This window comes from Planomicrobium stackebrandtii, from assembly GCF_030814955.1.
GTDB classification, from domain to species: Bacteria; Bacillota; Bacilli; order Bacillales_A; family Planococcaceae; genus Planococcus; species Planococcus stackebrandtii.
On the sequence record NZ_JAUSWB010000013.1, the window covers coordinates 1 to 56,477 of the forward strand.

Here is a 56,477-nt window from a genome sequence, read left to right on the forward strand (position 1 = left end):
ATGGTAGTTGGGGGTCTCCCCCTGTGAGAGTAAGACGTCGCTGGGCAACCAAACAAAACAAGTCGTTACCGATTCCGGTAACGGCTTTTTTGTATGAAAAAATGAAAAGACAAAAGCAAAATTCATAAAGAAAGGAAAATTAGGATTGAAGATGTTATAGAATGGGAAAAACAAGAGTGAGGTGAGTTCTATGAAACCAGGTATATATAAAGTAGAGGCTATTGATAAAAGAACAGTATTATTAAAGGCTACAGAAGAAAGTGGAGAGCAGTATACATTTCCTTTAGCTGATTTTACTCATAATGTTTCTGTAGGAGACGCAGTCGAAATCTGGCAAGAAGGAATAAAGTGGAAAACAAAATATGCAGAAGAAAAAACACAGTCAGTGTCAAGCCATGCTAAGGATTTTGTAAAAAGAATACTAGATCAGGAGTAAAAAAGAAGTCTTTAAGCAAAATTTGCTTTAAGGCTTTTTTATTGAAGAAATTTTTCGATACATACTATTTGATATCTATAAAAAACTTGGTGTATAATTAAGTCAAATATAGTCAAAGTCAATTTTGGCATATTATGTAGCGAAGAGGTGAAGACGATGCGGAATATTTCGGATGTAATAGAAGGTTATTTGAAGCAAGTTATCGAATTAAGCGAAAGAGATCATATTGAAATTAAGCGCAGCGAAGTGGCTGAAAAGTTTCAATGTGTGCCTTCTCAAATAAACTATGTCATTAACACGCGCTTCACTGTTGACCGTGGGTATTCTGTAGAAAGCAAACGCGGTGGCGGTGGATATATCCGTATTAGGAGAATCCGTCTTCATCAAAAGTCGGATGTCATAGCTGAAGTTATCCAACGTTTGGAGCATGGTGCTACGCAGGTAATGGCTGAGGATATTGTTTTTAGACTATTGGATGAAGAGATTATTTCTAAACGAGAAGCAAAACTGATTCTCAGTGCTGTAGATCGCGCGACTCTGCTTTTGCCTCTTCCGACACGCGATGAAGTCCGAGCGCGCATTCTCATTGCCATGCTCTTCACAATAAAATATCAATCGAACACATAAAGGGGTGAAGGGATGATTTGCGATCAATGCGGAGAACGCTCTGCATCAGTGATAGTTAAACAACAGCAACAAGGACAGATAACTGAGCTTCATTTATGCCATATCTGTGCTGCTGAAAACCATAGCATTAATATTGCTTTTGAGCAGGATCCACTAGCTATTCATCAGTTATTATCAAATTGGTTTCCTACTTCGCAGGCATCCATTAATCCAGTCAAAAAGGAAATAGTTACTTGCCCTTCGTGTGGTTTTACTTTTCCTAAGTTTTTGCAATTAGGTAAATTCGGATGTGCCTCTTGTTACGATGAATTCGCGCCTCAACTTAATGAAATATTTAAACGATTCCATAATGGGAATACAGAACACACTGGTAAGATTCCAGCTTCTTATGGTACAACGTTAAAGATAAAAAAAGAGATTGAAGAACTTCGCAAGCAAATGCAGGTATCAATTCATGGGGAACATTTTGAAGAAGCTGCAAGACTGAGAGATGAAGTGAGAGTGTTAAGTTCAAAGCTTGAGGGGGGTGCTTCAAGTGGCAGTTGAACGGTTTCTCCAACCTCGGGCAAGCAGCTGGATGGCCAACGACGGTGAAAATGTAGATATTGCAATGAGTACCAGAATTCGATTAGCAAGAAATTTAACTGATTTCAAGTTTCCATTTTCATTTACGGAAGATGAGGCACTTAAAGTAGATAAGGAAATCTCTTCTGTATTATTAGATAAAGGCAATGAGTTAGACTATACTTTTAGCCATATCAGTATTGAAGAACTTGCGCAGCTGCAAAAAGAAGTGTTGGTGGAAAAGCATTTGATCAGCCCCTACCTTGCCAATAGCCAACACTCCAGTTCAGTTTTGTTGTCTGACAATGAAGAACTGAGTATTATGGTCAATGAAGAGGATCATTTGCGTATCCAAAGTCTTCAATCAGGGTTTCACTTACAGGATGCCTATAAAATAGCCAATGAGTTGGATACCTTATTAGAGAAAAATTTGTCTTATGCTTTTCATGAAAAATACGGCTACTTGACCAGTTGCCCCACCAATGTGGGGACTGGAATGCGGGCTTCGGTTATGCTTCATTTACCGGCTTTGACGATGTCCCATCAAATCCAACGGATCATTCCTGCGATTTCTAGATTGGGCATGGTGGTTCGCGGTATTTATGGCGAAGGCAGCGAAGCTTTAGGAAATGTCTACCAAATATCAAACCAATTAACCCTCGGCAAGTCTGAATATGAAATTCTTCAAGATTTGGAGAATATGACAGAGCAGATTATCCAGCAGGAACGCAGAGCACGAGAAGCAATTGTTTTAAATTCGCCGCTGGTGTTGGAAGATCGCTTGTATCGGTCACTTGGAATTCTTACCCATTCGAGACTGTTGACGACGGAAGAAGCTGCCACTTGTTTGTCAGATGTTCGATTGGGTATTGATTTAAAGATGATCCAAGATGTGGATATGTCGATTTTGAATGAATTGATGATTTTTATGCAGCCGGCATTCCTGCAGCAATATGCAGACAAGCCGCTGCAGCCGAAAGAACGCGATTTTGCTCGGGCAAAATTGTTCCGGGAGCGATTGAATAAAGAAGGTATAAATAGTGAAGGAGAGGATCTTGCATGATGTTTAATCGATTTACACAACGCGCACAAAAAGTTCTTCAGTTAGCTCAAGAAGAGGCCATTCGCATGAAACATGAATCAATCGGTACAGAGCATATTCTTCTAGGTTTAATTCGCGAAGGCGGCGGTATTGCCGCTAAAGCTTTGGAAGCGATTGAAGTGAACACACAATTGATCGAAGAAGGCGTTAAAGAACTTGTTGGCGTCGGCGAAAAAGATGTGGGTCCGATAGTCCACTATACGCCGCGAGCGAAAAAAGTTATTGAATTGTCAGTTGATGAGTCCCGTAAATTGGGCCATTCCTATATTGGTACAGAGCATTTGCTATTGGCGCTGATTCGCGAAGGTGAAGGAGTTGCAGCCCGCGTGTTAGGAAATGCTGGTGTCAGCTTGAATAAAGCACGCCAGCAAGTGTTGCAGCTTCTGGGCAACAATGAGCAGGCATCTACAGGCACAAGCCCGAATGCTTCGGCAAACACACCGACTTTGGATGGTTTGGCCCGTGATTTGACTCAGGTTGCCCGAGAAGGCGGATTGGATCCTGTTATCGGCCGTAGTGATGAAATCACGCGTGTGATTGAAGTATTAAGCCGCAGAACGAAGAACAATCCGGTACTGATCGGTGAACCTGGTGTCGGTAAAACAGCGATTGCTGAAGGTTTGGCTCAACAAATCGTTAACAATGAAATTCCCGAAACCCTTCGTGATAAGCGCGTCATGGTTCTGGATATGGGTACAGTGGTTGCAGGAACAAAATACCGCGGTGAATTTGAAGATCGCTTGAAAAAAGTGATGGATGAAATTCGCCAGGCGGGCAATGTCATCCTCTTTATCGATGAACTTCATACGTTAATTGGTGCAGGTGGAGCTGAAGGGGCAATCGATGCTTCTAACATTCTAAAACCTTCATTGTCACGCGGAGAACTTCAGTGTATCGGTGCGACGACGTTAGATGAGTACCGCAAATACATTGAAAAAGATGCAGCGCTTGAACGCCGGTTCCAACCGATTCAAGTGGATGAGCCTTCAGTAGACGAGTCGATTCAAATTATCCGAGGTTTGCGTGATCGCTATGAGGCGCATCATCGTGTAAAAATTACCGATGAAGCAATTGAAGCAGCTGCTAAAATGTCAGACCGCTACATTTCGGACCGCTTCTTGCCGGATAAAGCGATTGACTTGATTGATGAAGCAGGCTCTAAAGTAAGACTTCGCTCTTACACGACTCCACCGGATCTGAAGGAATTGGAAGCTCGTTTGGAAGCTGCACGTTCTGAGAAAAATGAAGCGGTGCAAAGCCAAGAATTTGAAAAAGCGGCTTCGCTTCGTGATGCAGAACAAAAGCTTCAAAACCAATTAGATAAAACGAAAAAAGAATGGAAAGAAAAGCAAGGCAAAGAAGAGTCTGAAGTAACAGTGGAGGATATTGCGAAAGTTGTATCCATGTGGACGGGCATTCCAGTTTCAAAACTGGCACAAACAGAATCTGATAAATTATTGAACTTGGAATCTATTCTTCACAACCGTGTTATCGGTCAGAATGAAGCCGTCACTTCCATTTCAAAAGCTATTCGCCGTGCGCGTGCCGGATTGAAAGATCCGAAACGCCCAATTGGATCGTTTATTTTCCTTGGTCCTACCGGTGTCGGTAAAACAGAGTTAGCGCGTGCGCTTGCTGAATCCATGTTCGGTGATGAGGATGCGATGATTCGCATCGATATGTCCGAATACATGGAAAGGCACTCGACTTCACGTTTGGTCGGTTCTCCTCCAGGTTATGTTGGCTATGAGGAAGGCGGGCAGTTAACAGAGAAAGTTCGCAGAAAGCCTTATTCAGTAGTATTGCTTGATGAAATTGAAAAGGCTCACCCAGATGTATTCAATATTCTATTGCAAGTACTTGAAGATGGCCGCTTAACAGATTCAAAAGGCCGCAGAGTCGATTTCCGCAACACAGTAATTATCATGACTTCAAACGTTGGTGCGGAAGAACTGAAATACAATAAATATGTCGGTTTCAATTTAGATGATGCAAAAACGGACTACAAAGATATGAAAGGCAAAATGCTTGCTGAGTTGAAAAAAGCATTCCGTCCAGAGTTCTTGAACCGTGTGGATGATATGATCGTTTTCCATTCTCTTGAAAAAGAGAACTTGAGAGAGATTGTCAACTTGATGACGAAACAGTTGGTTGATCGCTTGAAAGAGCAAGATATCGATTTGGAGTTGACTGAAGCAGCACTTGAAAAAGTGGCTAAAGAAGGATATGACCCAGAGTATGGGGCGCGTCCACTTCGCCGTTCACTCCAAAAGCACGTAGAAGACAGGTTGTCAGAAGAGCTGTTAAAAGGTACGGCTTTATCAGGCCAACGCATTATCTTCGATGTGGAGGACGATGAATTTATCGTTCGGACAAAAGAAACAGCAGAAGCGAAAGAAGTAGTAGTGGAAAAACAATAAGAATATTCCGCTCGCCGGAGGCCATCTCCGGCGAGCGTTTTTTCTATTTAGGAGGTACACATGGCTAAGAAAAAAACGAAATTCATTTGTCAGTCGTGTGGTTATGAATCAGTCAGATGGATGGGGAAATGTCCAGGCTGTGCAGCATGGAATACGATGACTGAAGAAGTAGAAGTGGCTGCTCCAAAAGGGACGCGCGGTGCTTTTCAGCACAGTGCATCGGTTCCTCAAAAAGCGACGCCAATCAATGCAATTGAAACACAGGATGAGCCTCGAGTGGAAACGGAACTAAGTGAATTAAACCGTGTGCTTGGAGGCGGCATCGTGCCTGGGTCACTGGTACTGATTGGCGGCGATCCGGGTATCGGGAAATCGACTTTGCTTTTACAAGTTTCCGCTATGCTTGCAAATAGTGGGAATCGGGTATTGTATATTTCTGGTGAAGAATCTATTCGCCAAACTAAATTGCGGGCAGAACGTCTGGATGCTTCATCTTCAGAGCTGTTCATCTATGCAGAAACAAATCTTGAGTTGATTCATCATACGATTGAAGAAGTGGCTCCTGATTTTGTCATTATCGATTCGATTCAGACAGTTCATCATCCTGAAGTAACTTCTGCACCCGGCAGTGTGACTCAGGTACGAGAAAGCACCGCTGAATTAATGCGGATTGCAAAAACAAAGAACATTGCCATATTCCTTGTCGGGCATGTAACAAAGGAAGGGCAGATTGCAGGACCTAGAATTTTGGAGCATATGGTAGATACGGTGCTATATTTTGAAGGTGAGCGCCATCATACTTACCGGATTTTACGCAGTGTCAAAAACCGTTTCGGCTCAACCAATGAAATAGCAATTTTTGAAATGCTTCAAAGCGGATTGAAAGAAGTGCTGAATCCGTCCGAATTATTCCTCCAGGAACGGTCAAGCGGGGCAGCAGGGTCTACAGTCGTGGCCTCTATGGAAGGAACGCGTCCAATCCTGGTTGAAATCCAGGCCTTGGTGACACCGTCGAGTTTTAACTATCCTAAACGCATGGCTACAGGCATCGATGTTAACCGAGTGTCATTGTTGATGGCGGTGCTCGAAAAACGGGCGGGCATGTTAATGCAGACCCAGGACACCTATATTAAAGTTGCAGGTGGGGTTAAGCTTGACGAGCCGGCCATCGATTTGGCAGTACTTGCAAGCATAGTCTCGAGTTTCCGGGATAAGGCGCCCAATGTCTATGATTGTATTATTGGAGAAGTTGGCTTGACTGGTGAAATAAGGCGCGTGTCACGGATTGAACAGCGCGTTCAAGAAGCGGCCAAGCTCGGATTCAAGCGGGCAATTATTCCAGCGTCAAATTTAGGCGGTTGGGATTATCCTGAAGGGATTCGTGTGGTTGGCGTAGAAAGTGTTAACGATGCATTAAAAGAGATTTTTCCACAGTAAGGAGGCAATTATGCCTCCTTTTATTTCTAAATAAGGGTCATTGGAGCGTTTAAGATTTAAAATGTGTATAATTATAAAAAGGAGGTGGAGCGTGTGTTAAGACCTATTATACAAATTATGTTTTTGCTTATTGGTGCGACCGTCGGAATTTTATTATTACCATCTGCATTTGAACTTATTCCCCTTCTCGACAATCCATGGATTAGTAACCCTTACGTAGCTGCAATTGTTGGTGCTCTTGTCTTTTTCCTGTTATCTTTATTATTTGTAGATTCGCTCATCAATTTTATGAAGTGGATGGAAGAGAAGCTGCTTCACGCACCAACGCCGGATCTTCTGTTCGGAACGGTGGGAATGATTATTGGCCTTGTGGTGGCGTTCCTAATCGGCTTTGCGTTAAGTACTGTGGATATTCCGTTGGTGGCGACAGTGGCGCCGTTAGTGCTGTCTGTGGTGCTTGGATACTTAGGGTTCCAGGTCGGATTCCAAAAGCGTGAAGAAATGGTAGCCATGTTAACACCAGCCAAATTCACAGCAGTGAAAAAGCTGGAACCGGAAGAGCCGATTGAAAAAGCTTCATATAAATTGCTTGATACAAGTGTCATCATTGATGGTCGGATTGCCGACATCTCAGCAACGGGGTTCATGGAAGGCACTTTTGTAGTGCCGCAATTTGTCTTGTCTGAGCTGCAGCATATTGCCGACTCTTCCGACACCTTGAAACGGACACGCGGCAGGCGGGGCTTGGACATTTTGAAACGGCTTCAAAGTGAGCGTGTGGATGCTATTATGATTACAGAGGAAAATTTTGATGAAGTCAGCGAAGTCGATTTGAAATTGATGCGCGCTGCGAAAAAAATGGGCGGCCAAGTCGTAACCAATGATTTTAATCTTAATAAAGTGTGTGAACTTCATAATGTTCCTGTACTGAATATCAATGATTTGGCAAACGCTGTTAAACCTGTCGTCATCCCAGGAGAAGATATGCATGTAGTGGTCATCAAAGACGGCAAAGAGCAAAATCAGGGTGTGGCTTATTTGGATGATGGAACGATGATTGTTATTGAAGATGGCAAAGGATACATCGGTCAGGCGATCAATGTCACAGTCACCAGTGTTTTGCAGACTTCTGCAGGGCGGATGATTTTTGCGAAGCCGCGCGAAGGCAAACAAACGGCAACAAATTGATAAAGGATGTTATCCAATGAACTATACAGTCGTCTTGCCTGCTGCTGGCAGTGGGAAACGAATGAAAGCAGATAAAAATAAATTGTTGCTCGAGCTTTCCGGCAAACCAATCTTCCTTTATACGCTAGAAGTTTTTCAACGGGATCCAAATTGCGATGCGATCTGGCTGGCGGTAAAAGAGCAGGAGCGGGAACTGATTGAAGGATATGTATCGCGCCACAATATTACAAAAGTTCAAGGATACGCTGCAGGGGGGACCGAAAGACAGGATAGTGTCAGAGCCTGTCTTGAAGCGATTCCACCTTGTGGCGTTGTTTTGGTTCACGATGCAGCAAGGCCTTTTATTGATAAGGAAGTTATTGAGCGATTGGTGGAAACTGCGCAGGCATCAGGAGCGGCGATTGCCGGTGTACCGGTCAAAGACACCATCAAAAAAGCGGAAAATGGCGTCATTTCAGAAACGGTGGACCGCAATCAATTGTGGATGATCCAGACGCCGCAGGCTTTTCGTTATTCTTTGATCTTGAAAGCTGCGCAAGCAGCCCACAATGACGGGTTTATGGGGACAGATGAGGCGATGCTCGTGGAGCGCTTGAATTATCCTGTGGCTATTGTTGAGAGCACGTATGAAAATATTAAAATGACGACACCGGATGACTTGATCTATGGGAGAGCTATTCTGGAGAGTCGATTACAGGAGGAACAGAAATGATTCGAATTGGACAAGGGTATGACGTACACCAGTTAGCAGAAGGACGGCCTTTTATATTAGGCGGTATTGAAATAGAGCATGATAGAGGACTTCTTGGCCATTCTGACGCAGATGTGCTGCTCCATACCATTACGGACGCAGCACTTGGTGCAATTGGCGGAGGCGATATCGGCAAACATTTTCCAGATACAGATCCTGAATTTAAAGACGCCGATTCCCGAAAGTTACTGACTCATATTTGGAAATATGTTAAAGAACAAGGCTACGAACTGGGCAATGTTGATTGCACAGTGATTGCTCAAAAGCCGAAATTGGCACCTTATATTGAACGAATGCGTGAGTCAATTGCAGGATTACTGGAAGCGGATATTTCACAGGTCAACGTCAAGGCGACCACTTCCGAGCATCTTGGATTTACTGGACGCGAAGAAGGGATCGCTGCATTAGCGGTGATTTTATTGAACAAGCGCCCGGTTTCGCTCGATGTCCCTGAGTGATAGAATAACAGAAGGATATACGAAAATTTAGGAGGAAATCAAATGACACAAGAAGTACGCGTACGTTATGCGCCAAGCCCGACAGGCCACCTGCACATCGGCGGCGCCCGTACAGCCCTATTTAACTATTTATATGCCCGCCATAATAACGGTAAATTCATCGTTCGTATTGAAGATACAGACACGGCCCGCAATATTGAGACAGGTGTCATGTCCCAGCTGGATAATTTGAAATGGCTTGGAATCGAGCATGATGAATCTGTTGATATCGGCGGAGATTACGGTCCTTATCGCCAAATGGAGCGCTTGGATACTTATAAAGAGCATTCAGAAAAAATGCTTGAAAAAGGATTGGCTTACAAATGTTTCTGTACAGCGGAAGAGCTGGAGGCAGAGCGTGATGCCCAAAAAGCGTCCGGTATTGCAGCGCCTCAATATAGTGGAACTTGCCGCAACTTGACGGCCGAAGAAGTCGCTGAAAAAGAAGCAGCAGGCAAATCGTTCACGATTCGTGCAAAGGTTCCTGCCGGCGTTACATATGAGTTCAACGATTTGGTCCGCGGTCCGATTTCATTCGAGTCAAAAGATGTTGGCGATTGGGTGATGGTCAAGACGACTGGCATCCCGACGTATAATTTTGCTGTGGTCATCGACGATCATTTGATGAAAATTTCACACGTATTCCGCGGTGAAGAGCATTTGTCAAACACTCCTAGACAAATGATGATTTACGACGCATTTGGCTGGGATTATCCAGGCTACGGCCACATGACCTTGATCATCAACGAAGACCGCAAGAAATTATCGAAGCGTGACGAGTCGATTCTGCAGTTTATTTCACAGTATAAAGATCTGGGGTATATTCCGGAAGCCCTGTTTAATTTCTTTGCGCTTCTTGGCTGGTCTCCGGAAGGTGAAGAAGAAATATTCTCGAAAGAAGAATTGATCCGCATTTTTGATGTGGAGCGCTTGTCTAAATCGCCATCGATGTTCGATAAGCAAAAATTGATGTGGATGAACAACCAATACATTAAACAATTGCCGCTTGAAGAAGTGGTGAAGCTGTCTCTGCCGCATTTGCAAAAAGCAGGCAGATTGCCGGAAGAAATGACGCCAGAGCAAGCGGAATGGGCCAACAAGCTGGTTGCGTTGTATCACGATCAAATGAGCTACGGTGCAGAAATCACCGAACTTTCCGAGCAGTTTTTCACTGAGGAATTAACTTATGGCGAAGCCGAGAAAGAAATCTTGGCTGCTGAGCAAGTTCCTGAAGTGATGACGGCATTTAAAGAGCAATTGGCTTCTTTGGAAAACTTCGAGCCTGCTGAAATCAAAGCGGCGATCAAAGCAGTCCAGAAATCAACAGGCCATAAAGGCAAAAACCTGTTCATGCCAATCCGCGTGGTCATCACCGGACAAATGCACGGACCTGAATTGCCGGATTCCATTTCGCTATTAGGAAAAGACAAAGCCATTGCCCGCGTTTCCCAATACGCGAGTGCGTAACATTGACTTCCTGCGCTAACGGTGTAAAATGAATTTACCATTAATAAAAACGTTGACGGGAAGAAGTACATGCAGCACGCTCTTTAGAGAAGGTCCCCACCGGCTGAAAGGGATCCGGGCCGCTGCTGCATCGAAATGCCTCTCCGAGTGCTGAGTCGAATCAAGTAGACCAGACGTCTTGCCTGCGTTACGGGCCTTCGAGAGAAAAGGATGCATAATTGTCCTTTTAATCAGAGTGGAACCGCGCAACTATGCGTCTCTGTCATTTATATGACAGGGGCGTTTTTTATTTTGGAGCAGAAAGGGAGCGAGAGACATGTTTAAGTTATTAAAAGATGACGTTGATGTCATTTTCGAACAAGATCCGGCAGCGCGCAGTTACATGGAAGTAATCTTGACCTATTCCGGTCTGCATGCCATATGGGCACACCGTCTGGCGCATTTCTTCTTTAAGAATAAGTTATTTTTCATTGCCCGGGTTATTTCACAGATCAGCCGTTTTTTCACCGGAATCGAAATTCATCCAGGCGCCGTCATTGGCCGCCGTTTTTTTATTGACCATGGAATGGGTGTAGTTATCGGAGAGACGTGTGAGATTGGCGACAACGTTACCCTGTACCAAGGGGTCACGTTGGGCGGTACCGGAAAAGAACGTGGGAAGCGCCATCCGACATTGGAAGATAATGTCCTGGTCGCGACCGGCGCCAAAGTGTTGGGGTCGATTGTCATCGGTGCCAACTCCAAAGTTGGAGCGGGGTCGGTTGTCTTGAAGAACGTACCGATGAATTCAACGGTAGTCGGAATTCCGGGTAAAGTGGTGATTCAAAACGGCGTTAAAGTGAAGCGTGATTTGAACCACCAAAATATGCCGGATCCCGTCATGGATAAATGTGAAAGTATGGAAATGAAGATTGCCAGACTGCAATATGAAATTGACGAGCTAAAAAAAGTCAGACAGGAAGAAGGACAACGTTTATGAGCATTCAAATTTTTAATACTTTATCACGGCAAAAAGAAGAATTTATTCCTTTAGAAGAAGGAAAAGTAAAAATGTATGTCTGCGGACCGACTGTTTACAATTACATCCACATCGGCAATGCGCGCCCTGTCATCGTCTATGATACGGTGCGCCGTCACTTGGAATACCGGGGCTATGATGTGAAATATGTCTCAAACTTTACGGATGTTGACGATAAATTGATCAAAGCTGCTAATGAACTCGGCCAGGAAGTTCCGGAAATTGCGGAGCGGTTTATCGCTGCTTATTTTGAAGATACGAAAGCGCTTGGTTGTGCAGAAGCGGATGTCCATCCGCGCGTAACAGATCATATGGTGCAAATCATCGAGTTTATCGAAGCGCTGATTGAAAAAGGCTACGCCTACGAGTCGCAGGGGGATGTCTATTACCGGACCCGCAAATTCGCAGGCTACGGCAAGTTGTCTCACCAATCAGTTGATGAATTGAAAGTTGGGGCACGCATTGAAACCGGTGATAAAAAAGAAGATGAGCTGGATTTCGTGCTGTGGAAAACAGCCAAGCCAAAAGAGATTTCATGGGATAGCCCATGGGGCAAAGGGCGTCCGGGCTGGCATATTGAGTGCTCGGTCATGGCTCGCGAGCATTTAGGCGATACCATTGATATCCATGCAGGCGGGCAGGATTTGACTTTCCCGCATCATGAAAACGAAATTGCTCAATCTGAAGCATTTACTGGCAAACCTTTTGCGCGTTATTGGATGCATAATGGGTATATTAATATTGATAATGAAAAAATGTCGAAGTCACTGAATAATTTTGTGTTGGTAAATGACATCTTGAAAGAAATGGATCCTCAAGTGCTGCGCTTCTTTATGCTGTCGGTCCATTACCGCCACCCAATCAACTATTCTCAGCAGCTGGTGGAAGATGCCGTTGCAGGGCTGGAGCGGCTGCGTACCGCTTATGGCAACTTGAAGCATCGTTTGGGCACTTCAGCGGACCTTGGCGATCATTCTGATATTTGGATCCATAAAATCGAAGCCATTAAAACAGCGTTTATCGAGACAATGGATGATGACTTTAATACAGCAAATGCGATTTCTAGTCTTTTTGACTTGTCCCGTCTGTCGAATACGTATTTATTGGAAAAACAAACTGCGACAATTGTGTTGGAAACTTTTATTGCCGTATTCGATGAATTGGCCGGTGTTTTAGGTGTGCCATTCAGCCAGCAGGAAGAGCTATTGGATGAAGAAGTTGAGGCTTTGATGGCAGAGCGGATTAGAGCACGCAAAAACCGCGATTTTGCACGTGCTGATGAAATCCGTGATTTATTCAAAGAGAAAAAGATCATTTTGGAAGATACGGCGCAAGGCACACGCTGGAAGCGAGGGCAATAAGTTGAACGTTTTACGAAAAAATGATGTAGATCAACTAAATGCATTGGCCCTCGCCTATATGGGCGACGCCGTTTATGAGCAGTTTATCCGCGAGCATTTATTGCGTTCAGGCCGTTCCAAACCGAACATCCTGCACCGTCAGTCGACGACGTTCGTTTCTGCCAAAGCGCAGGCGATGGTCCTGAAGCGGCTGACCGAAGAAAATTTTCTGACAGAACCAGAATTGGCGATTATGAGACGTGGACGCAATGCCAAGTCCGGATCTGTTCCAAAAAATACCGATGTTCAGACCTATAACTTTAGCACCGCTTTTGAAGCGGTTCTGGGCTGGCTGTATTTAAAAGAAGAGCAAGCGCGTGTGGACGAAATCATTTCCTATGCGATTGAGATTGTCGAAGAGCTGGGAGGCGTATTGAAATGACTGAAGAAGAGTTGGCACCGGAGATAATCGGCGGCAAGAACCCTGTACTGGAAGCGCTGCGTGCAGACCGGGACATTAATAAAATCTGGATTGCAGAAGGCGTCCAGAAAAAAGGCATCACCGAGTTGCTGCAATTGGCAAAAGACAAGGGCGTCATCGTCCAGTCGGTGCCGAAAAAGAAAATAGACGGACTGACGGATACCAATCACCAAGGCATTGCGGCGGCGGTTGCTGCTTATAATTACGCAAGCCTGGATGATTTATTCGATGCGGCGACAGCAAAAAATGAAGATCCGTTTTTCTTAATCTTAGACGAACTGGAAGATCCGCATAATTTGGGCTCTATCATGCGAACAGCCGATGCAATCGGTGTTCATGGCTTGATTATTCCAAAGCGTCGGGCAGTTGGTCTGACAGGTGTCGTGGCAAAAGCTTCGACTGGCGCAATTGAACATGTGCCGGTCGTACGCATCAATAATTTGTCGCAGACCGTGGATGAGCTGAAAAAGCGCGGCCTTTGGATTGCCGGGACAGATGCCAAAGAATCGGTCGATTACCGGAGAATGGATGCCGCGCTTCCGCTCGCTGTTATTATTGGCAGCGAAGGCAAAGGCATGAGCCGGATTTTGCGTGACAAATGCGATTTTCTCTACCAATTGCCGATGGTCGGCCACGTTACATCACTGAACGCTTCCGTAGCAGCAAGCCTGTTAATGTACGAAGTTTACAGAAAGCGCAATCCCCTGGTTTAATGCCATGAACATTCTGCTGGTTGATGGATACAATATCATTGGTGATTGGGTCGAACTGCAGGAGTTAAAAAAAGATAAGTTGGCAAATGCCAGGGACCGGCTAATTGAGCGGATGGCTGAATACCGGAGCTATAAAGGCTGGCGTGTCATCATCGTGTTTGACGCCCATCTGGTTCCGGGCATTGAAGCCAAGAATCTGCACCACGATGTTGAAGTCATTTTTACAAAAGAAAGCGAAACGGCAGATGAGCGGATTGAAAAGCTGGTAGCCAGTTTAAACAATCGCCGTGACCAGATTTATGTGGCCACTTCGGATTTAACAGAGCAATGGGTTATTTTTGGCAAAGGCGCGTTGCGAATTTCAGCGAGGGAACTGGAAATTGAGATGATTGAAATCCAGGAGAACATCACTAAAAAAGTAAAAGAAATCCAGGAGCAGCGCGGGATTTCAAAAATACCGCTGTCTGGTGAAGTAGCGGAAATTTTCGAAAAATGGCGAAGAGGCTTGAAATGAACGGTTGAGCTCATTTTTTTCTTCCTGTATACTGAACATATCGAGGCTCACGCAATCGGAGGGATCACCCGTGGAAAATCATGAGCAAGTTCAGCCCCAACGATTCACCGACATGACAGATGAAGAACTTGTCAGTTTAGTCCACAGTGGCAACACGGAAGCATTGGATTTTCTGATTACCAAATTCCGGCCTTTTGTTCGAATGAAAGCCCGGTCGTATTTTCTGATCGGTGCTGATAAGGAAGATATTATCCAGGAAGGCATGATCGGCTTGTACAAGGCGATCCGTGATTTCCGAAGTGATAAATTGTCTTCTTTCCGCGCGTTTGCAGAATTATGCATTATCCGGCAGATTATCACTGCCATTAAAACGGCGACACGCCAAAAGCATATTCCGTTGAATTCATATGTCTCTCTGGACAAGCCGATTTATGATGAAGAGTCTGACAGGACCTTGATGGATGTACTGGCTGGAAACGGCGTGGACGATCCAGAGGACTTAATCATTCATAATGAAGAATTTCAGTATATGGAAGAGAAAATGGGCGAGGTATTAAGTGAACTCGAGCGAGAGGTGTTGGCGCTCTACCTGGACGGCCAATCCTATCAGGAAATTTCGGAAAAGCTGGAGCGCCATGTAAAATCGATTGACAACGCTTTGCAGCGGGTCAAGCGAAAACTGGAGCGCCACTTGCAGATCAATGAGATGCCGAGCTCTTGACATGCGGTTGACAGGTCTGTTTTAAGGTGATAACCTTGAAAAAGCTGTAAACTTGAATAAGGTGATAACATGGCTAAAAAGATTGTTTTAAGCTGCTCGAAATGTGCATCCCGCAATTATACGGTTCCTGCGAAAGCGGAATCCAGCACACGTTTGGAACTCAAAAAATTCTGTGCTCATTGCAATGGGCATACCGTGCATAAACAAACGATATGAATTTTAACTGAATGCCGGACGATATAGAGTGATTTTGAAATTCGGAGGTTTTTTAAACAATGGGTAACATTGGCGGTTTCTTTAAAAATGTCGTTTCGGAAATGCGGAAAGTTAGCTGGCCGAAACGAAAAGAACTAACTCGTTATACGATCGTTGTTCTTTCTACTTGTATTTTCATGGCTCTGTTCTTTGCAGTAATCGATGCAGGCATCTCGGAAGTATTCCGTTGGTTCTTGGCACTATAAGTCATTCGACAAGAATAACGCATAAAAATAGCCCGTGATTCTATGAGAACGGGTTTTTTTATTTGGTAAAAAAGGAGGGATGGACGTTCAGTCCGCACGATTATGGAGAAAAATTGGTATGTAGTCCATACGTATTCCGGTTATGAAAACAAAGTAAAAGCAAACCTGGAAAAGCGTGTAGAAACAATGGGTATGGAAGACCTTATCTTCCGCGTCATCATTCCGGAAGAACAGGAAACAGATTTTAAAGATGGCAAGAAACGCACCGTCATGCGCAAAACTTTCCCAGGCTATGTCCTAGTTGAGTTGATCATGACAGATGAATCTTGGTATGTGGTCAGAAACACACCAGGAGTTACAGGATTTATCGGTTCATCAGGCGGGGGAGCAAAACCGACGCCATTGCTAGATGAAGAAGTCGATTTTATCCTGAAACAAATGGGAATGACAGAACGCAAAGTGGATATCGATTTTGCAGTTGCCGATACAGTTGAAGTGATGGAAGGGCCATTCGCCAACTTCCAAGGGAAAGTGGAAGAAATTGATGATACAAAAGGCAAAGTTAAAGTGTCGATTGATATCTTCGGCCGCGAAACCAAAATGGAACTGGATTTCGAGCAAGTTCAAAAAGTATAAATCCCCCTTGCTATTCTGAATTATTAATGGTATTATTTCATAGGTCAGACTGTCATAGGACAATCTGTACAATTTAGCTAATTCTATCAACATCGTTGACAGACAGATATTTGAGTGGGAGGGGAAACCCTATTACCACATCACGGACTTAAGGAGGTGTGTTTCGTGGCTAAAAAAGTTGTAAAAGTTGTAAAATTGCAGATTCCTGCAGCAAAAGCTAATCCAGCGCCACCGGTTGGTCCAGCATTGGGTCAAGCAGGTGTTAACATCATGGGCTTCTGTAAAGAGTTCAACGCGCGTACGGCAGATCAAGCAGGACTGATCATTCCAGTTGAGATTTCAGTATTTGAAGATCGTTCATTTACATTCATTACGAAAACTCCACCCGCAGCTGTTCTATTAAAAGTAGCAGCCGGTATTGAATCAGGTTCAGGCGAACCGAACCGCAATAAAGTAGCGACTGTGAAACGCGACAAAGTTCGCGAAATCGCAGAAACTAAAATGCCAGATCTAAATGCTGCTTCAGTAGAAGCTGCAATGTTGATGGTTGAAGGTACTGCTCGCAGTATGGGCATTACAATCGAAGACTAATTCTAGCAGTTGTTTTTGGATGGGTTGCGCAGTTCATCATGAGCCGCGCAGCCTTTAATCGTGGGAGGTTCATTCCGTTATACCACAACAAGGAGGACGTTTAAAATGGCTAAAACAGGCAAAAAGCTGCAAGATGCAGTAAAATTGATCGACCGTTCAAAACAATACGAAGCTAAAGAAGCAATCGAACTTGCGAAAAAAGCAAGCACAGTGAACTTTGACGCTACAGTAGAAGTGGCTTTCCGTCTAGGAATCGACACGCGTAAGAACGATCAGCAAATCCGTGGGGCAGTAGTACTTCCAAACGGAACTGGTAAAACTCAAAGCGTTTTGGTTTTCGCTAAAGGCGAAAAACTAAAAGAAGCTGAAGCAGCTGGCGCAGATTTCGTAGGCGACGCTGAATATATCCAAAAAATCCAACAAGGATGGTTTGACTTCGACGTGATCGTTGCAACTCCTGACATGATGGGTGAAGTTGGTAAACTTGGACGCGTTTTAGGGCCAAAAGGCTTAATGCCTAACCCGAAAACAGGCACAGTTACATTTGATGTAACGAAAGCTGTTCAGGAAATCAAAGCTGGTAAAGTGGAATACCGTGCAGACAAAACAGGTATCATCCATGCGCCAATCGGGAAAGTTTCTTTTGATGACAGCAAACTTGCTGAAAACTTGGAAGCAATCTATGACGTAGTACAAAAAGCGAAGCCAGCTTCTGCTAAAGGTACGTACATCAAATCATTAAACGTTACTACTACAATGGGGCCTGCTGTTAAAGTAGATCCATCTAAAGTAGTTGCTAAATAAGATATTGACATCGTATTTCTGCTCTGCTATACTAGCGGAGTTGTGAAATACCCATTTGTACCGCAGACAGCAGGGGCGCAAGCCGCTTAATTTATCCCTGCCGAGGACATGATGAATTCAGTAAACATCTTTTTGATGCTGATTTTATGCCTCTGTGTCTGTAATGGACCAGAGGCTTTTCTTATGGACGGTATAAATGAAAAATCTATAGGAGGTGCCAAAATGAGCAAAGCAGTTGAAACGAAAAAAGTTGTCGTGCAAACAATCGCTGATAAGTTCGGCGCTGCAGCTTCGGTTGTAGTTGTTGACTACCGTGGATTGAACGTTGCACAATTAACAGAACTTCGTAAACAGCTTCGTGAAGCAGGCGTTGAGTTTAAAGTTTACAAAAACTCAATGACTCGCCGTGCGACAGAAATGCACGGACTTGAAGCGATCAACGAACACTTTACAGGACCAAACGCCATTGCATTTTCTAACGAAGATGTAGTTGCACCAGCGAGAATCATCAATACTTTCGCTAAAACAAACGATGCGCTTGAAATCAAAGCGGGTATCATCGAAGGTGCTGTTGCATCTGCTGAAGATGTAAAAGCATTGGCAGAACTTCCATCACGCGAAGGTTTGCTTTCTATGCTACTCAGCGTACTACAAGCTCCAATCCGCAACTTTGCAGCTACAACAAAAGCAGTTGCAGATCAAAAAGAAGAACAAGGCGCTTAATAAGTTAGCCGGCTAGCACGACAAAAAATATTACCTATCAATAGGAGGAAACTATAATGACACAAGAACAAATCTTAGACGCAATCAAAGAAATGACAGTTCTTCAATTGAACGACCTAGTAAAAGCAATCGAAGAAGAGTTCGGCGTAACTGCTGCTGCTCCTGTTGCTGCTGCTGGCGGCGGCGCTGCTGTTGAAGAAGAGCAAACAGAATTCGACGTAATCCTTACTTCTGCTGGCGATTCAAAAATCAAAGTAATCAAAGCAGTACGTGAAGTAACTGGTCTTGGTCTTAAAGAAGCGAAAGCTCTTGTAGACGAAGCTCCTAAAGCAATCAAAGAAGGCGCTACTAAAGAAGAAGCCGAAGAAATCAAAGGCAAACTTGAAGAAGTTGGCGCTGGAGTAGAAGTTAAGTAATTTAATGACTTTATCAAAATGAAAGGAAAGCTCGTCAGTGTATACCGACGGGCTTTTCTTCTTTTTAATTTCATTTGCATAACGGGCAGCTTGCCCGCAATAAGGTGAACGCAAGGAGGACTTTATATGTCTCAACATTATTATTCTAAAAATCCTCAAACAAAAAGCAATCCTCGAGAATGGACAGACGTGTTGCGGGGGGAGAAGTTTCGCTTCCAGACCGATACAGGCGTTTTTAGCAAAAGTGAAGTCGATTTTGGTTCGCGTTTATTGATTGAGACATTCGAACGGGCTGAGATAGATGGACCGGTGCTGGATGTTGGCTGCGGCTACGGCCCCATCGGAATGGCGGTTGCAAAAGTATTTCCTCGAAATCAAGTGCATATGGTCGACGTTAATACACGAGCCATTGAACTGGCAAAAACGAACGTTGAAAAAAATAATGTCACGAATGTCCAGATTTACGAAAGTGATGGCTTGGGCGCTGTTGAAGCAACCGATTTTTCTGCAATTTTAACAAACCCGCCGATCAGGGCAGGCAAAGAAACCATTTTTCGTTTTTATGAAGAAGCTGCTGAAAAGTTAGCGGATGGCGGATCGTTGTGGGTGGTTATTCAGAAAAAGCAGGGTGCTCCTTCAACGCAAGTGAAACTGGAAGAGCTTTTCGGAGAAGTCAGAGTGGTCGATAAGAAGAAAGGTTACTTTATTTTTGAGGCCAGAAAAGTTTGACTTGACAAAACGGCTGTGTTATTATAATGAAATGCAAAATTTATTATTTTGAGGTCGTTTGCCCTTTTTCGGGCTTGGCATGGCGACAGAGCAAATCACGTGTAAACCGAAAATGGGCTGATTTTTAGTCTCGTTTTCTTTTTGTCTTTTCGATATCATACACTATATTGTGGAAATCGCAAAGACCTATAATCGTTTTATTGAGGGGTGAATAAGTTGGTAGGTCAACTAGTTCAGTACGGTCAACATCGTCAACGCAGAAGTTTTTCGAGAATCAGTGAAGTGCTGGATCTTCCGAACTTGATTGAAATTCAATCGTCATCTTATGAGTGGTTCCTTGAAGAAGGACTTCGTGAAATGTTCCGGGATATCTCGCCGATTGAAGATTTCACAGGAAATCTATCACTCGAGTTTGTTGATTACAGTCTCGCGGAACCGAAGTATCCAGTCGATGAATCGAAAGAGCGTGACGTAACTTATGCGGCACCATTGCGCGTTAAAGTACGTCTGCACAACAAAGAAACAGATGAAGTGAAAGAACAGGATGTCTTCATGGGAGATTTCCCATTAATGACAGAAACGGGTACTTTCGTCATCAACGGCGCAGAACGCGTCATCGTTTCTCAATTGGTTCGTTCGCCAAGTGTTTATTTCCATGACAAGACAGATAAAAATGGTAAAAAAGGCTTCGGAGCAACTGTTATTCCAAACCGTGGAGCATGGCTGGAATATGAAACAGATGCGAAAGATGTAGTGTACGTCAGGATTGACCGCACGCGTAAATTGCCGGTAACGGTTCTTTTGAGAGCGCTTGGTTTCGGGTCTGACCAGGAAATCATCGATTTGCTTGGAGACAACGAATTCCTTCAAAATACGCTTGAAAAAGATAACACAGAGAGCACAGAAAAAGCGCTTCTTGAAATCTACGAACGCCTGCGCCCTGGTGAGCCGCCAACAGTTGAAAGCGCGAAGAGCTTATTGTATTCACGTTTCTTCGACCCAAAACGCTATGACCTGGCAAATGTCGGCCGTTATAAAATGAACAAAAAGCTTCACATCAAGAACCGTCTTTTCAATCAGACGATCGCTGAAACATTGGCAGATCCTGAAACGGGCGAAATTCTAGTTGAAGCTGGCACATTGATTGACCGCCGTGTACTTGATCGCTTGATTCCAAACCTGGAAAACGGAGTTGGTTTCCATACTGTTTCCCAAGTAGGTGGTGTCTTGGAAGGTGAAGTTACCTTGCAATCGATCAAAATCTACGCGCCAAACAATGAAGACCAAAAAGAAATTACGGTTATTAGCAATGCTTATATAGAAGATAAAATCAAACATGTAACACCGGCTGATATTATTTCTTCTATTAGTTGCTTCTTTAACCTTCTTTACGGTGTCGGAAACACGGATGATATTGATCATCTTGGTAACCGTCGTCTGCGTTCAGTGGGTGAACTGCTTCAAAACCAATTCCGTATCGGTTTATCTCGTATGGAGCGTGTGGTTCGTGAGCGGATGTCCATCAATGATACACAGGCAATTGTTCCTCAGCAATTGATCAATATCCGTCCGGTTATTGCATCGATTAAAGAATTCTTCGGCAGCTCTCAGCTTTCCCAGTTTATGGATCAAACCAATCCATTAGCTGAATTGACGCACAAACGCCGTCTATCGGCGCTTGGGCCCGGTGGTTTAACGCGTGAACGCGCAGGCTTTGAAGTTCGTGACGTTCACTATTCCCACTACGGCCGTATGTGTCCAATTGAAACGCCTGAGGGCCCGAACATTGGCTTGATCAATACGCTCTCAACATTTGCGAAAGTGAATAAGTTTGGTTTCATTGAAACTCCTTATCGCCGCGTTGATGGTGAGTCAGGCGTAGTTACAGAGCATATTGATTACTTGACTGCTGATGAAGAAGATAACTATGTAGTGGCTCAGGCCAATTCGAAGCTGAATGACGATGGTTCATTTGTCGAAGAAGGCGTAGTTGCACGTTTCCGCGGTGAAAACACTGTGTATAAACGTGGCAGCATCGACTATATGGATGTTTCTCCGAAGCAAGTTGTTTCTGTAGCAACAGCTTGTATTCCGTTCCTAGAAAACGATGACTCCAACCGAGCATTAATGGGAGCGAACATGCAGCGTCAAGCGGTTCCATTGTTAAATCCTGAAGCACCTTTTGTAGGAACTGGGATGGAGCACTTGGCAGCACGCGATTCTGGTGCAGCTGTAGTATCAAAAAATGATGGTATTGTGGAATATGTGGAAGCTAAAGAAATTTCAGTCCGCCGCATTGAAGTTGTGGATGGCAATGAAGTCAGAGGCGACCTTGACACATACAGATTGCAAAAATTCGTCCGTTCCAACCAAGGAACGAGTTATAACCAGCGCCCTATCGTTAAAGTCGGAGACCGTGTTTCGAGACGTGACATCTTAGCTGACGGACCTTCAATGGAACGTGGAGAGATGGCATTAGGAAGAAACGTATTGGTTGCCTTCATGACTTGGGATGGCTTTAACTATGAAGATGCGATCATTATGAGTGAACGCTTAGTGAAAGACGACGTCTACACTTCTGTTCATATCGAAGAGTACGAATCCGATTCACGCGATACGAAACTTGGGCCGGAAGAAATTACGCGCGATATCCCGAACGTTGGGGAAGACGCATTGCGTAACTTGGACGACCGAGGAATTATCCGCGTGGGTGCTGAAGTAAAAGATGGAGATATTCTAGTTGGTAAAGTAACTCCTAAAGGTGTTACGGAATTGACTGCTGAAGAACGTCTGCTTCATGCAATTTTCGGCGAAAAAGCACGTGAAGTGCGCGATACTTCATTGCGGGTGCCTCACGGTGCTGGCGGTATTGTATTGGACGTTAAAATCTTCAACCGTGAAGATGGAGACGAACTGCCACCGGGTGTAAACCAGCTGGTGCGTGCATATATCGTTCAAAAACGTAAAATTTCTGTCGGCGATAAAATGGCTGGACGCCACGGAAACAAAGGTGTTATCTCAAGAATTTTGCCTGAAGAAGATATGCCATTCATGCCAGACGGCACACCGGTTGACATCATGTTGAACCCACTTGGTGTACCATCCCGTATGAATATCGGTCAGGTACTTGAGCTGCATCTTGGAATGGCTTCCCGTTCACTTGGAATTCATATGGCCTCATCAGTATTTGATGGAGCGAATGAAGAAGATGTTCTGGAAACTATGGAAGAGTCAGGTATGCCACGCGATGGTAAAACGATTCTTTATGACGGCCGTTCTGGTGAAGCATTCGATAACCGTGTGTCAGTAGGAATCATGTACATGATCAAACTTGCCCACATGGTCGATGATAAATTGCACGCCCGTTCAACTGGACCTTACTCATTGGTTACACAACAGCCATTGGGTGGTAAAGCACAATTCGGCGGACAGCGTTTTGGTGAGATGGAAGTATGGGCACTTGAAGCATACGGTGCTGCACATACATTACAAGAGATCCTAACGGTGAAGTCGGATGATGTAGTCGGACGCGTGAAAACCTATGAAGCAATTGTCAAAGGTGAAAGTGTACCGGAGCCAAGTGTGCCGGAATCATTTAAAGTTTTGATCAAGGAGCTTCAAAGTTTAGGTATGGACGTTAAGATGTTAACGATTGACGATGAAGAAATTGAATTGCGCGATTTGGATGAAGAAGAAGATCTTCAGCCCGCTGATTCATTGAATATCCTGCCGATTGCAGATGCAGAAGCACCGGTCGGAACAATTGATTGATAACTATTGGATTCGAACGGCTTTAATCGGCCGTTCTCCATTTATTCACTTAGCCATTACCGAGGAAGAGCCGTACAGAAACTCGAGACAAAAGGGAGGTAGGCTCCTTGATAGATGTTAATAATTTTGAGTATATGAAAATCGGATTAGCGTCACCCGATAAAATTCGCTCATGGTCTTATGGAGAAGTCAAAAAGCCAGAAACAATCAATTACCGTACACTGAAACCTGAAAAAGATGGTTTGTTCTGTGAACGTATTTTCGGTCCTACAAAAGACTGGGAATGCCATTGTGGTAAGTACAAGCGTGTCCGTTATAAAGGCGTTGTCTGCGATCGCTGTGGCGTTGAAGTCACGCGTTCTAAAGTTCGCCGCGAACGCATGGGGCATATTGAATTAGCAGCTCCTGTTTCGCACATCTGGTATTTCAAAGGAATTCCGAGCCGTATGGGACTTATCCTGGATATGTCTCCACGCTCACTTGAAGAAGTGATTTACTTTGCTTCTTATGTAGTAATCGATCCTGCAGATACACCGCTTGAAAAGAAACAGCTTCTTTCTGAAAAAGAATACCGTGCGTACCGTGATAAGTTTGGCAAGAAATTCCAAGCTGCCATGGGTGCTGAAGCAATCAAACGCCTATTGCAGGAAATCGACCTTGAGCGCGAAACGGATTCCCTAAAAGAAGAGTTGAAAACAGCTCAAGGCCAACGCCGCACTCGTGCGATCAAACGCCTTGAAGTGGTTGAGTCATTCCGTAATTCAGGAAACAATCCTGATTGGATGATCCTTGACGTTCTTCCTGTTATTCCACCTGAACTTCGCCCGATGGTTCAATTAGATGGCGGCCGCTTTGCGACTTCCGATTTAAATGATCTTTATCGCCGCGTAATCAACCGGAACAACCGCCTGAAACGTCTGTTGGACCTTGGCGCACCAAGCATTATCGTACAGAACGAAAAACGCATGCTTCAAGAAGCTGTTGATGCGTTGATCGATAACGGCCGTCGCGGCCGTCCGGTCACAGGACCTGGTAACCGTCCATTGAAATCTCTTTCTCATATGCTGAAAGGGAAACAAGGACGTTTCCGTCAGAACCTTCTTGGTAAACGAGTTGATTACTCAGGCCGTTCCGTTATCGTAGTTGGACCTAACCTGAAAATGTATCAATGTGGTTTGCCGAAAGGTATGGCTATCGAATTGTTCAAGCCGTTCGTCATGAAAGAATTGGTTGAACGTGGATTGGCCCACAACATCAAGAGCGCAAAACGCAAAATCGAACGCCTTCATTCTGAAGTTTGGGATGTACTGGAAGATGTCATTAAGGAGCACCCGGTTCTATTGAACCGAGCACCGACACTTCACAGACTGGGTATCCAGGCATTTGAACCGACACTAGTTGAAGGTAAAGCGATCCGTCTTCATCCGCTTGTATGTACTGCATACAATGCCGATTTCGATGGTGACCAAATGGCTGTTCACGTACCTTTATCATCCGAAGCGCAAGCAGAAGCAAGATTATTGATGCTTGCAGCTCAAAACATTTTGAATCCAAAAGACGGAAAACCTGTTGTAACACCATCTCAGGATATGGTTCTAGGAAACTATTACTTAACACTTGAGCGCAAAGGTGCTACAGGAGAAGGCGCTACTTTCTCAGGACCTGAAGAAGTCATGATCGCTTATCAAACAGGCCATGTGCACTTGCATACTCGTATTGCAATTCAAGCTGGAGCCGTCAATAACCCGACGTTCACAGAAGAACAAAACAAAATGCTTTTATTGACAACAGTCGGTAAAATTATTTTCAATGAAATTCTGCCGAAGTCATTCCCGTATATCAATGAACCAACTGATTACAATCTGCAGGTGGAAACACCAGCGAAATATTTCGTTGCTACAACGACTGATATTCGCAAGCATATCGAAGAAGCTGAACTTGTGACACCGTTCAAGAAGAAAATTCTTGGGGAAATCATTGCGGAAGTATTCAAACGTTTCCATATTACGGAAACTTCTAAAATGCTTGATCGCATGAAGAGCCTTGGATTCAAATATTCGACACAAGCCGGCATCACTGTTGGTGTGGCGGATATCGTAGTTCTTCCGGACAAGGGAGAGATTCTGGTCGATGCACAAGCAAACGTAGACAAAGTTATGCAGCAATTCCGTCGCGGATTGATTACAGAAGAAGAGCGATATGCACGCGTCATTTCATATTGGAGCAGTGCAAAAGATATCATTCAGAGCAAACTGATGGCATCTCTTGATAACTTGAATCCAATCTTTATGATGAGTGATTCCGGAGCGCGTGGTAATGCATCCAACTTTACACAGCTTGCTGGTATGCGCGGACTCATGGCCAACCCGGCTGGGCGCATTATTGAACTTCCGATTAAATCTTCTTTCCGTGAAGGATTGACCGTACTTGAATACTTCATCTCTACTCACGGTGCTCGTAAAGGCCTTGCCGATACAGCACTTAAAACAGCCGATTCTGGTTACTTGACTCGTCGTCTCGTAGATGTTGCACAAGATGCAATTGTCCGTGAAAATGACTGTGGCACTGACAGAGGCCTGCTGGTAGGGGCGTTGATGGAAGGCACAGAAGTGATTGAAGAGCTTGATGAGCGTATCGTTGGCCGTCATGCTAAGAAAACAATCCGCCATCCGGAAACAAAAGAAATAATTGTAGCGAAAGATGAATTGATTACACAAGATTTGACCCGCCTTATTCTTGAAGCGGGCATCAAAGAAGTAACAATTCGTTCTGCGTTTACATGTAATACAAAACACGGCGTTTGTAAGAAATGCTACGGTACGAACTTGGCAACTGGAGACGAAGTTGAAGTGGGCGAAGCAGTAGGTATTATTGCGGCTCAATCAATCGGTGAACCAGGAACTCAGCTTACGATGCGTACATTCCATACGGGCGGGGTTGCAGGAGACGATATTACTCAAGGTCTTCCGCGTATCCAGGAAATATTTGAATCGCGTAATCCGAAAGGCCAGGCCGTTATTTCTGAAATTACAGGTACAGTTACTGAAATTGATGAAATTCGCGAAGGCCAGAAAGAAGTAACGATTCAAGGAGAAGTTGAAACACGTAAATATCTAGCTCCGTACAATGCGCGCATCAAGGTTCAAGTTGATGATGCCATCGTTCGCGGCGAAGTATTGACGGATGGTTCAATCGATCCGAAACAATTGCTTCAAGTAAAAGATGTTCAAGCTGTTCAGGTATATCTATTGAAAGAAGTTCAGAAAGTATACCGTATGCAAGGGGTAGAAATCGGCGATAAGCACGTAGAAGTTATGGTTCGTCAAATGTTCCGTAAAGTCCGTGTCATTGAAGCCGGCGACACTGAATTGCTTCCAGGTTCACTTTTGGATATTCACCAATTTACTGAAGCCAACGTTAAAGCAGTGCTGGAAGGCAACTTGCCAGCAACAAGCCGTCCTGTCATTCTAGGGATTACGAAAGCTTCACTTGAAACAGAATCATTCCTATCAGCCGCATCATTCCAGGAAACGACTCGCGTCTTAACGGATGCAGCGATCAAAGGAAAACGTGATGAGCTTCTAGGATTGAAAGAGAACGTCATTATCGGTAAACTTGTTCCAGCCGGAACAGGAATGCAGCGTTACCGTCAAATTAAGATTGCTCAAAGCGAAAAAGCAGCGAAGCAGGAAATTGTCGGTACAGAATCATAAAAGAGATTTTTGGATTCCGGGGAGCTACTAACAGTCTCCCCGGGATTTTTTAAGAATTCAGTTGACAGTATTGTCATAGAATGATAATATGTTGAGGGTTGATGGTTAACGGTCTGACACTTTGGAGGATATGCAAATGTCTAATGAAAAAGTAAAACAGGCGAATGAAATAATCATCGGTACAAAGCAGACAGTAAAAGCATTAAAAAGCGGCATTGTCCAAGAGATAATAGTGGCAAAAGACGCGGACGATCGAATGACCAAACAGATTATCCAACTAGCCTTAGAAAAAGGTATTCGGATCGAGTTTGCAGATTCACGATTGAAGCTTGGCAAAGCATATGGCATTAATGTCGGTGCAGCTGCTGTGGCTATTACTGGATAACAGTTTTTGTGTAAAACACAAAGACTTTGTTTTTTACCCAAAAATGAACCACCTGGATATGTGGTATTAGAACACCTTTTGAGAGGAGGAAAAAATCGATGCCTACAATTAACCAATTAGTTAACAAGCCTCGTAAACCAAAGAGCACGAAATCAGGTTCACCAGCGCTAAACAAAGGGTACAACAGCTTTAAAAAGTCTCAAACTAACGTGACATCACCGCAAAAACGTGGAGTATGTACTCGTGTTGGTACGATGACACCAAAAAAACCAAACTCGGCATTGCGTAAATATGCTCGTGTACGGTTGACTAACCAAATCGAGGTTAATGCTTACATCCCTGGAGAAGGCCACAACCTTCAAGAGCACAGTGTAGTTCTTCTTCGCGGCGGACGCGTAAAAGATTTACCGGGTGTGCGTTACCATATCGTACGTGGAGCACTTGATACAGCTGGAGTAAACGGCCGTATGCAAAGCCGTTCTAAATACGGAACTAAACGTCCTAAAGTAAAAAAATAATAAATTAACTTAACGAAGAGATTTCGTTGAAAGGAGGAACATACATGCCTCGTAAAGGTCCTGTAGCTAAACGTGACGTGTTACCAGATCCAATTTATAACTCGAAATTGGTGACACGCTTAATTAATAAAATGATGGTTGACGGAAAAAGAGGTACTTCACAAAAGATTCTATACGGAGCGTTTGAGTTAGTTAAAGAGCGCAGCGGTAAAGATCCAATTGAAGTATACGAACAAGCATTGACTAACGTTATGCCAGTTCTTGAAGTACGCGCTCGCCGTGTTGGTGGTGCAAACTATCAGGTACCGGTTGAAGTTCGTCCTGAACGCCGTACAACTCTAGGTCTTCGCTACCTTGTAAACTATTCACGTCTTCGTGGAGAGAAAACAATGGAAGAGCGTTTGGCTAATGAAATTTTAGATGCTGCCAACAACACTGGAGCAGCTGTTAAAAAACGTGAAGATATTCATAAAATGGCGGAAGCAAACAAAGCGTTTGCTCACTATCGCTGGTAATTTCTTTCGAGATGTTCTTAACATCTTAATCCGAAACGGAAGGAGAAAAACAACATGGCTAGAGAGTTCTCCTTAGACAAAACACGTAATATCGGGATCATGGCACACATTGATGCTGGTAAAACGACTACTACGGAGCGTATTTTATACTACACTGGTAGAATCCACAAAATTGGTGAAACGCATGAAGGTGCTTCTCAAATGGACTGGATGGAGCAAGAGCAGGAACGTGGAATTACAATCACATCTGCTGCTACAACTGCTTCATGGAAAAACCACCGTGTTAACATTATCGATACTCCAGGACACGTAGACTTCACTGTTGAAGTTGAACGTTCATTGCGCGTACTTGATGGTGCTGTTACTGTTCTTGATGCTCAATCAGGTGTAGAGCCTCAGACTGAAACAGTTTGGCGTCAAGCTACAACATACGGCGTTCCACGTATCGTATTCATCAACAAAATGGATAAAATCGGTGCTGATTTCCTTTATTCTGTAGGCACTTTGCATGATCGCCTACAAGCTAATGCTCACCCGATCCAATTGCCAATCGGCGCAGAAGATGAGTTTTCAGCAATTATTGACCTTGTTGAAATGAACACACGCTTCTATGCAAACGATTTGGGAACTGAAATTACAGAAGGTGAGATTCCTGAAGAGTATAAAGAGCTTGCTGAAGAGTGGCACACTAAATTAGTGGAAGCTGTTGCTGAGCTTGATGAAGACTTGATGGAAAAATACCTAGGTGGGGAAGAGATCACTACAGAAGAACTTAAAGCTGGTATCCGTAAAGGAACACTAGACGTTGAGTTTTATCCAGTGGTTTGCGGAACTGCATTTAAAAATAAAGGGGTTCAATTAATGCTTGATGCAGTAATTGATTACCTACCATCTCCATTGGATGTACCGCCAATGACTGGCGTTCTTCCAGATTCGGATGAAGAGGTATTGCGTAAACCTAGCGAAGACGAGCCATTCTCAGCGCTTGCGTTTAAAGTAATGACAGATCCATATGTTGGGAAGTTGACTTTCTTCCGTGTGTATTCTGGAACTCTTAAATCCGGTTCATATGTTCAGAACTCTTCTAAAGGCAAGCGTGAGCGCGTAGGACGTATCCTCCAAATGCACGCAAACTCCCGTGAAGAAATCGCTGAAGTATATTGTGGAGATATTGCTGCTGCTATCGGACTTAAAGATACATCGACTGGTGATACTTTAAGCGACGAGAAACATCAGGTTATCCTTGAACGCATGGTATTCCCAGAACCTGTTATCTCACTTTCTGTGGAACCTAAATCAAAAGCGGATCAAGACAAAATGGGTCAAGCCCTTGCGAAATTGCAAGAAGAAGATCCAACTTTCCGTGCGCACACTGACCAGGAAACTGGCCAAACAATCATCGCGGGTATGGGTGAACTTCACCTTGATATCTTAGTTGACCGTATGCGCCGTGAGTTCAACGTAGAAGCTAACGTGGGTGCTCCTCAGGTATCTTACCGTGAGACATTCCGTGAATCTGCTAAAGTTGAAGGTAAATTCGTACGCCAATCTGGTGGACGCGGACAGTTCGGACACGTTTGGATCGAGTTCTCTCCAAACGAAGAAGGAGCAGGTTTTGAATTTGAAAATGGTATCGTTGGTGGTGTTGTTCCACGTGAATACATCCCAGCAGTTGAAGCGGGTCTACGCGACTCTCTAGACAACGGTGTTATTGCCGGATATCCATTGATCGATATCAAAGCTCGTTTGTTCGACGGATCTTACCATGATGTTGACTCGAATGAGATGGCATTTAAAGTTGCTGCTTCTATGGCACTTAAAAATGCAATTTCGAAAGTACGACCGGTTCTTCTTGAGCCAATTATGCGCGTCGAGGTTGTTATCCCTGAGGAATACCTTGGAGATATCATGGGTGACATTACGTCACGCCGAGGCCGTGTAGAAGGTATGGACGCTCGCGGAAACGCGCAAGTTGTTCGTGCTATGGTACCTCTTGCAGAAATGTTCGGTTATGCGACTTCATTGCGTTCAAACACGCAAGGCCGTGGTGTGTTCTCAATGCACTTCGATCACTATGAAGAAGTACCGAAATCAATTTCTGAAGAAATTATCAAAAAAAATAAAGGTCAATAATTGAATTTTGATCTTTAATAAAGTATAAATAGTTTGTATGCACGGAATAATAGGGCCCTATTATTCCGGCACTTCAAACAAACATTCACTTACATTTTGAGGAGGATTTTTCTAATGGGAAAAGCTAAATTTGATCGTTCTAAAACGCACGCGAATATTGGTACAATTGGTCACGTTGACCATGGTAAAACAACTTTAACTGCAGCAATCGCTACAGTTCTTGCTAAAAAATCAGGCGGGGAAGCTCGTTCTTACGCTCAAATCGACAACGCACCTGAAGAAAAAGAGCGCGGTATCACAATCAATACTTCACACGTTGAGTATGAAACTGAATCACGCCACTATGCACACGTAGATTGCCCTGGACACGCCGATTATGTTAAAAACATGATCACTGGTGCTGCTCAAATGGACGGCGGAATCTTAGTAGTATCTGCTGCTGACGGCCCAATGCCACAAACTCGTGAGCACATTCTTCTTTCACGTCAAGTTGGTGTTCCTTACCTAGTAGTATTCATGAACAAATGCGATATGGTAGATGACGAAGAACTTCTTGAATTAGTTGAAATGGAAGTGCGCGATCTTCTATCTGAATATGACTTCCCTGGCGATGACATTCCTGTCATCAAAGGTTCTGCTCTTAAAGCTCTTGAAGGCGAAGCAGAATGGGAAGAAAAAATCGTTGAATTGATGGATGCAGTTGATAGCTATATCCCAACTCCACCACGTGACACTGACAAGCCATTCATGATGCCTGTTGAGGATGTATTCTCAATCACTGGCCGTGGTACGGTTGCTACTGGACGCGTTGAACGCGGACAGATCAAAATCGGTGATAACGTTGATATCATTGGTCTTACTGAAGAACCAAAATCTACTACTGTAACAGGTGTAGAAATGTTCCGTAAATTGCTTGACTATGCTGAAGCTGGCGACAACATTGGTGCACTTCTTCGCGGAGTTTCTCGTGACGACGTACAGCGTGGACAAGTATTGGCTAAACCAGGCACAATCACTCCACACACTGAGTTCAAAGCTGAAGTTTATGTTCTTTCAAAAGAAGAGGGTGGACGTCACACTCCATTCTTCACAAACTACCGTCCACAGTTCTACTTCCGTACAACTGATGTAACTGGTGTTTGTAACCTTCCTGAAGGTGTAGAAATGGTTATGCCTGGAGATAACATCGAAATGATCGTTTCTCTAATCTCTCCTATCGCACTTGAAGAAGGAACTAAGTTCTCTATCCGTGAGGGTGGACGTACTGTAGGCGCTGGCGTTGTTGCTACAATCACTAAGTAATAACTGCTGAGTGTTGATTTTAGACCCTGTCTCATAATGAGACAGGGTCTTTTTTTGCGTTGTACCAAAGGATGAGTGCTATGTAACTTCTAAAATTCCGGTTGTTCATAAAATATTCAAACTTTTTAAAAAGTCTTTAGAAGTTAGTAATAGCAACAATGAAAACGGATACATAATTTGAGAATATTCAAAATTAACGAAAAAGTAACAAGAAGTTGATTGACACGCTGTTGAATAGGCGATATGATAGCAACAATTTACAATACACAAACGGAATTCGATATATTGCATATTATAAAACTTTCGAGAAAGAAGTGGACATCATGAGCGAACAAGTAATTTATTTGAACGGTGAATTCGTTAAAAAAGAAGACGCTAAAATTTCAGTTTATGATCACGGTTTTTTATACGGTGATGGTGTGTTTGAAGGAATCCGTTCTTACAACGGAAATGTCTTTCGGCTGGAAGAACATCTTGAGCGCCTTTACGATTCAGCAAAATCTGTGATGCTCGAGATACCCCACACTTTTGAGGAAATGACTCAGATTGTTGTCCAAACTTTGAGAGAAAATAAGTTCAAGGATGCCTATATTCGCCTCATTGTTTCACGAGGAGTCGGAAACTTAGGGTTGGATCCTTACAGTTGTTCTAATCCCAGCGTAATCGTAATAGCCGAACCTTTGTCATTGTTCCCTAAAGCGATGTATGATACAGGAATCGAAATTGTATCGGTTGCTACACGCAGAAGCCGTGCAGATGTGCTGAGCCCGAAAGTTAAATCATTGAACTATATGAACAATATCTTAGTGAAGCTCGAAGCTCATTTAGCAGGCGTTTCTGAAGCGCTCATGTTGAATGATCAAGGGTATGTAGCCGAGGGTTCAGCAGATAACATTTTCATTGTCCGCAAAAAAAAGTTGCTGACACCTCCAGGGTATGTTGGAGCACTTGAAGGAATTACACGAAATGCAATCATGGATGTAGCTGCTGAAAAAGGCTATGACATCCAAGAAGCTGTTTTTACAAGACACGACGTATATGTAGCGGATGAAGTATTCTTGACAGGAACTGCTGCAGAGGTCATTGCGGTAGTGAAAGTAGACGGCCGAGTGATTGGCGAAGGGAAGCCTGGCCCCGTTACAAATGATTTGCTTGAATCATTCAGAGAACTTGTTCAAAACGACGGTGTGAAAGTTTATGCCGATCATTTAAATGTTGTATAAGACAACAAATATCTCAATCAAATATTAGTTCAACTCAATGACGAGGTTAAAGTAAATGGAAGCTGTATTCACAGAGAGCCGGTATAGGTGGAAGCCGGCAATACAACCATTTGCGACATCCCCTCTGAGTGGATTACTGAAAAGCTTTGGCTGTTTAGGTAGTCCCGGTGACTTGCAAGTTAAGAGCCATCGTTAACAAAGGATAAGCATTGCTTATCCATGAGGCTGCGGTTGCGCAGTGAACTAGGGTGGTACCATGAAGCTTTTTCATCCCTATGCGAAGAACATGTTTCTTTGTGTAGGGATGGAAAAGCTTTTTTGTTTTTATTCCACCGGAGACTGAGAAAAGGAGGCGGAAGGATTGGGAGTAAACGTACAGGTTAGAGAAGAAGTAAAACAGCAGCTAACAGGCAATGGTGCAGATGTACTGATACAATCTTTGAAAAGTCAGGGTGTAGAAATGATTTTTGGATATCCAGGGGGCGCGGTACTGCCAATTTACGACGCCTTGCACAAAAATCCGATACGCCATATATTGGCCAGACATGAACAAGGCGCTATCCATGCAGCCGAAGGATATGCAAGAGTATCCGGCAAACCTGGCGTGGTACTAGCAACGTCAGGTCCAGGTGCAACGAACTTAGTCACAGGGATAGCGGATGCCATGCTCGATTCCTTGCCGCTGGTCATCTTTACCGGGCAGGTGGCAACTTCCGTAATCGGAACTGATGCTTTCCAGGAAGCGGATATCATCGGCATTACACAACCGATTACCAAACACAATTATCAAGTGAAAAAAGTGGCGGATTTGCCAAGAATCATAAAAGAGGCATTCTACATCGCCTCTACCGGACGTCCAGGACCGGTTCTGGTCGACGTACCGAAAAATATTGCAACTGAACTATTCCTATCCAATACAGAAGAAGAGGCGCTCTATCTGCCAGGCTATCAGCCAACAACCAACCCGAATTTCCTGCAGATCCAAAAGGCGGCTCAAGTCCTGTCGCAGGCGAAAAAGCCATTGATTTTAGCAGGAGCAGGTATATTGGCTGCCCAAGCAACAGAAGAGCTGAAAAGCTTTTCTGAAAAGCATCAAATTCCGATCACCAATACATTATTGGGACTTGGAAGCATTTCCGGTGAGCACGAACTGTTCCTTGGAATGGCGGGGATGCACGGCACCTATACTGCAAATACAGCAATTTGCGATTGTGACGTGCTGCTGAACATCGGTGCACGATTCGATGATCGGCTGACCGGTAATCTTGCTCACTTCGCACCAAATGCACAAGTGATCCATATCGACATCGATCCAGCAGAAATCGGAAAAAACGTTCCGACGGCAATCCCGATCGTGGCGGATGCTAAAGAAGCGCTGCTTCAGCTGCTCGACCAACCGTTTAGAAGTCCGGATACGGCTGAATGGCTAGCGAAGTTATCAGGAGATAAGACCGAGTATCCACTTCAGTATCATCTGAAGGGCCGTGAAGGCATTCTTCCGCAGCAGGCGGTTGAACTGATTCACCGTTTGACTGAAGGAAATGCAGTGGTAACCACTGATGTGGGCCAGCACCAGATGTGGGCGGCTCAATATTATCGCTTTAATAATCCGCATAGCTGGGTGACATCAGGAGGCCTTGGCACAATGGGCTTTGGCTTTCCGGCAGCGATCGGGGCACAATTGGCAAAACCCGAGGAACTGGTCATTTCCATTGTTGGAGATGCAGGTTTCCAAATGACGCTGCAGGAACTGTCCTTGCTTCAGGAGTTGCGGCTTCCAGTCAAGATTGTCATCTTAAACAACCAAAGCCTGGGAATGGTAAGGCAGTGGCAGGAAACATTCTACGAAGGGCGTTATTCGCAGTCGTTGATTCCTGTTCAGCCGGATTTCGTGAAATTGGCTGGAGCTTATGACATCAAAGGCTATAAAGTGGAAACGATGGAAGAAGCAGAAGCGGTTTTCGCAGAAGCATTTAATTCAGAAGAGCCAGTTTTGATTGATTGCCGAGTGGTGCAGCTGGAATCTGTGTATCCGATGGTTGCGCCTGGCAAGGGCTTGAATGAAATGATCGGAGTGAAAGGCGAATGAAACGAGTTATTACAACAACCGTAATCAACCAAAGCGGAGTGCTCAACCGGGTGACGGGGCTGCTGATGAAACGGCAGTTCAACATCGAAAGCATTTCGGTTGGGCACACCGAGCAGCCAGGCATGTCGAAAATGACGTTTGTGGTCAACGTAGAAGATAAAGGCAAGCTGGAGCAGTTGCTGAAGCAGCTGCAAAAGCAAATTGATGTGATTAAAGTAAATGACATTACCGATAAGGCAATGGTGATGAGGGAACTGGCACTCGTTAAAGTAGTCGTCCCTCCAGCATTGAGAAACGAAATTCTCAGCATTGTTGAACCGTTCCGGGCAACAGTCGTCGATATGAGCAAAAATGTAACAACATTCCAAGTAACAGGTGACCCGGAAAAAATTGAAGCATTTATTGATTTGATGAGGCCTTATGGTGTGAAAGAGCTGACCCGAACCGGAGTATCCGCATTTGTCAGAGAAACACAAAAAGCACAAACACCGCAATTGAACATCCTATAAAACCCCAAACCCGAGGAGGAAATTAAAAATGGCAAAAATGTATTATAACCAAGACGTAAACGAACAGGTACTTAAAGGAAAGACAATCGCGGTGATCGGCTATGGTTCACAAGGACATGCACATGCTCAAAACTTAAAGGAATCCGGTTTTGATGTAATTGTTGGAGTACGTCCCGGTAAATCATTTGATCAGGCTAAAAATGATGGCATGAAAGTGGCTACAGTAAAAGAAGCGGCAGAAGCGGCAGACGTCATCATGGTCTTAGTACCGGATGAAAAACAGACACAAATCTACAACGCAGAAATCAAACCTTCGTTAACAGCCGGAAAATCACTTGTTTTCGCACATGGCTTTAACATTCACTTTAACCAGATTGTTCCTCCTGAAGATGTGGATGTATTCCTGGTAGCTCCAAAAGGCCCTGGACATCTTGTCCGCCGTACGTACGAAGCGGGTGCTGGCGTTCCTGGATTGATTGCGATCCATCAAGATGTTTCAGGACAAGCTCAGGAAGTAGCTCTTGCTTATGCGAAAGGAATCGGAGCTACACGCGCCGGCGTTTTGGAAACAACATTTAAAGAAGAAACCGAAACAGATCTTTTCGGAGAACAGGCAGTCCTTTGCGGCGGTGTCACATCATTGGTGAAAGCCGGGTTCGAAACACTGGTTGAAGCCGGGTACCAGCCGGAACTTGCGTATTTCGAATGCATGCACGAATTAAAGCTGATCGTTGATTTGATGTATGAAGGTGGATTGTCCGGAATGCGCTATTCAATTTCCGATACTGCCCAATGGGGAGATTTTGTTTCAGGACCGCGCATTGTAGATGCCGATACAAAAGCCCGCATGAAGGATGTTTTGACAGATATCCAAACAGGCAAATTCGCAAAAGGCTGGTTGCTTGAAAATCAGTTGAACCGCCCGGAATTTACGGCGATCGAAAAAGCGGAAGAATCTCATCAAATCGAACAAGTTGGACGTGAATTGCGTGCCATGATGCCATTCGTCAATGAAGGCAAAAAAACTAAACAAAAAGAGGTGGCTGCCAATGTCACAAATTGATATTTTCGATACGACATTACGGGACGGAGAACAGTCGGCTGGGATCAACTTGAATACTGCAGAGAAAATCGAAATCGCCCGCCAGCTTGAACGTCTGGGAGTGACGATTATCGAATCAGGGTTTCCTGCTTCATCTCCAGGGGACTTTGACGCTGTGCAGCGAATTGCAGGCACGGTGAAGAATTCCATAGTAACGGGTCTGGCCCGTTCGATGCAAGGTGATATTGACCGGACATGGGAAGCGTTAAAAGGAGCGGAACAGCCGCATATTCATATCTTTTTGGCTACTTCACCCATCCATATGGAAACGAAACTATTCAAAACACCAGAGCAGGTTGTTGAATTGGCTGTGGAATCCGTCAAATACGCACGCAAGTTCTTCCCGTTGGTCCAATGGTCAGCGGAAGATGCTTCCCGTTCAGATCCGGAATTTTTGGCTCACATTATCCGCAAAGTTATTGAAGCAGGAGCCACAACCATCAACCTGCCGGATACAGTGGGATATGCCACACCTAAAGAATACGGAGCCATGTTCAAATACATGACCGAAAACGTAGCGGGAATCGAAAAAGTGAAACTGTCTGCACATTGCCATAACGATTTGGGAATGGCGACAGCCAACACTTTGGCTGCGATTGAAAATGGTGCCACTCAAATTGAAGGAACCATCAACGGTATCGGAGAGCGCGCCGGCAATGTCGCACTTGAAGAAATTGCAGTCGCTTTGCATATCCGTAAACAAATCTTTAATATTGAGACAGGCATCAACCTTCATGAAATCAAGCGCACAAGCCAATTGGTCAGTCAGTTGACAGGAAGCTTGATCCAGCCGAATAAAGCTGTGGTCGGGAAAAATGCATTTGCCCACGAATCCGGCATTCACCAGGACGGCATGCTGAAAAATCCATTGACTTATGAAATCATCACACCGGAGTTGATTGGCGACGCAGCGACCGAATTGGTGCTTGGCAAACATTCCGGGCGCCATGCCTTTAAAGATCGTGCCGTCAAAATGGGCTTTGATTTAACGGATGAAAAGCTGAACAATGCATTTATCGAGTTTAAGAAATTAGCTGACCGCAAAAAAGAAATTATAGAAGATGATCTATACGTATTGCTGACAGACCAGCAAATCCATGATACCGAAACACCGGTTTATAAACTGGAAAGTGTGCAGGTGCAATACGGTACAGCTAATATTCCAACAGCTACCGCTTCTGCTTATCACCCGAATGGTGAGTTGATCAGCGAAGCTGCGACTGGAGCCGGATCGGTTGAAGCGATCTTCAACACATTGGAACGGATTGTTGAAGGCAAAGTCCACATTTTGGATTACCGTGTAACATCCATCGGCAAAGGACGCGATGCCTTAGGCGAAGCAGTTATTAATATGAGCTATAACGGAGAGACGGTTACAGGCCGAGACGTTGCACAGGATGTTCTGGAAGCAACAGCAAAAGCGTATTTGAATGCAGTGAATCGCCAAATTGTCCAAGTTGGGAAGAAAGTCCGAATGTCTGCAGTGTAAGAAAGAACAGATCGAAAGAGGAGGAATTTAAAATGAAAAAAACAATAGCGGTATTGCCAGGAGACGGAATCGGACCAGAAGTAACAGATGCAGCGGTAAAAGTGCTGCAATCCATCGCAATGCGTTATGGACATACTTTTCATTTAAAGCATGCGGCAATCGGAGGAACGGCGGTTGATCAATTTGACAACCCGCTGCCTCAGCAAACCATTGATGTTTGTGATGCGAGCGATGCGATTCTCCTCGGTGCGGTCGGAGGAACGAAATGGGACAGCAATCCTGCCCATCTGCGTCCGGAAAAAGGGCTTTTGAACATCCGGAAGCATTTCGATTTATTCGCAAATATCCGTCCGGTTAAAGCAGTTCCGGCATTGCTGGATTCGTCTCCTTTAAAGGAAGAAGTGGCGAAAGAAGTGGATATGGTCATCGTCCGCGAATTGACGAGCGGTTTGTATTTCGGGGAACCGAAACGCCGGTCGGAGAAATCAGCGGTGGATACATTGGTTTATACGAGAGAGGAAATCGAGCGTATCGTCAATCAGGCGTTTGAAATCGCCCGTACACGCAGAGGCAAAGTGACTTCGGTCGACAAAGCCAATGTATTGGAAACCAGCAAACTATGGCGTGAAGTAGTGGAAGAACGCAGAAAAGCCTATCCGGACATCGAAGTGGAGCATATGCTGGTCGATTCAGCAGCAATGAAACTGATCACCGATCCACGCGCTTTTGATGTGGTAGTCACAGAGAACATGTTTGGTGACATCTTGAGTGATGAAGCTTCAGTCATCACCGGTTCACTTGGCATGCTGCCGTCTGCCAGCATCCGTTCAGACGGTTTCGGCCTTTACGAACCCGTACATGGCTCAGCTCCGGATATCGCAGGACAAAATAAAGCGAATCCATCTGCTGCCATCTTGTCCGCTGCCATGATGCTTAAGCATTCATTTGGCTTGCATACGGAAGCTGCAGCTATTGAAAAAGCTGTCATGGGCGTTTTGGAAGATGGGTATTGCACTGGAGATCTTGCTGGAGAAGGAAAACGCGTAGTTTCAACCGATCGATTTGTAACAAAAGTTGTGGAAGAGCTGGAAAGAGAATTTGTATCAGAACACATCATGTATTCTTATGTGTAAGTGAAAGGAGCGGTTCGCATGGCAAAAACAATTATAGAAAAAATTTGGGAACAGCATATCGTCTTTGAAGAGCAAGGCAAGCCGGACCTGCTATACATCGATCTTCATTTATTGCATGAGGTGACATCCCCGCAAGCGTTTGAAGGGCTTCGGCTGAACGGGCGCAAAGCCCGCCGGCCCGATCTTTGTTTTGCAACCATGGACCATAACGTGCCAACGCGAAACCGGGAAACCATCACCGATCCCATTTCGCGAAAACAAATTAAGACCTTGCAGGATAACTGTGATGAGTTTGGTGTTCCGCTTGCGGGCATTAATCATCCGGACCAGGGAATCGTCCATGTTATTGGACCGGAACTGGGCTTGACGCAACCCGGCAAAACCATTGTCTGCGGCGACAGCCATACTTCGACGCACGGAGCCTTTGGTGCTTTGGCATTCGGCATCGGTACGAGTGAAGTGGAGCACGTCCTTTCCACTCAGACGCTATGGCAATCAAAGCCGAAAACGATGGAAGTGCGGATCGACGGCAAGCTGGGCTTTGGCGTTTCTTCCAAAGACGTCATCTTGGCGATCATTTCGAAGTTCGGCATCGATATGGGAACTGGGCATGTCATGGAGTACACGGGAGAAGCCATCCGTGGATTGTCGATGGAAGAGCGCATGACCATCTGCAATATGTCGATCGAAGCCGGTGCGCGCGCCGGGCTGATCAGTCCGGATGAAACGACGGTGGAATACTTGAGAGGGCGCAGACATGTGCCTGAAGGTGAGGCGTTTGAAAAAGAAGCGGCTCGTTGGCTGGCTCTTGCAACAGACGAAGGCGCGCAGTATGACGCGTCAGTAACGATTCATGCAGATGAAATTTCTCCATTCGTCACATGGGGTACGAATCCTTCAATGGGTTCAGGCATTGCAGAGCGCGTTCCATCCGCCGCGGATTACGACAAGCAGTCGGATAAAGATGCGTTGAAGCAAGCATTGGCCTATATGCATTTGGAAGAAGGAACGCCGCTTTCTTCGATTGATGTTCAGCATGTCTTTATCGGTTCCTGCACAAACGCTCGTCTAGGCGATTTGCGTGCAGCTAGTGAAATCATCAAAGGCAAAAGTGTGCATCCGTCCGTTACGGCGATTGTCGTTCCTGGATCTGAAACGGTCAAACGCGCTGCAGAACAGGAAGGACTTGACCGAGTGTTTCTTGAAGCTGGCTTTGAATGGCGCGAAACCGGATGCAGCATGTGTCTGGCGATGAATGAAGATTCGGTGCCTGCTGGCGAACGCTGTGCATCCACGTCCAACCGGAATTTTGAAGGACGCCAAGGAGCGGGATCAATGACACATTTGGTAAGCCCTGTAATGGCAGCGGCAGCTGCAATTGAAGGCCACTTAACTGATGTCCGTAATTATATGAAAGAGCCCGTACCGTCCCTATGACAGGCAGAAATGAGGAGGCCAAACGATGAAGCCGATCAATAAAATCTCAAGCGTCCTGACCCCGCTTGAACGCAAAAATGTAGATACGGACCAAATCATCTCAAAAGAGTTTTTAAAGCGTATTGAACGGACGGGATTCGGCAAGTATTTATTTTATCATTGGCGCTTTCATGCTGATGGTACGCCGGTAGAAGACTTTGTTTTGAATGACCCCCGATTCAACGGCTCCGAAATTTTGGTCGCACAAGAAAATTTCGGCTGCGGTTCTTCTCGTGAACATGCTCCGTGGGCGATTTTGGATTACGGATTCCGCGTAGTCATCGCTCCCAGCTATGCAGACATCTTCTATAATAACTGTGTAAAAAACGGCATCTTGCCGATCCGCTTAAAGGATCAGGAAGTCAATGAATTGATTGACAAGGGACAGCAGCAGGAATTCAAGTTGGAAATCAATTTGGAAGACCAGACTGTCTCAGCCCAGGACGGCACACGCTATGAATTTGATATTGATCCATACTGGAAAGAAATGCTTTTGAAAGGCTGGGACGAGATCGCACTGACGTTCCAATACGATGCCTATATCGCGGCTTATGAAGAAAGAGCGCGCCGGGCTTGATGAAAATGTAAGTAACCAAGCTCCAAGGTGAGATGATTAACAAGAAGACCTTTTACGTAAACCGTAAAAGGTCTTTATTTTTTGACTTTTTTGTCTTTAACCAAATCAATAATAGCTTGTTGACAAGCATTTCACGGTTTGTTAATTTAAAGTGTGTACTTTAACGCTTTAGCAAACTAAAGGAGAGTTTATTTATGAATGCAGTTGTTGTCGCTGTCTTAGTCATGCTCGTATTGAGCTTATTGCGTGTGAATGTCGTCTTTGCTTTACTTATCGGTGCGCTTGCAGGCGGATTAAGCGGTGGATTATCATTTACCGATACATTAACATCATTTACCGACGGTTTAGGAGCAGGTGCGACCATTGCGCTAAGCTATGCCATGCTCGGAGGATTTGCCGTAGCGATTTCGCGCACGGGCATACCTGAGCTGCTTGTGTCTGGCGTCTTGAAGCTGGTTAATAAAGATGGGGAAGCCACGCGGGAAAATCTGGCGAAAGCTCTCATCATTATTGCGCTGCTGGCAATGGCCATCTTCTCGCAAAACTTGATACCAATCCACATCGCTTTTATTCCTTTATTGGTTCCGCCGATTTTGCACATTTTAAATGAATTGCGAATTGACCGCCGGCTGATTGCTGCGGTTCTGACATTTGGTCTGACAGCACCTTATATTTTATTGCCGTATGGCTTTGGTCTGATTTTTCATGAGATTGTCGCGACGCAGATGGAGCTTGCGGGTCTGACCATCGATATGGCGGATATCCCGAAAGCGATGGCGATTCCGATAGCCGGCTTATTGGTCGGATTGATCATTGCGGTGTTCATCTCTTACCGCAAACCGAGAGAGTATCGTAAATCTTCTTCTACTATAGAAGGAACTGTGAAAAAGACAGCGTCACTAAAAGATGTTATCGTGACGATCGCGGCATTGATCGCAGCACTGATCGCCCAAATTCAGACAGACTCGATGATCATCGGCGCACTTGCCGGAATTCTTGTGCTATACGCCTTTGGTGCAATGAAGTGGCGCGAAGCTGATGACGTTCTCACAGAAGGCATGCGCATGATGGCATTCATTGGCTTTGTCATGATTACTGCCAATGGCTTTGCATCGGTCATACAGGCAACTGGAGCCGTCGAGCCGCTTGTTGAAAGCGTCTCTGATCTGTTCGCCGGCAACAAAGGTCTCGCAGCACTGGCGATGCTTATCGTCGGTTTGTTCGTAACGATGGGCATCGGCTCCTCGTTCGCAACGATTCCGATCATTGCTGCGATATTTGTGCCGCTAAGCCTGGAGTTCGAATTCTCGACAATGGCGATCATCGCCTTGATCGGTACGGCAGGCGCATTGGGTGACGCAGGATCGCCAGCCTCCGACTCTACGCTTGGTCCGACCGCCGGACTGAATGTCGATGGACAGCACAATCACATCTGGGACACATGTGTTCCAACCTTCCTTCATTACAATATTCCCTTGGTGATTTTCGGTTGGGTTGCCGTCATGCTGCTGGGTTAAGCTCTAAATGTTCGGACTATTATCGTATGTCTTGATGTTCTAAAATATCCTGTTATACTAATAAAAGCGAATTGAAAAGAATTTCGTGGAAAGCCTTGCGGAATTCTTTTTTCTTTTGTATAATGGTGAATGTTGGTCTTTGACTGCGATGAAGCGAGAGGTTACCGATACACCCGGCCGCTTTGCCATGGCGAGTGATTGGAAAATTTTCGTGGAGAATGTCTATCAAAAATAGGCGAAAAGGAGGGAAAATAATGGCAAAACAAAAAATTCGTATCCGTTTAAAAGCATATGATCACAGAATTCTTGATCAGTCTGCCGAGAAAATTGTAGAAACCGCAAAACGTTCAGGTGCAAGCGTATCGGGTCCGATACCGTTGCCGACTGAAAGATCGGTCTACACCATCTTGCGTGCTGTCCATAAGTACAAAGATGCTCGTGAGCAATTTGAAATGCGCACACACAAACGTCTAATCGATATCGTTAACCCGACACCACAAACTGTCGATGCGTTGATGAAACTTGATTTACCGTCAGGCGTTGACATTGAAATTAAACTTTAATCGGTAAACGAAATAGAAAAACATAAAATAACCACAGGAGGTGTGACAACATGACCAAAGGAATCTTAGGTAGAAAAATCGGTATGACGCAAGTTTTTGCTGAGAACGGTGATTTAATCCCTGTAACTGTTATTGAAGCTGCTCCAAACGTAGTACTTCAAAAGAAAACAGTTGAGGTTGACGGCTACGAAGCAATCCAATTAGGTTTTGAAGACAAGCGCGAAAAGCTTTCCAACAAACCTTCTAAAGGACACGTAGCAAAAGCGAACACTGCTCCTAAGCGCTTCATTCGCGAACTTCGCAATGTAAACTTAGCTGATTACGAGATTGGTCAAGAAGTCAAAGTAGATGTATTCGCAGAAGGCGATGTAGTAGATGTCACAGGAACAACAAAAGGTAAAGGTTTCCAAGGTGTTATTAAACGCCACGGACAATCTCGCGGACCAATGAGTCACGGTTCACGTTACCACCGTCGTCCTGGTTCAATGGGTCCGGTTGCTCCTAACCGCGTATTCAAACAGAAGAAATTACCTGGTCAAATGGGTGGCACGACAATTACGATTCAAAACCTTTCCATCGTGAAAGTAGATCTTGACCGTAACCTGCTTCTTATTAAAGGTAATGTTCCTGGTTCTCGCAAAGCATTGATCCGTGTTAAAACGGCAATTAAAGCGAAATAATAATTTTTTAGAGAAAGGAGGAAACAAGAATGCCTAAAGTAGCTTTATTAAATCAAACAGGTTCACAAGTGGGCGACATCGAATTGAACGACTATGTATTCGGTATCGAACCAAATGAATCAGTGTTATTTGACGCAGTAGTGTCTCAACGCGCTTCACTTCGTCAAGGTAACCATAAAGTAAAAAACCGTTCTGAAGTAGCTGGTGGTGGTAAAAAGCCATGGCGTCAAAAAGGAACTGGACGTGCTCGTCAAGGGTCGATCCGTTCACCACAATGGCGCGGAGGCGGTGTCGTATTCGGACCAACTCCACGTAGCTATAGCTACAAACTTCCTAAGAAAGTACGTCGTTTAGCTCTACGTTCTGCACTTTCATCTGCAGTAATCGGAGAAAACCTGATGGTGCTTGAAGGATTGACATTTGATGCACCGAAAACAAAATCTTTCAACCAGTTGATCCAAGATCTTTCAATTGGCAAAAAAGCTTTGTTCGTAACTGCTGACCTTGATGAGAACGTTGCAAAATCTGCACGTAACCTTCACGGAATGACAGTAGTAGCAGCAGATGGCATCAACGTTTTAGACTTGCTTGGACATGACAAAATTGTTATGACAAAAGCAGCGATTGAGAAAATTGAGGAGGTGCTTAGTTAATGGAAGCACGTGATGTAATTAAACGTCCAGTCATTACTGAGCAATCGTCTGAAGTAATGGCAGAGAAAAAGTACACTTTTGAAGTGGACACTCGCGCAAACAAAACACAAGTTAAACAAGCAGTGCAGGAGATCTTTGGCGTGAAAGTTGAGAAAGTCAACATCATGAACTACAAAGGCAAATTCAAGCGCATGGGCAAACACGCAGGATACACAAACAAACGCCGTAAAGCGATTGTTAAATTGACTGCTGAATCTAAAGACATCGAGCTATTCGAAATTTAATTTTTATAAGTTCTTAAAGGACTATTAAAGAAGGAGGGAAACAACGTGGGGATAAGAAAATATAAACCTACCACTAACGGTCGTCGTAACATGACGAGTTCAGATTTCGCTGAAATCACTACGAACAAACCTGAAAAATCGCTTTTACGACCTGTAAAGCGCAAGGGCGGCCGTAATAACCAAGGTAAAATAACTGTACGCCATCACGGTGGTGGACATAAACGCCAATACCGTGTTATCGATTTCAAACGTAACAAAGATGGCATTCCAGGACGCGTTGCTACAATTGAGTACGATCCTAACCGTTCTGCGAACATCGCATTGATTCATTACGCTGATGGTGAGAAACGTTACATCCTCGCTCCTAAAGGAGTCGAAGTTGGAACTCAACTTATGTCAGGTATTGAAGCAGACATCAAGGCGGGTAACGCTTTGCCGTTGTCAAACATCCCAATGGGTTCTACAATCCATAACATCGAATTGAAGCCAGGCGGCGGCGGACAACTAGTTCGTTCTGCAGGAACTTCAGCTCAAGTATTGGGTAAAGAAGGAAAATACGTAACAGTTCGTTTGCAATCAGGCGAAGTTCGCATGATCCTTGCTACTTGCCGCGCAACTATCGGTGCAGTAGGAAATGAGCAGCACGAATTGATTAACATTGGTAAAGCAGGACGTAACCGCTGGAAGGGCAATCGCCCAACAGTCCGCGGATCTGTAATGAACCCTAACGATCACCCACACGGTGGTGGTGAAGGACGCTCGCCAATCGGACGTAAATCACCAATGTCTCCTTGGGGTAAACCAACTCTTGGTTACAAAACACGCAAGAAAACGAACAAATCAGATAAATTTATCGTGCGTCGTCGTAAAAAATAATTTGATTCCGCTACGGTTCGCCAAAAGAACCGTGGTGCGATCACGAAGGGAGGATCCCACATGGGCCGCAGCTTGAAAAAAGGACCTTTTGTTGATGATCATCTTATGAAAAAAGTTGAAGCACAAAAGGACTCTGAGAAAAAACAAGTGATCAAAACTTGGTCTCGCCGTTCTACAATTTTCCCGACATTCATCGGACAAACAATCGCAGTATACGATGGTCGTAAGCACATCCCTGTATACGTGACTGAAGACATGGTGGGCCATAAACTAGGCGAATTCGCTCCAACACGCAAATACGCTAGTCATGGTGCAGACGATAAGAAAACAAGACGTTAATTGAGAGGAGGATTTCCCTATGCAAGCAAAAGCTGTCGCTAGAACAGTACGTATTGCTCCTCGTAAAGTCCGTTTAGTTGTAGATTTAATTCGAGGCAAGCAAATTGGCGAAGCTGTTGCGATTTTGAACCACACTCCGAAAGCAGCATCTATTGTTGTTGAGAAGTTATTGAAATCTGCAGCTGCTAACGCTGAACACAACTACGAAATGGATCTGAATGACTTGGTCATCAGTGAAGTATTCGTTGACGAAGGACCAACACTTAAACGTTTCCGTCCACGTGCAATGGGACGCGCAAGCGCGATTAATAAACGCACAAGCCACATCACACTAGTGGTATCTGACAAGAAGGAGGGGTAATTCGTGGGACAAAAAATACATCCAATTGGGATGCGTATCGGAATCATTCGTGATTGGGAATCCAAATGGTACGCTGAGAAAGATTATGCGACACTTCTTCACGAAGATATTAAAATCCGTGAATACGTTGAAGCACGTTTGAAAGAAGCTTCAGTTTCTAAAATTGAAATTGAGCGCGCTGCAAACCGTGTCAACGTAACTATTCACACTGCGAAACCAGGTATGGTAATCGGTAAAGGTGGATCTGAAGTAGAAGTACTTCGCAACCAACTTAACTCTATGACTGGCAAGCGTGTACACATCAACATTATCGAAATCAAAAGAGCTGACCTTGATGCAAGATTGGTTGCTGAAAGTGTTGCACGTCAATTGGAAAACCGAGTATCTTTCCGCCGTGCACAAAAACAAGCGATCCAACGCACTATGCGTTCTGGCGCTAAAGGAATCAAAACTCAAGTATCTGGACGTCTAGGCGGCGCTGACATTGCGCGTGCTGAACACTACAGTGAAGGTACTGTTCCGCTCCATACGCTTCGTGCCGATATCGATTATGCGCATGCTGAAGCAGACACAACTTACGGCAAGCTTGGCGTAAAAGTATGGATCTACCGCGGTGAAGTCCTTCCAACTAAGAAGAAATCTGAGGAAGGAGGCAAATAATATGTTAATGCCTAAACGCGTTAAATATCGTAGAGAGCACCGAGGCAAGATGCGCGGGGAAGCTAAAGGCGGTAAAGAAATCGCATTCGGCGAATTTGGTCTCCAAGCACTAGAATCATCTTGGATCACTAACCGTCAAATCGAAGCAGCACGTATTTCCATGACTCGTTACATGAAACGTGGCGGTAAAGTCTGGATCAAAATTTTCCCTCATAAACCATATACGAAAAAGCCTCTAGAGGTTCGTATGGGATCTGGTAAAGGTTCACCTGAAGGTTGGGTAGCCGTTGTCAAAACTGGTAAAATCATGTTCGAACTTGGTGGAGTATCTGAAGAAGTGGCACGCGAAGCATTGCGCCTAGCATCTCACAAACTTCCGATCAAAACGAAGTTCATCAAACGCGAAGAAATTGGTGGTGAATCGAATGAAAGCTAATGAAATCCGTGACCTAACCACTGCTGAGATTGAACAAAAAGTGAAATCACTGAAAGAAGAGCTTTTCAACCTTCGCTTCCAATTGGCTACTGGTCAATTAGAAAACACTGCTCGCATCCGCGAAGTACGTAAAGCGATTGCCCGTATGAAAACTGTGATTCACGAAAGAGTACTCAGTGGCAATAACTGATAAATCGAGAGGAGGTTTGCAAGTATGACTGAGCGTAACCAACGCAAAGTATACACAGGCCGTGTTGTGTCTGACAAAATGGACAAAACCGTTACAGTAATGGTTGAAACTCAAAAGAAGCACGCATTCTATGGCAAACGTGTAAAATACTCTAAGAAATATAAAGCTCATGATGAGCTAAACGAAGCGAAAATGGGCGACGTAGTTCGCATCATGGAAACTCGTCCGTTATCAGCTACAAAACGTTTCCGCGTATTGGAAATTGTAGAAAAAGCGGTTATCATTTAATTTAAATAATTTCGGAACCTAAGAAATTCCGGAGGGAGGTTACCTAAGTGATCCAACAGGAAAGTCGTTTAAAAGTTGCAGACAACTCGGGTGCTCGTGAAGTACTAACGATTAAAGTACTTGGTGGTTCTGGTCGCAAGACTGCAAACATCGGTGACGTAATCGTTTGTACCGTGAAAAAAGCAACACCAGGTGGCGTTGTTAAGAAGGGTGAAGTCGTTAAGGCTGTCATCGTTCGCACGAAAAGCGGAGCTCGCCGTAAAGACGGTACTTATATCAAATTTGATGAAAATGCATGTGTCATTATCCGTGACGACAAAGGTCCACGCGGAACTCGTATTTTCGGACCTGTTGCCCGCGAACTTCGCGATAACAGCTTCATGAAAATCGTATCACTTGCTCCTGAAGTTCTTTAATAAATCAATGTGCCATACCAAGGAGGTGCGACAGAATGCATGTTAAAAAAGGCGATACAGTTAAGGTAATCTCAGGCAAAGACAAAGGCAAAACAGGTGTTGTTTTGACTGCTTTACCTAAGAAAGACCGTGTGCTTGTTGAAGGTGTAAACATCATTAAAAAGCATACAAAACCGAACCAGGCAAGCCCACAAGGTGGAATTGTCAGCCAAGAAGCAGCAATTCACGTTTCTAACGTAATGTTACTTGACCCTAAATCCGGCGAGCCGACTCGTGTAGGATATAAGGTTGAAGATGGTAAAAAAGTTCGTGTTGCAAAAAAATCCGGCGAAAAATTAGATAAATAAAATTCCTGAATGAAGGGAGGTACACACATGAACCGCCTAAAAGAAAAATATGTGAATGAAATCACTCCTGCTCTAGTGAGCAAGTTTGAATATAAATCGGTAATGCAGGCACCTGAAGTAAACAAAATCGTCATCAACATGGGTGTAGGCGAAGCTGTTCAAAACACGAAGTCACTTGACTCTGCTGTTGAAGAATTACAAACGATCACTGGCCAAAAACCAGTCATTACTAAAGCTAAGAAATCTATCGCTGGCTTCCGTCTTCGTGAAGGTATGCCTATCGGATGTAAAGTTACACTACGCGGAGAGCGTATGTATGACTTCCTGGATAAATTGATTGCTATCTCACTTCCACGTGTACGTGACTTCCGTGGCGTATCGAACAAATCGTTCGACGGACGCGGCAACTACACACTTGGCGTGAAAGAACAGTTAATCTTCCCTGAAATCGATTATGATAAAGTGAACAAAGTACGCGGTATGGACATCGTAATTGTAACAACTGCGAACTCTGATGAAGAAGCTCGTGAGTTATTAACACAATTCGGAATGCCGTTCCAAAAGTAAACGTGAGGGAGGCGTAAACGTGGCTAAAAAATCTATGATCGCAAAACAAAAACGCACGCCAAAGTTTAAAGTACAAGAGTACACACGCTGTGAACGATGCGGACGTCCGCATTCAGTATTACGCAAATTTAAACTTTGCCGTATTTGTTTCCGTGAACTTGCATATGTGGGACAAATTCCTGGCGTCAAAAAAGCCAGCTGGTAATCCCCTAATTTGGGAAGGAGGTAAAAGTAATGACAATGACAGATCCGATTGCAGATATGCTGACACGCATTCGTAACGCAAACATGGTTCGTCACGAGAAATTAGAGCTTCCGGCTTCTAATGTGAAAAAAGACATCGCTGAAATCCTTAAGCGTGAAGGTTTCGTTCGTGACGTGGAATATGTTGAAGATGATAAACAAGGCATGATCCGTATTTTCCTTAAATATGGAGCAAACAACGAACGCGTTATTACTGGATTGAAACGCATTTCAAAACCAGGATTACGTGTTTACGCTAAAACTAATGAGGTGCCACGTGTACTAAACGGTCTTGGAATCGCTTTAGTCTCAACATCACAAGGTTTGGTAACTGATAAAGAAGCCCGCGCGAAACAAATCGGCGGAGAAATCATAGCATACGTTTGGTAATAAGCAACAAGCGAATGGAGGTGCAACAGAATGTCACGTGTAGGTAAAAAACCAATCGAGGTGCCTGCTAACGTTACCGTAACTCTTGGAGACAAGAATACCGTAACTGTTAAAGGCCCTAAAGGCGAGTTGACTCGCACATTTAACCAAGATATTACAATCGCACAAGAAGAAAACGTGCTAACATTGACACGTCCTTCAGATTCTAAAGATCACCGCACAAACCACGGTACAAGTCGTGCTTTGCTTGCGAACATGGTCACTGGAGTTTCAGAAGGATTCCAACGTTCACTTGAACTAGTTGGTGTCGGTTACCGTGCTCAATTGCAAGGACAAAAATTGGTTCTTAACGTTGGTTACTCTCACCCGGTAGAATTCACACCGGAAGAAGGAATCACAGTTGAAGTCCCAGCTAACACTAAAGTCATTGTTAAAGGCATTGATAAAGAACGTGTTGGAGCTCTTGCTTCGAACATCCGCGCAACGCGTCCACCAGAGCCATATAAAGGCAAAGGTATTCGTTACGAAGGAGAAGCAGTTCGCCGCAAAGAAGGTAAAACAGGTAAATAATGCTGCTTAGGCAGGCTGAAAGGAGTGACCTCAGTGATTACGAAACTCGACAAAAACGCATCTCGTAAAAAACGTCATGCACGCGTACGTTCTAAAATTACGGGTACAGCACAACGCCCACGTTTAAACGTATTCCGTTCAAATAAATACATTTACGCTCAATTGATCGACGATACAAATGGCGTTACACTTGCAAGTGCATCTTCTATGGAGAAAGATTTCTCAGTAGAATCAACGGGCAACGTGGAAGCGGCAGCTAAAGTCGGCGAAACAATCGCAAAACGCGCTACTGAAAACGGCTTGAAATCGGTTGTTTTCGACCGCGGTGGTTATTTATATCATGGACGCGTAAAAGCATTAGCAGAAGCTGCACGCGAAAATGGTTTACAATTTTAAAAAGAAGGAGGGACACATTTCATGAGTCGTATTGATCCAAACAAACTTGAACTTGAAGAACGCGTAGTTACAATCAATCGCGTAGCTAAAGTTGTAAAAGGTGGACGTCGTTTCCGTTTCTCCGCTTTAGTTGTTGTAGGCGACAGAAATGGCAATGTTGGTTTTGGTACTGGTAAAGCTCAAGAAGTTCCAGATGCTATCCGCAAAGCCATCGAAGATGCGAAGAAAAACCTTATTGAAGTACCAATGGTTAAAGGTACAACTCCACACTTAGTAATTGGTCGTTTTGGCGCAGGCCAAATCCTAATCAAACCTGCTTCTCCGGGTACTGGTGTAATTGCTGGCGGACCTGTTCGTGCGGTACTTGAATTAGCTGGGGTACAAGATATTTTATCTAAATCTCTAGGTTCAAGCACACCAATCAACATGGTACGTGCAACTATTAACGGTTTAACTCAATTGAAAAGTGCTGATGAAGTTGCAAAACTTCGCGGCAAATCAATAGAAGAACTGTTAGGATAGGAGGGAAAATCACATGGCAACTAAATTGGAAATTACCCTCACAAAATCTGTGATCGGTGCTAAACCGCCACAACGTAAAACTGTTCAATCATTGGGATTGCGCAAAATGCACCAAACTGTTGAGCATCAAGACAATGCAGCCGTTCGCGGAATGCTTGATAAAGTCGCTCACTTAGTAACTATCAAAGAAGTTTAATTACGGATTTCTATAGAAGGAGGTGCCAACCAAATGAAACTTCATGAATTAAAACCGGCAGAAGGTTCACGCAGCTCAAGAAAGCGTATCGGACGCGGTATCGGTTCAGGTACTGGTAAAACAGCAGGTAAAGGTCATAAAGGTCAAAACGCACGTTCAGGCGGCGGTGTTCGCCCTGGATTCGAAGGTGGTCAAAATCCTTTGTTCCGTCGTTTGCCAAAACGTGGATTTACCAACATTAACCGTAAAGACTATGCAGTCGTAAACATCGAAGTGTTAAATCGTTTCGACGAAGGCACAGAAGTTACACCTGCATTGTTGATTGAAACAGGTATTGTGAGCAATGAACGTTCTGGAATCAAAATTCTCGGCAATGGTAGCTTAGAAAAGAAATTGACAGTAAAAGCTCACAAATTCTCTGGATCAGCTAAAGAAGCGATTGAAGCTGCCGGCGGACAAACCGAGGTGGTTTAATGTTTCAGACAATCTCTAATTTTATGCGCGTGACTGATATTCGAAATAAAATATTCTTTACATTACTGATGCTCATCATTTTCCGTATTGGAACTTTTGTTCCAGTACCGAATGTTGATGCTTCGGTTTTGCAAGCTACTGACCAGATGGGTCTGGTCGGATTCTTAAATACTTTCGGTGGAGGTGCCCTTGCTAACTTTTCGATTTTAGCAATGGGAATTATGCCATACATTACAGCATCAATCATTGTGCAATTATTGCAGATGGATGTTGTACCGAAATTTGCAGAGTGGGCGAAACAAGGAGAAGTCGGAAGACGGAAACTTGCTCAATTCACTCGCTACTTCACAATCGTTCTTGCCTTTATTCAAGCAATCGGTATGTCTTATGGATTTAACCAAATGTACGGCGGTTCTTTAATCCAGAATGATACGATTTCAACATATGTTGTCATCGCCATTGTATTGACTGCAGGTACGGCGTTTCTACTGTGGCTTGGTGAGCAGATTACGGCAAAAGGTGTGGGGAACGGTATTTCGATTATCATCTTCGCAGGGATTGTCGCTGCAGTACCAGGCGCTGTAAATCAATTGTATGCACAGCAGATCCAAGGAGCTGGAGATCAGCTTCCGGTGAATATTGCCATTATGGCATTGCTTGCATTAGCTGTTGTTGCCATTACGGTTTTGGTTATTTACGTTCAACAAGCGTTGCGTAAAATACCGATTCAGTATGCAAAACGAGTTGCTGGCCGCGGTCAGACAACAAGTGGGCAGCAAACGCATTTACCCTTGAAAGTGAACGCGGCCGGAGTTATCCCGGTAATCTTTGCAGTAGCGTTTATCATTACGCCGCAAACCATTGCTTCTTTCTTTGGTGCCAACGCGTTTACAGAAGCGATTACGAATACGTTTGATTATACGCGCCCTGTCGGCATGATTATTTATGTCGCATTGATCGTAGCATTCACGTACTTCTACGCATTTATTCAGGTTAATCCTGAAAACGTGTCGGATAACTTGAAAAAGCAAGGCGCATATATTCCGGGAATCCGTCCGGGTAAAAATACGCAGGATTATTTAACAAGTGTGTTATACCGATTGACTTTTGTCGGTGCCATCTTCCTTGCAGTCATTGCCATTCTACCGATTTTCTTCATCAACATTGCGAATTTGCCGCAATCGGCGCAAATCGGCGGAACAAGTCTATTGATTGTCGTTGGGGTAGCACTTGAAACGATGAAACAATTGGAATCTCAGCTTGTAAAACGTCATTATAAAGGCTTTATGAAATAATCAGTGGGATCTAGAGGGACGTGAAAGCGTCTCTTGTCCAATTGTTTGAGGGGGAAAACGTATGAATATCGTATTAATGGGTCTACCGGGTGCCGGAAAAGGTACTCAAGCAGACGAAATTGTTAAGAAGTACGACATCCCTCATATTTCTACAGGTGACATGTTCCGAGCTGCTATAAAAGGCGGAACGGAGCTGGGCTTGAAAGCTAAATCATTCATGGATCAAGGTGCTCTAGTGCCTGATGAAGTGACAATCGGCATTGTCCGGGAACGGTTAAGCGAAAAGGATTGTGAAGAAGGCTTCTTATTAGACGGCTTTCCACGAACAGTTCCTCAAGCGGAAGCGTTGGAATCTCTTCTGGCCGATCTTGATAAGCGAATCGAGCATGTCGTAAATATCCAAGTCGAACAAGATGAATTAATTGCACGTTTAACAGGCCGATGGATCTGTAAAGTTTGTGGAACTGCTTACCATACTGTGTTTAACCCGCCGGCAACAGCTGGAGTGTGCGACAAAGATGGCGGAGAACTCTACCAGCGTGAAGATGATAAGCCTGAAACCGTCACAAAGCGTTTAGAAGTAAATATGCAACAAACACAGCCGCTTCTTGATTTCTATGAAAGCAAGAACGTGCTGCAAAATATAGATGGACAGCAGGACATCCAAAAAGTATTTGCTGACATTGATGCTCTTCTAAAGGGCGACCGAGGCTAATCCCCGGCGCCGGGCGCAGTTAGTTGCCTCCATGTGGCTTTAAGGAGCACCGGAGATATGAATTTTCAATTTTCGAGAGCTGCAAAAGCAAACAAGACTCAGGATATGAAAGTTGATGCAAAATGCGCTTTAGTGCAATTGCGCATCGAAACTAGTATAATGGGTTTCGTGGAAGCATCTGTGTAACGGGTTTGGAACTCATCCAAAGCAGTCCGGGCAGTCGAGGATACATGAGACAGACTGGCTTTGCCGGATTAACCCCGGCCCGCGTATTTGCGGGACTCGGAGAATGTCTTTCGAATGTCACTCATGCATTTCTTGTGAATGAATGTACTATTACTATTCAATCAGCAAATACTGTTTGAAGATGAGAACCTGATTTGTATACAGAAGGGAGACTGGGTCGATGGCGAAAGACGATGTAATTGAAATCGAAGGAACTGTCGTTGAGACTTTGCCTAACGCGATGTTTAAAGTGGAATTGGAAAACGGCCATACGATTCTTGCGCACGTATCAGGCAAGATTCGCATGCATTTCATCCGCATTCTGCCAGGAGATAAAGTGACAGTGGAACTTTCTCCTTACGATTTAACACGCGGTCGTATCACATACCGTTTTAAATAATCTTTTGCACTCCGGACTACTAAGGAGGTTGGGTTAGATGAAAGTGAGACCATCTGTAAAACCGATCTGTGAAAAATGTAAAGTTATTCGCAGAAACGGTAAAGTAATGGTAATCTGTGAAAATCCGAAACACAAACAAAGACAAGGCTAATTTGAAGGAGGTGCATCGCACACATGGCACGTATTGCTGGTGTTGACATTCCGCGCGACAAACGCGTTGTTATTTCATTAACATACATTTTCGGTGTTGGTAAAACAACTGCACAGAAAGTTCTTTCTGCTGCTGGTATCTCTGAAGAGACACGCGTTCGTGATCTTACAGAAGACGAGTTGAACAATATCCGTGAACAATTAGATCAATACAAAATCGAAGGTGACCTCCGCCGTGAAGTTTCAATGAACATCAAACGCTTGATGGAAATTGCTAGCTTCCGAGGGATCCGCCATCGTCGTGGACTACCTGTTCGCGGTCAAAATACGAAGAACAATGCGCGTACGCGTAAGGGTCCTCGTAAAACTGTAGCTAACAAGAAAAAATAATCAGTAAAGGAGGTTTCTTCTTAACATGGCACGTAAACAACAAACTCGTAAGCGTCGTGTGAAAAAGAATATCGAATCTGGTATTGCTCACATCCGCTCAACATTCAATAACACAATCGTTACTATCACTGATATGCAGGGTAACGCTGTTTCATGGTCAAGTGCAGGGGCTCTAGGATTTAGAGGTTCACGTAAATCTACTCCTTTCGCTGCTCAAATGGCTGCTGAAACTGCTGCTAAAACATCAATCGAACACGGTCTTAAAACTCTAGAAGTTACAGTTAAAGGTCCTGGTTCAGGTCGTGAAGCTGCAATCCGTGCACTTCAAGCTGCCGGACTAGAAGTTACAGCTATTAAAGATGTAACTCCTGTACCTCACAACGGTTGCCGTCCGCCAAAACGCCGTCGCGTATAATCGTTAATCTGAATGGGATTTTTGAACATCACGACTTACTGGATGGGTTCTGAATCGTAGCGAAAGTCTGTGACTATCGAATTCTTTGATGAAGCGAAAAAAAACCGACGTTTTGAAGGAGGGTAAACTGAATGCTCGAAATAGAAAAACCAAAGATTGAAACGGTTGAGATCGACAGCAATGCCAAATTCGGTAAATTTGTTGTTGAACCTCTTGAGCGTGGATATGGAACCACTTTAGGAAACTCCTTACGTCGAATCTTACTTTCATCTTTACCTGGCGCAGCTGTTACTTCAATTCAAATTGATGGCGTACTGCATGAATTCTCCACTGTTGAAGGTGTAGAAG

At 44.3% G+C, this 56,477-nt stretch carries 68 protein-coding genes and 2 other annotated features (1 of these 70 running past the window's edge); all 68 genes read left to right on the forward strand.

Annotated features, from left to right (window positions below):
* Nucleotides 1-190: 190 nt before the first annotated feature.
* Nucleotides 191-436, forward strand: a complete 246-nt coding sequence (locus QOZ98_RS18120; RefSeq protein WP_308788681.1) for a hypothetical protein — start codon at nt 191-193, stop codon at nt 434-436.
* Between the two features lie 156 nt (nt 437-592).
* Complete coding sequence (locus QOZ98_RS18125) at nt 593-1,063, forward strand: CtsR family transcriptional regulator (protein WP_308788682.1); 471 nt, start codon at nt 593-595, stop codon at nt 1,061-1,063.
* A 12-nt stretch (nt 1,064-1,075) separates the two neighbouring features.
* Nucleotides 1,076-1,609, forward strand: coding sequence for a UvrB/UvrC motif-containing protein (locus tag QOZ98_RS18130; protein ID WP_308788683.1), 534 nt, complete (start codon nt 1,076-1,078; stop codon nt 1,607-1,609).
* Entirely contained in the window at nt 1,599-2,690 is a 1,092-nt protein-coding gene (locus QOZ98_RS18135; RefSeq protein ID WP_308788684.1) for a protein arginine kinase, read from the forward strand. The genes QOZ98_RS18130 and QOZ98_RS18135 overlap by 11 nt, the downstream gene beginning before the upstream one ends.
* Nucleotides 2,687-5,149, forward strand: a complete 2,463-nt coding sequence (locus tag QOZ98_RS18140) for an ATP-dependent Clp protease ATP-binding subunit (RefSeq protein WP_142830471.1) — start codon at nt 2,687-2,689, stop codon at nt 5,147-5,149. The genes QOZ98_RS18135 and QOZ98_RS18140 overlap by 4 nt, the downstream gene beginning before the upstream one ends.
* Before the next feature lie 60 nt (nt 5,150-5,209).
* Nucleotides 5,210-6,586, forward strand: coding sequence for a DNA repair protein RadA (gene radA, locus QOZ98_RS18145; protein WP_142830473.1), 1,377 nt, complete (start codon nt 5,210-5,212; stop codon nt 6,584-6,586).
* Nucleotides 6,587-6,679: 93 nt separating this feature from the next.
* Nucleotides 6,680-7,774, forward strand: coding sequence for a PIN/TRAM domain-containing protein (locus QOZ98_RS18150; protein WP_142830475.1), 1,095 nt, complete (start codon nt 6,680-6,682; stop codon nt 7,772-7,774).
* 16 nt (nt 7,775-7,790) lie between these two features.
* The gene (gene ispD, locus QOZ98_RS18155; protein WP_142830477.1) at nt 7,791-8,486 is read left to right on the forward strand and encodes a 2-C-methyl-D-erythritol 4-phosphate cytidylyltransferase; all 696 of its coding nucleotides are present in this window, start codon (nt 7,791-7,793) and stop codon (nt 8,484-8,486) included.
* Nucleotides 8,483-8,983: a 2-C-methyl-D-erythritol 2,4-cyclodiphosphate synthase gene (gene ispF, locus QOZ98_RS18160; protein ID WP_308788685.1), complete on the forward strand. Its 501-nt coding sequence runs from the start codon at nt 8,483-8,485 to the stop codon at nt 8,981-8,983. The genes ispD and ispF overlap by 4 nt, the downstream gene beginning before the upstream one ends.
* 42 nt (nt 8,984-9,025) lie before the next feature.
* Entirely contained in the window at nt 9,026-10,489 is a 1,464-nt protein-coding gene (gene gltX / locus QOZ98_RS18165) for a glutamate--tRNA ligase (RefSeq protein ID WP_308788686.1), read from the forward strand.
* 43 nt (nt 10,490-10,532) lie between these two features.
* Nucleotides 10,533-10,753: a binding site (T-box leader), on the forward strand.
* Nucleotides 10,754-10,805: 52 nt separating this feature from the next.
* Nucleotides 10,806-11,468, forward strand: a complete 663-nt coding sequence (gene epsC / locus QOZ98_RS18170; RefSeq protein WP_142830483.1) for a serine O-acetyltransferase EpsC — start codon at nt 10,806-10,808, stop codon at nt 11,466-11,468.
* A complete protein-coding gene (gene cysS / locus QOZ98_RS18175; protein ID WP_308788687.1) occupies nt 11,465-12,868 on the forward strand; it encodes a cysteine--tRNA ligase in 1,404 nt (467 codons plus the stop codon). Before epsC ends, cysS begins: the two co-directional genes overlap by 4 nt.
* 1 nt (nt 12,869) lies before the next feature.
* Complete coding sequence (locus QOZ98_RS18180; protein WP_308788688.1) at nt 12,870-13,289, forward strand: Mini-ribonuclease 3; 420 nt, start codon at nt 12,870-12,872, stop codon at nt 13,287-13,289.
* Nucleotides 13,286-14,041: a 23S rRNA (guanosine(2251)-2'-O)-methyltransferase RlmB gene (gene rlmB, locus QOZ98_RS18185; RefSeq protein ID WP_308788689.1), complete on the forward strand. Its 756-nt coding sequence runs from the start codon at nt 13,286-13,288 to the stop codon at nt 14,039-14,041. Before QOZ98_RS18180 ends, rlmB begins: the two co-directional genes overlap by 4 nt.
* Before the next feature lie 4 nt (nt 14,042-14,045).
* Entirely contained in the window at nt 14,046-14,555 is a 510-nt protein-coding gene (locus QOZ98_RS18190; RefSeq protein WP_142830493.1) for an NYN domain-containing protein, read from the forward strand.
* Between the two features lie 70 nt (nt 14,556-14,625).
* Nucleotides 14,626-15,276 carry an RNA polymerase sporulation sigma factor SigH gene (gene sigH, locus QOZ98_RS18195; RefSeq protein WP_308788690.1) on the forward strand — a complete coding sequence of 217 codons (651 nt, stop codon included), beginning with the start codon at nt 14,626-14,628 and terminating at the stop codon, nt 15,274-15,276.
* 69 nt (nt 15,277-15,345) lie between these two features.
* Nucleotides 15,346-15,492: a 50S ribosomal protein L33 gene (rpmG, locus tag QOZ98_RS18200; RefSeq protein ID WP_142830497.1), complete on the forward strand. Its 147-nt coding sequence runs from the start codon at nt 15,346-15,348 to the stop codon at nt 15,490-15,492.
* Between the two features lie 59 nt (nt 15,493-15,551).
* A complete protein-coding gene (secE, locus tag QOZ98_RS18205; protein ID WP_142830499.1) occupies nt 15,552-15,737 on the forward strand; it encodes a preprotein translocase subunit SecE in 186 nt (61 codons plus the stop codon).
* 102 nt (nt 15,738-15,839) lie between these two features.
* Entirely contained in the window at nt 15,840-16,373 is a 534-nt protein-coding gene (nusG, locus tag QOZ98_RS18210; protein WP_142830501.1) for a transcription termination/antitermination protein NusG, read from the forward strand.
* Between the two features lie 165 nt (nt 16,374-16,538).
* Nucleotides 16,539-16,964, forward strand: coding sequence for a 50S ribosomal protein L11 (rplK, locus tag QOZ98_RS18215; protein ID WP_006828906.1), 426 nt, complete (start codon nt 16,539-16,541; stop codon nt 16,962-16,964).
* 105 nt (nt 16,965-17,069) lie between these two features.
* A complete protein-coding gene (gene rplA / locus QOZ98_RS18220; protein ID WP_308788691.1) occupies nt 17,070-17,768 on the forward strand; it encodes a 50S ribosomal protein L1 in 699 nt (232 codons plus the stop codon).
* 42 nt (nt 17,769-17,810) lie between these two features.
* Nucleotides 17,811-17,959 (forward strand) — a sequence feature (ribosomal protein L10 leader region).
* 31 nt (nt 17,960-17,990) lie between these two features.
* A complete protein-coding gene (rplJ, locus tag QOZ98_RS18225) occupies nt 17,991-18,491 on the forward strand; it encodes a 50S ribosomal protein L10 (protein WP_142830505.1) in 501 nt (166 codons plus the stop codon).
* A gap of 56 nt (nt 18,492-18,547) precedes the next feature.
* Nucleotides 18,548-18,907 carry a 50S ribosomal protein L7/L12 gene (gene rplL, locus QOZ98_RS18230; RefSeq protein WP_308788692.1) on the forward strand — a complete coding sequence of 120 codons (360 nt, stop codon included), beginning with the start codon at nt 18,548-18,550 and terminating at the stop codon, nt 18,905-18,907.
* Nucleotides 18,908-19,033: 126 nt separating this feature from the next.
* Nucleotides 19,034-19,636: a class I SAM-dependent methyltransferase gene (locus QOZ98_RS18235; RefSeq protein ID WP_308788693.1), complete on the forward strand. Its 603-nt coding sequence runs from the start codon at nt 19,034-19,036 to the stop codon at nt 19,634-19,636.
* Between the two features lie 216 nt (nt 19,637-19,852).
* A complete protein-coding gene (gene rpoB, locus QOZ98_RS18240) occupies nt 19,853-23,407 on the forward strand; it encodes a DNA-directed RNA polymerase subunit beta (RefSeq protein ID WP_308788694.1) in 3,555 nt (1,184 codons plus the stop codon).
* 107 nt (nt 23,408-23,514) lie between these two features.
* On the forward strand, nt 23,515-27,120 hold the full coding sequence (gene rpoC, locus QOZ98_RS18245) for a DNA-directed RNA polymerase subunit beta' (RefSeq protein WP_308788695.1): 3,606 nt from the start codon (nt 23,515-23,517) through the stop codon (nt 27,118-27,120).
* Between the two features lie 136 nt (nt 27,121-27,256).
* The gene (locus QOZ98_RS18250; RefSeq protein WP_308788696.1) at nt 27,257-27,505 is read left to right on the forward strand and encodes a ribosomal L7Ae/L30e/S12e/Gadd45 family protein; all 249 of its coding nucleotides are present in this window, start codon (nt 27,257-27,259) and stop codon (nt 27,503-27,505) included.
* A 98-nt stretch (nt 27,506-27,603) separates the two neighbouring features.
* Nucleotides 27,604-28,023 carry a 30S ribosomal protein S12 gene (rpsL, locus tag QOZ98_RS18255; protein ID WP_142830518.1) on the forward strand — a complete coding sequence of 140 codons (420 nt, stop codon included), beginning with the start codon at nt 27,604-27,606 and terminating at the stop codon, nt 28,021-28,023.
* 44 nt (nt 28,024-28,067) lie between these two features.
* Complete coding sequence (gene rpsG, locus QOZ98_RS18260) at nt 28,068-28,538, forward strand: 30S ribosomal protein S7 (protein ID WP_008432480.1); 471 nt, start codon at nt 28,068-28,070, stop codon at nt 28,536-28,538.
* A gap of 54 nt (nt 28,539-28,592) precedes the next feature.
* The gene (gene fusA / locus QOZ98_RS18265; RefSeq protein WP_142830520.1) at nt 28,593-30,671 is read left to right on the forward strand and encodes an elongation factor G; all 2,079 of its coding nucleotides are present in this window, start codon (nt 28,593-28,595) and stop codon (nt 30,669-30,671) included.
* Between the two features lie 114 nt (nt 30,672-30,785).
* On the forward strand, nt 30,786-31,973 hold the full coding sequence (tuf, locus tag QOZ98_RS18270; protein ID WP_142830522.1) for an elongation factor Tu: 1,188 nt from the start codon (nt 30,786-30,788) through the stop codon (nt 31,971-31,973).
* 323 nt (nt 31,974-32,296) lie between these two features.
* Nucleotides 32,297-33,196, forward strand: a complete 900-nt coding sequence (gene ilvE, locus QOZ98_RS18275; protein ID WP_308788697.1) for a branched-chain-amino-acid transaminase — start codon at nt 32,297-32,299, stop codon at nt 33,194-33,196.
* Between the two features lie 361 nt (nt 33,197-33,557).
* Complete coding sequence (ilvB, locus tag QOZ98_RS18280; protein WP_308788698.1) at nt 33,558-35,285, forward strand: biosynthetic-type acetolactate synthase large subunit; 1,728 nt, start codon at nt 33,558-33,560, stop codon at nt 35,283-35,285.
* Nucleotides 35,282-35,794 (forward strand): acetolactate synthase small subunit, encoded by a 513-nt coding sequence (gene ilvN / locus QOZ98_RS18285; RefSeq protein ID WP_215102515.1) that lies wholly within the window; start codon nt 35,282-35,284, stop codon nt 35,792-35,794. The genes ilvB and ilvN overlap by 4 nt, the downstream gene beginning before the upstream one ends.
* Before the next feature lie 28 nt (nt 35,795-35,822).
* On the forward strand, nt 35,823-36,857 hold the full coding sequence (gene ilvC, locus QOZ98_RS18290) for a ketol-acid reductoisomerase (protein ID WP_308788699.1): 1,035 nt from the start codon (nt 35,823-35,825) through the stop codon (nt 36,855-36,857).
* Nucleotides 36,844-38,385, forward strand: coding sequence for a 2-isopropylmalate synthase (locus tag QOZ98_RS18295; protein WP_308788700.1), 1,542 nt, complete (start codon nt 36,844-36,846; stop codon nt 38,383-38,385). Before ilvC ends, QOZ98_RS18295 begins: the two co-directional genes overlap by 14 nt.
* A 32-nt stretch (nt 38,386-38,417) precedes the next feature.
* On the forward strand, nt 38,418-39,518 hold the full coding sequence (gene leuB, locus QOZ98_RS18300; protein WP_308788701.1) for a 3-isopropylmalate dehydrogenase: 1,101 nt from the start codon (nt 38,418-38,420) through the stop codon (nt 39,516-39,518).
* An 18-nt stretch (nt 39,519-39,536) separates the two neighbouring features.
* Complete coding sequence (leuC, locus tag QOZ98_RS18305) at nt 39,537-40,955, forward strand: 3-isopropylmalate dehydratase large subunit (RefSeq protein WP_308788702.1); 1,419 nt, start codon at nt 39,537-39,539, stop codon at nt 40,953-40,955.
* A 25-nt stretch (nt 40,956-40,980) separates the two neighbouring features.
* Nucleotides 40,981-41,571, forward strand: coding sequence for a 3-isopropylmalate dehydratase small subunit (gene leuD, locus QOZ98_RS18310; protein WP_308788703.1), 591 nt, complete (start codon nt 40,981-40,983; stop codon nt 41,569-41,571).
* A gap of 194 nt (nt 41,572-41,765) precedes the next feature.
* On the forward strand, nt 41,766-43,088 hold the full coding sequence (locus QOZ98_RS18315; protein ID WP_308788704.1) for a Na+/H+ antiporter family protein: 1,323 nt from the start codon (nt 41,766-41,768) through the stop codon (nt 43,086-43,088).
* A 254-nt stretch (nt 43,089-43,342) separates the two neighbouring features.
* Nucleotides 43,343-43,651 (forward strand): 30S ribosomal protein S10, encoded by a 309-nt coding sequence (rpsJ, locus tag QOZ98_RS18320; RefSeq protein ID WP_006828927.1) that lies wholly within the window; start codon nt 43,343-43,345, stop codon nt 43,649-43,651.
* Between the two features lie 50 nt (nt 43,652-43,701).
* On the forward strand, nt 43,702-44,331 hold the full coding sequence (gene rplC / locus QOZ98_RS18325; RefSeq protein ID WP_308788705.1) for a 50S ribosomal protein L3: 630 nt from the start codon (nt 43,702-43,704) through the stop codon (nt 44,329-44,331).
* 29 nt (nt 44,332-44,360) lie between these two features.
* Nucleotides 44,361-44,984, forward strand: coding sequence for a 50S ribosomal protein L4 (gene rplD / locus QOZ98_RS18330; RefSeq protein WP_142830545.1), 624 nt, complete (start codon nt 44,361-44,363; stop codon nt 44,982-44,984).
* Nucleotides 44,984-45,268, forward strand: a complete 285-nt coding sequence (gene rplW / locus QOZ98_RS18335; RefSeq protein ID WP_006828930.1) for a 50S ribosomal protein L23 — start codon at nt 44,984-44,986, stop codon at nt 45,266-45,268. Before rplD ends, rplW begins: the two co-directional genes overlap by 1 nt.
* Nucleotides 45,269-45,313: 45 nt before the next feature.
* A complete protein-coding gene (gene rplB / locus QOZ98_RS18340) occupies nt 45,314-46,144 on the forward strand; it encodes a 50S ribosomal protein L2 (protein ID WP_142830547.1) in 831 nt (276 codons plus the stop codon).
* Nucleotides 46,145-46,204: 60 nt separating this feature from the next.
* Nucleotides 46,205-46,483, forward strand: a complete 279-nt coding sequence (gene rpsS, locus QOZ98_RS18345; RefSeq protein WP_006828932.1) for a 30S ribosomal protein S19 — start codon at nt 46,205-46,207, stop codon at nt 46,481-46,483.
* Between the two features lie 19 nt (nt 46,484-46,502).
* Nucleotides 46,503-46,844 (forward strand): 50S ribosomal protein L22, encoded by a 342-nt coding sequence (gene rplV / locus QOZ98_RS18350; protein WP_006828933.1) that lies wholly within the window; start codon nt 46,503-46,505, stop codon nt 46,842-46,844.
* Between the two features lie 3 nt (nt 46,845-46,847).
* Complete coding sequence (rpsC, locus tag QOZ98_RS18355; RefSeq protein ID WP_049694551.1) at nt 46,848-47,504, forward strand: 30S ribosomal protein S3; 657 nt, start codon at nt 46,848-46,850, stop codon at nt 47,502-47,504.
* A 1-nt stretch (nt 47,505) separates the two neighbouring features.
* Entirely contained in the window at nt 47,506-47,940 is a 435-nt protein-coding gene (gene rplP / locus QOZ98_RS18360) for a 50S ribosomal protein L16 (RefSeq protein WP_142830549.1), read from the forward strand.
* Nucleotides 47,930-48,130 (forward strand): 50S ribosomal protein L29, encoded by a 201-nt coding sequence (rpmC, locus tag QOZ98_RS18365; protein WP_006828936.1) that lies wholly within the window; start codon nt 47,930-47,932, stop codon nt 48,128-48,130. The genes rplP and rpmC overlap by 11 nt, the downstream gene beginning before the upstream one ends.
* 24 nt (nt 48,131-48,154) lie before the next feature.
* A complete protein-coding gene (gene rpsQ, locus QOZ98_RS18370) occupies nt 48,155-48,418 on the forward strand; it encodes a 30S ribosomal protein S17 (protein ID WP_008432511.1) in 264 nt (87 codons plus the stop codon).
* 47 nt (nt 48,419-48,465) lie between these two features.
* Nucleotides 48,466-48,834 carry a 50S ribosomal protein L14 gene (gene rplN / locus QOZ98_RS18375; RefSeq protein ID WP_006828938.1) on the forward strand — a complete coding sequence of 123 codons (369 nt, stop codon included), beginning with the start codon at nt 48,466-48,468 and terminating at the stop codon, nt 48,832-48,834.
* A 35-nt stretch (nt 48,835-48,869) separates the two neighbouring features.
* The gene (gene rplX, locus QOZ98_RS18380; RefSeq protein WP_142830551.1) at nt 48,870-49,181 is read left to right on the forward strand and encodes a 50S ribosomal protein L24; all 312 of its coding nucleotides are present in this window, start codon (nt 48,870-48,872) and stop codon (nt 49,179-49,181) included.
* A gap of 27 nt (nt 49,182-49,208) precedes the next feature.
* Nucleotides 49,209-49,748: a 50S ribosomal protein L5 gene (gene rplE / locus QOZ98_RS18385; protein ID WP_142830553.1), complete on the forward strand. Its 540-nt coding sequence runs from the start codon at nt 49,209-49,211 to the stop codon at nt 49,746-49,748.
* Nucleotides 49,749-49,767: 19 nt separating this feature from the next.
* Entirely contained in the window at nt 49,768-49,953 is a 186-nt protein-coding gene (gene rpsN, locus QOZ98_RS18390) for a 30S ribosomal protein S14 (RefSeq protein ID WP_006828941.1), read from the forward strand.
* Between the two features lie 29 nt (nt 49,954-49,982).
* Nucleotides 49,983-50,381, forward strand: coding sequence for a 30S ribosomal protein S8 (rpsH, locus tag QOZ98_RS18395; RefSeq protein WP_006828942.1), 399 nt, complete (start codon nt 49,983-49,985; stop codon nt 50,379-50,381).
* A 30-nt stretch (nt 50,382-50,411) separates the two neighbouring features.
* Complete coding sequence (rplF, locus tag QOZ98_RS18400; protein ID WP_142830556.1) at nt 50,412-50,951, forward strand: 50S ribosomal protein L6; 540 nt, start codon at nt 50,412-50,414, stop codon at nt 50,949-50,951.
* 33 nt (nt 50,952-50,984) lie between these two features.
* Nucleotides 50,985-51,347, forward strand: a complete 363-nt coding sequence (rplR, locus tag QOZ98_RS18405; RefSeq protein WP_142830558.1) for a 50S ribosomal protein L18 — start codon at nt 50,985-50,987, stop codon at nt 51,345-51,347.
* Between the two features lie 21 nt (nt 51,348-51,368).
* A complete protein-coding gene (gene rpsE / locus QOZ98_RS18410; RefSeq protein ID WP_142830560.1) occupies nt 51,369-51,869 on the forward strand; it encodes a 30S ribosomal protein S5 in 501 nt (166 codons plus the stop codon).
* Nucleotides 51,870-51,882: 13 nt separating this feature from the next.
* Complete coding sequence (gene rpmD, locus QOZ98_RS18415; RefSeq protein WP_006828946.1) at nt 51,883-52,065, forward strand: 50S ribosomal protein L30; 183 nt, start codon at nt 51,883-51,885, stop codon at nt 52,063-52,065.
* A gap of 33 nt (nt 52,066-52,098) precedes the next feature.
* Complete coding sequence (rplO, locus tag QOZ98_RS18420) at nt 52,099-52,539, forward strand: 50S ribosomal protein L15 (protein ID WP_142830562.1); 441 nt, start codon at nt 52,099-52,101, stop codon at nt 52,537-52,539.
* Complete coding sequence (secY, locus tag QOZ98_RS18425) at nt 52,539-53,834, forward strand: preprotein translocase subunit SecY (RefSeq protein ID WP_308788706.1); 1,296 nt, start codon at nt 52,539-52,541, stop codon at nt 53,832-53,834. The genes rplO and secY overlap by 1 nt, the downstream gene beginning before the upstream one ends.
* 61 nt (nt 53,835-53,895) lie before the next feature.
* Nucleotides 53,896-54,549, forward strand: a complete 654-nt coding sequence (locus QOZ98_RS18430; protein WP_142830565.1) for an adenylate kinase — start codon at nt 53,896-53,898, stop codon at nt 54,547-54,549.
* Between the two features lie 406 nt (nt 54,550-54,955).
* Nucleotides 54,956-55,174 (forward strand): translation initiation factor IF-1, encoded by a 219-nt coding sequence (gene infA, locus QOZ98_RS18435; protein WP_006828950.1) that lies wholly within the window; start codon nt 54,956-54,958, stop codon nt 55,172-55,174.
* Between the two features lie 37 nt (nt 55,175-55,211).
* Nucleotides 55,212-55,325, forward strand: coding sequence for a 50S ribosomal protein L36 (gene rpmJ / locus QOZ98_RS18440; protein WP_006828951.1), 114 nt, complete (start codon nt 55,212-55,214; stop codon nt 55,323-55,325).
* Nucleotides 55,326-55,348: 23 nt separating this feature from the next.
* Entirely contained in the window at nt 55,349-55,714 is a 366-nt protein-coding gene (gene rpsM / locus QOZ98_RS18445; RefSeq protein WP_006828952.1) for a 30S ribosomal protein S13, read from the forward strand.
* Nucleotides 55,715-55,739: 25 nt separating this feature from the next.
* On the forward strand, nt 55,740-56,129 hold the full coding sequence (gene rpsK / locus QOZ98_RS18450) for a 30S ribosomal protein S11 (RefSeq protein ID WP_006828953.1): 390 nt from the start codon (nt 55,740-55,742) through the stop codon (nt 56,127-56,129).
* A gap of 131 nt (nt 56,130-56,260) precedes the next feature.
* A protein-coding gene (locus QOZ98_RS18455; RefSeq protein WP_142830567.1) for a DNA-directed RNA polymerase subunit alpha crosses the window boundary here: on the forward strand, nt 56,261-56,477 show its 5' portion. 728 nt of this gene lie beyond the right edge of the window; the window shows 217 of its 945 coding nt (coding positions 1-217); its start codon is at nt 56,261-56,263; its stop codon lies beyond the right edge, outside the window.

Bases quoted from the DNA above. Each gene is read 5' to 3' on its own strand.
- QOZ98_RS18120 (WP_308788681.1), top strand. From the start codon at position 191: ATGAAACCAGGTATATATAAAGTAGAGGCTATTGATAAAAGAACAGTA.
- QOZ98_RS18125 (WP_308788682.1), top strand. From the start codon at position 593: ATGCGGAATATTTCGGATGTAATAGAAGGTTATTTGAAGCAAGTTATC.
- QOZ98_RS18130 (WP_308788683.1), top strand. From the start codon at position 1,076: ATGATTTGCGATCAATGCGGAGAACGCTCTGCATCAGTGATAGTTAAA.
- QOZ98_RS18140 (WP_142830471.1), top strand. From the start codon at position 2,687: ATGATGTTTAATCGATTTACACAACGCGCACAAAAAGTTCTTCAGTTA.
- radA (WP_142830473.1), top strand. From the start codon at position 5,210: ATGGCTAAGAAAAAAACGAAATTCATTTGTCAGTCGTGTGGTTATGAA.
- ispD (WP_142830477.1), top strand. From the start codon at position 7,791: ATGAACTATACAGTCGTCTTGCCTGCTGCTGGCAGTGGGAAACGAATG.
- ispF (WP_308788685.1), top strand. From the start codon at position 8,483: ATGATTCGAATTGGACAAGGGTATGACGTACACCAGTTAGCAGAAGGA.
- gltX (WP_308788686.1), top strand. From the start codon at position 9,026: ATGACACAAGAAGTACGCGTACGTTATGCGCCAAGCCCGACAGGCCAC.
- epsC (WP_142830483.1), top strand. From the start codon at position 10,806: ATGTTTAAGTTATTAAAAGATGACGTTGATGTCATTTTCGAACAAGAT.
- cysS (WP_308788687.1), top strand. From the start codon at position 11,465: ATGAGCATTCAAATTTTTAATACTTTATCACGGCAAAAAGAAGAATTT.
- rlmB (WP_308788689.1), top strand. From the start codon at position 13,286: ATGACTGAAGAAGAGTTGGCACCGGAGATAATCGGCGGCAAGAACCCT.
- QOZ98_RS18190 (WP_142830493.1), top strand. From the start codon at position 14,046: ATGAACATTCTGCTGGTTGATGGATACAATATCATTGGTGATTGGGTC.
- rpmG (WP_142830497.1), top strand. From the start codon at position 15,346: ATGGCTAAAAAGATTGTTTTAAGCTGCTCGAAATGTGCATCCCGCAAT.
- secE (WP_142830499.1), top strand. From the start codon at position 15,552: ATGGGTAACATTGGCGGTTTCTTTAAAAATGTCGTTTCGGAAATGCGG.
- nusG (WP_142830501.1), top strand. From the start codon at position 15,840: ATGGAGAAAAATTGGTATGTAGTCCATACGTATTCCGGTTATGAAAAC.
- rplA (WP_308788691.1), top strand. From the start codon at position 17,070: ATGGCTAAAACAGGCAAAAAGCTGCAAGATGCAGTAAAATTGATCGAC.
- rplJ (WP_142830505.1), top strand. From the start codon at position 17,991: ATGAGCAAAGCAGTTGAAACGAAAAAAGTTGTCGTGCAAACAATCGCT.
- rplL (WP_308788692.1), top strand. From the start codon at position 18,548: ATGACACAAGAACAAATCTTAGACGCAATCAAAGAAATGACAGTTCTT.
- QOZ98_RS18235 (WP_308788693.1), top strand. From the start codon at position 19,034: ATGTCTCAACATTATTATTCTAAAAATCCTCAAACAAAAAGCAATCCT.
- QOZ98_RS18250 (WP_308788696.1), top strand. From the start codon at position 27,257: ATGTCTAATGAAAAAGTAAAACAGGCGAATGAAATAATCATCGGTACA.
- rpsL (WP_142830518.1), top strand. From the start codon at position 27,604: ATGCCTACAATTAACCAATTAGTTAACAAGCCTCGTAAACCAAAGAGC.
- rpsG (WP_008432480.1), top strand. From the start codon at position 28,068: ATGCCTCGTAAAGGTCCTGTAGCTAAACGTGACGTGTTACCAGATCCA.
- fusA (WP_142830520.1), top strand. From the start codon at position 28,593: ATGGCTAGAGAGTTCTCCTTAGACAAAACACGTAATATCGGGATCATG.
- tuf (WP_142830522.1), top strand. From the start codon at position 30,786: ATGGGAAAAGCTAAATTTGATCGTTCTAAAACGCACGCGAATATTGGT.
- ilvE (WP_308788697.1), top strand. From the start codon at position 32,297: ATGAGCGAACAAGTAATTTATTTGAACGGTGAATTCGTTAAAAAAGAA.
- ilvN (WP_215102515.1), top strand. From the start codon at position 35,282: ATGAAACGAGTTATTACAACAACCGTAATCAACCAAAGCGGAGTGCTC.
- ilvC (WP_308788699.1), top strand. From the start codon at position 35,823: ATGGCAAAAATGTATTATAACCAAGACGTAAACGAACAGGTACTTAAA.
- QOZ98_RS18295 (WP_308788700.1), top strand. From the start codon at position 36,844: ATGTCACAAATTGATATTTTCGATACGACATTACGGGACGGAGAACAG.
- leuB (WP_308788701.1), top strand. From the start codon at position 38,418: ATGAAAAAAACAATAGCGGTATTGCCAGGAGACGGAATCGGACCAGAA.
- leuC (WP_308788702.1), top strand. From the start codon at position 39,537: ATGGCAAAAACAATTATAGAAAAAATTTGGGAACAGCATATCGTCTTT.
- leuD (WP_308788703.1), top strand. From the start codon at position 40,981: ATGAAGCCGATCAATAAAATCTCAAGCGTCCTGACCCCGCTTGAACGC.
- QOZ98_RS18315 (WP_308788704.1), top strand. From the start codon at position 41,766: ATGAATGCAGTTGTTGTCGCTGTCTTAGTCATGCTCGTATTGAGCTTA.
- rpsJ (WP_006828927.1), top strand. From the start codon at position 43,343: ATGGCAAAACAAAAAATTCGTATCCGTTTAAAAGCATATGATCACAGA.
- rplC (WP_308788705.1), top strand. From the start codon at position 43,702: ATGACCAAAGGAATCTTAGGTAGAAAAATCGGTATGACGCAAGTTTTT.
- rplD (WP_142830545.1), top strand. From the start codon at position 44,361: ATGCCTAAAGTAGCTTTATTAAATCAAACAGGTTCACAAGTGGGCGAC.
- rplW (WP_006828930.1), top strand. From the start codon at position 44,984: ATGGAAGCACGTGATGTAATTAAACGTCCAGTCATTACTGAGCAATCG.
- rpsS (WP_006828932.1), top strand. From the start codon at position 46,205: ATGGGCCGCAGCTTGAAAAAAGGACCTTTTGTTGATGATCATCTTATG.
- rplV (WP_006828933.1), top strand. From the start codon at position 46,503: ATGCAAGCAAAAGCTGTCGCTAGAACAGTACGTATTGCTCCTCGTAAA.
- rplP (WP_142830549.1), top strand. From the start codon at position 47,506: ATGTTAATGCCTAAACGCGTTAAATATCGTAGAGAGCACCGAGGCAAG.
- rpmC (WP_006828936.1), top strand. From the start codon at position 47,930: ATGAAAGCTAATGAAATCCGTGACCTAACCACTGCTGAGATTGAACAA.
- rpsQ (WP_008432511.1), top strand. From the start codon at position 48,155: ATGACTGAGCGTAACCAACGCAAAGTATACACAGGCCGTGTTGTGTCT.
- rplX (WP_142830551.1), top strand. From the start codon at position 48,870: ATGCATGTTAAAAAAGGCGATACAGTTAAGGTAATCTCAGGCAAAGAC.
- rplE (WP_142830553.1), top strand. From the start codon at position 49,209: ATGAACCGCCTAAAAGAAAAATATGTGAATGAAATCACTCCTGCTCTA.
- rpsH (WP_006828942.1), top strand. From the start codon at position 49,983: ATGACAATGACAGATCCGATTGCAGATATGCTGACACGCATTCGTAAC.
- rplF (WP_142830556.1), top strand. From the start codon at position 50,412: ATGTCACGTGTAGGTAAAAAACCAATCGAGGTGCCTGCTAACGTTACC.
- rpsE (WP_142830560.1), top strand. From the start codon at position 51,369: ATGAGTCGTATTGATCCAAACAAACTTGAACTTGAAGAACGCGTAGTT.
- rpmD (WP_006828946.1), top strand. From the start codon at position 51,883: ATGGCAACTAAATTGGAAATTACCCTCACAAAATCTGTGATCGGTGCT.
- rplO (WP_142830562.1), top strand. From the start codon at position 52,099: ATGAAACTTCATGAATTAAAACCGGCAGAAGGTTCACGCAGCTCAAGA.
- secY (WP_308788706.1), top strand. From the start codon at position 52,539: ATGTTTCAGACAATCTCTAATTTTATGCGCGTGACTGATATTCGAAAT.
- QOZ98_RS18430 (WP_142830565.1), top strand. From the start codon at position 53,896: ATGAATATCGTATTAATGGGTCTACCGGGTGCCGGAAAAGGTACTCAA.
- infA (WP_006828950.1), top strand. From the start codon at position 54,956: ATGGCGAAAGACGATGTAATTGAAATCGAAGGAACTGTCGTTGAGACT.
- rpmJ (WP_006828951.1), top strand. From the start codon at position 55,212: ATGAAAGTGAGACCATCTGTAAAACCGATCTGTGAAAAATGTAAAGTT.
- rpsM (WP_006828952.1), top strand. From the start codon at position 55,349: ATGGCACGTATTGCTGGTGTTGACATTCCGCGCGACAAACGCGTTGTT.
- rpsK (WP_006828953.1), top strand. From the start codon at position 55,740: ATGGCACGTAAACAACAAACTCGTAAGCGTCGTGTGAAAAAGAATATC.